Genomic DNA, 57671 nt, shown 5'->3' on the forward strand with positions numbered 1-57671 from the left:
TCCCAATAGTCCAACGGTTGCTTTGCTCATTTTTTACTTTCTCGTTAAAATATAATCGGCAAAATAGTTTTTACTGTCCAAAATTTTAGTTTCAATGCTAAAATCGGTTTTCGCAATAATTTGCGCCATCAAAACATCGTTGTACTTTCTCGAAATTTCGGTATGGATTTTTTCACCTGCTTCAAATTCAAAACTTTGTGCTAATGCTTTTATCGTCACTTTTTGTTTGATGGTGCTTACAATAGCGCTTCTTGCAATACCTTCATCTTCATCGTATTCCGGTAGATGCTGAAAATTATTTCGATTAAAATCTCCACCCAAATCATGATTGATTCGCTCCAAAAGATTGAGGTTGAAATTGGCTGTCACGCCCTTGCTATCATTATAGGCTGGCAAAACAATTTCTTTGGCTTTGATTAAATCAACACCAATCAATAATTTGTCGCCTACCTGAAGATTGGCTCCCAAATTATAGACAAATTCGGCCGCCATAGCATCACTCATATTCCCGATATTCGAACCCAAAAACAAAATAACTTTGGGTTTTCTATTCTCTTTCAAAGATGCCAATACTTCAAAATAATCGCCTTGCTGGGTTCGTACACTAACATTTGGTAATTCTAGCGCTAGATTTGCTTCTAATAAGGTGAGCGCATTCGACGAAAAATCGATTGGTACATAATCAAAATTGTATTTTTGAGCCTCCAAAACTTTCAGTAATTCTTTGGTTTTCATGCCGTCACCAGCCCCGAGTTCGATTAATTCGAAATACGAATTTGGGTCGATACCAAAACCTTCAATCAATTCCTGCGTTTTATTCTTGAAAATATCGTGTTCCGAACGTGTCAAATAATACTCCGGCAAATTCATGATTTCGACAAAGAGTGCGTCTCCTATTTTATCATAAAAATATTTTGACGACAGCGTTTTTGGACTTTCACTCAAGCCTTTTTGAACATCATTTTTGAAGGTTTCAAGGAAACTTTCTTCCGTTGACTGCTTCGTTTGTACTGTATCTGTTATCGTTTGCATGATCTTATTTAGCTAATCGGATTCCGGTGAATTGCCATCTTTCCGTTGGGTTAAAAAAATTGCGATAAGTCGGTCGGCTGTGTTCTTTTGACGTCGCCACCGATGCGCCTCGCAATACCATTTTGTTACTCATAAATTTTCCGTTGTATTCGCCAACGGCACCATTTTCTTTTTTGAAATTTGGATACGCCAAGTAAGCACTATTTGTCCATTCCCAGCGTTTGCCCCAATCTAGTTTTGCTGCGGCGATTTCCCATTCAAATTCGGTTGGCAAACGCATGCATTTCCATTCCGCAAAGGCGTTCGCTTCAAAATAATTGATATGGCTTAAAACAGCATTTACATCTACTTTTTGCAAGCCAGCAAGGGTATAATTGTACCATTCACCTTCTATTTTGTGCCAATAGAGTGGCGCAATTATTTGGTTTGAATTGACCCAAGACCAACCTTCGTCAAGCCAAAGGTTAAAATCGGTATAGCCTCCTTTTTCTATAAAATCGATATGATCACCATTCGTAACCAGAAAATTATTGATTTCGAAATCGGCTACATATACCTTATGTACACCCAACTCGTTATCATAGCAAAAATCGGTTCCTTGATATCCAATTTCGTACATTCCAGCTTCGATTTTTATCGAATTTGACTCCGAATTTGTATCGGCAACCAAATTATAATTTTCGTTAAAAACAGGAAAAATAGGATTGTGTCCCAACATGTATTTCACATCGGTAATCAATAATTCTTGGTGTTGTTGCTCGTGGTTTAGTCCCAAAACGACCAAATCAAGTATTTTTGGGTCGTTTTCCTTTTCTAATAATTCAAGCATTTTGGTATCCACATAAGTACGGTATTCCAAAATTTCGTCGGTACTCGGTCGCGACATATTACCTCTGTTGGTTTGCAAAATTCGAGTACCTACGTTGTTGTAATAACTATTGAATAGAAAATTGAAATCGGGGCTGAATTCTTTATAATTTTCGAACTGATTTTTGAGGATAAAAGTCTCAAAAAACCAAGTCGTATGTGCCAAATGCCATTTGGGCGGACTTGCAAATTGCACTACTTGAATCGAATAATCTTCTACTTGCAAATGACTACAAAAGTTGATTGTATCTTGTCGAACTTGTTTGTATTTATTGGTAATATTCATTCGATTCTAGAAGTTTAAAAGATTAATTGCCCAAGCAAGTTACAAAAACGGCCTTAAATAGAATGCCTTTTTGTGCCTTTTGCTGTTGCAACTCAAGCAAAATTATAAAATTGGAAGCTTTTAAATTACCAACATTTCGGTAATAACTTTCATAATTACACTGTAAAAGGAAGCTAGTAAAACTTCTGTTACTACTCAAAATAAACTTGCATCCCATTATATTCAAAGTTATTCTTAACCAAGAATAATTGTTTTATTTTCGAAATTCAAAAATTTTATTTTTTACGAATGGTAATCGGATGATGAAACCCAGTCCCACAATTATTCCGTAAATAAGCCAAGTTTTTTCGAGAAGTAGTACGTGTAGTAAACTCAAAATAATGGCTGCGTAAGCATAGGTTTGAATCTTTTTCCAGTTCTTTTTTAATTTCTTCATCGCTTTTCTATTCGAAGTAAAAAACAACGGAATCAAAATCAATACAGCTATGAAACCTGCTATATAATTGGCTTCGGTAAAGGTTTCTGCAAATCCTTCGGCCCAAATAAAGATAATAAAATGAATAAAACTCCAAACTGCTGCTGCGATACCCATGGCTTGGCGCACAAATAAATTGTTGACTCCAAACAGGATAAAAAAGGGCGTACAAGTAAGCACGGCGGTCATCCACCTAATGGCAAATTCTCCTGAGATATGGTACAGCATTTCTAGGGAAGACTTCCCTTCGCCAGCGGTTCCTTCTACCAAATTAATCGAAAAACCATCGGAGAAGTTTAGGGTAACCAAGTTTAAAAGCGGGATGATTGGCAAAACACCAATTAGTGCGACTATCATCCAACCATAATTTTTTTTAATAAAACTCATTTGCTGCTTCTTAGTACATTTTGTTAGCATTCAATGCCGTTTTGGGAATTTGCTGAATGCTGTCCCAGTGCTCCACTATTTTTCCATCCTCAGAAAAACGAAAGAAATCCATTGTGACATACTCGTCCTCATCTGGCCAAACTTGATGCGTGTGTAGCGCAACCAAATCACCTTCGGCAATGGTGCGAACGAATTCAATGGTTTTTACAGGGAACTCTTTTTGCATTCTCTCAAAATAAGCTATAAATGCCTGAGGCCCATCACCCACCATTGGATTGTGCTGAATATAATCTTCGCCCACATATAAGGCGACCGCCTGAACGGGGTTTCCCTCGTATGCCATTTTGTAAAAAGCAATGGCATTTTGTTTATTTTGATCTAAATTCATACTCTTATTTATTTGATTTAAAAGCTTCTAGTTCTTTTTCTAAAGCTTCGGCTTTTGACTTGAATTTTTCCATCGCATTTTTTAATTGACCTATTTTTTTGATCAATTCTTCATCTTGAATGGGTAGAAAAGTTACTTCTCCGTTAACTTCTTTAATTTTAGAATTGTTGCCACAGGTTGGGCAAACTGCTACTTGACTCATGTTTTTTAATTTATTTTATACAAAGTTCTTTTTATTTAATCATTTTATAAAGGTAAATCCTCGGTTGAAAATGGTAAATATGCGACTGAACTTATTTTATGGTAATGAGTACTATTAATCTGCAACTAAGCTCGTGCCTCTATAAATACAAGAAAATTTCACAGATGAAAATAAATGATCTGCTGAAATTAGTAAAATCTGCGTGCTAATTTTTAAGCAAATGACGCATAAAATGGTAAAATTGGGTTACTACAAAGCTTTAAACTCTTTGGGAGTGAGATTGGTATGTTTTTTAAAAAATTTGGTAAAATTGGTTACCTCGTCAAAACCAACTGCAAAGGCAATTTCTTTAAGGCTATTATTCGAACTCACCATCGCTCTTTTGGTTTCGAGAATCACAAAATCGTCTATGAAATGTTTAGCGGTGTTCAAAGTGAATTCTTTGACTACTTGGTTTAAATGTTTGGTCGAAATAAACAATTTATTGGCGTAGTCTTTTACGTTGCGAGTGCTTGTATAATGGTCTTCAACCAAGTTTTTGAACTGAATAAAAATAGCGTAATGGTTCGAATTGTTGTTTTCTAAGGTGTTATTAAACTGCCGTTCCAATCGCAATAAGTATAAGTTGAGTAAAGCAGCAACTATGTTTTCTTTGGCGTACTGGTTTTCGTTTTTTACCTCTACGATTAATTGGTCCAAAAAGATTCTATTTCCCGCTTCATTACTAAATATAGGCGACGAAATATGGTAATTGTACAAATGCGAAATCATATTTATCGAAGATTTCGAAAAGTGACTCACCACAAAATTTTCGGTAAAAATGATCAAATAGCCCTCATATTTTGCGTTTTTCTGAAAAGCATGTACTTGTCCTTTGGCAATTTTAAGCACTGTTCCTGCTTTTAAATCGTATTCTTTTAAATCTATTTGATGGGTACCCAATCCTTTGGTTACTAATAATAAAGCAAAAAAAGATATGCGATGCGGTTGCGTAGGATTGTGATCTACTATGTCTGGCATTCTGGCGAATAAGTCCGCCAAATTCAAACACTCAAAATCTTTTGATTTCTCGACACTTTGAAATGATATATTGGGAATGTTTTTCAACCGCTATTTTTTTGTGCAAATTACTAAAAATTGTGGCATTGAGGAATAGTACAAAAAGGATTAACAAAAGGTTTTGAAAGTTGCTTTTCGAAAATATAATTGACTACTTCCTATATCAACAATCGATTTTTGGACCTTTTCGATCCCATAAAATGAATTAAAAGGAGATGGTTTGATGGATTTTGCTAAATTGTGCCCAAATTGAAAAGAGAATTAACAGCATTGTTACATTCGATTGGGAGAAACATAAAAACAAGGCTTAAAATGGAAGAGTATCTACAAAAATTTAATCTATTTACCAGTCAAGAAATCACCCACTTCTTAGCTCTTTGTGAATACAAAACGATAAAAAAGAATGATTTTTTCTTGCAACAAGACGAAATTTGCGACAATCTATCTTATGTGGTTTCGGGAATTTTTCGGTCTTTTTATTATTCGAATGCTGACGACCAAATTACCTATTGCTTTACTTTTCAAAATAGTTTACTAATGGCGTACTCGTCATTTATATCTGGAAACAAATCTCAGGAAAACTTGCAAGCTATTTCCGATTCTGAGATTATTTCGATCCCAAAAAAGAAGTTGGAAGAGTTAGCCAAGTCAAATACCAAATGGTTGGAGTTTTTAAAAATCATTGCAGAAAAAGAGTATGTTGATCTTGAGAGTTGGATTTTCAACCATCAAAAAGATAAGGCACAGCAACGTTACTTAGATTTATTGAACAAGCAACCCAAACTGATACAAGAAATACCTTTGCAACACATTGCTTCCTATTTAGGAATTACCCAAAGGCATCTAAGCCGCATTAGGGCCAATATTACTTATTAGACAAATGTCCTAGTCCTACTCTTTACGTCCTTCATAAATTTGCATATAACTTTAAAACAAAAAATATATGAAAACGATAATCTTAATAGGAGCAAACGGAAAAATGGGTCAAGCAGCATTAAGCGGCTTAGGAAAACACAAAGTAATCACTGCAGGACGTTCGGCTGCTGATTACGATTTTCAAGTAGACATCACAAGTGAGGAATCTTTAAGAAAGTTATACAAAGAGGTTGGACATTTTGACGCCGTAGTAAATACTGTTGGAGTTTGTGAATATGCTAATTTCACTGAAATGACCGAAGAACAATGGATGACTACCATTATGAGTAAAATGATGGGGCAAATTAATCTTGTACGTATTGGTCAAGAATACATTGCTGATAAAGGTTCGTTCACGCTAATTACAGGGATTTTAAATACAAAACCAATTCCGTTTGCAATTGCCGATGCAACTACAAGTGGCGCAATAGATACGTTTGTTAAATGTGTAGCTTTTGAAATGCCTCGCGGTATTCGTATCAACTCTATAAATCCAACGGTTTTAGAAGAAGCTTGGGATGTTTATGGTGAAATGATGCCTGGATTTGAACCTGTTCCTGGTAGATTAGTAGGGAAAGCTTTTGAGCGTTCAGTTGATGGTTTCATCACTGGTCAAGTACTTTTTGTTGATGCTTATTAATCAATATTGAAAATAGAAAAAGGCGTTTGATATTTTAATCAAACGCCTTTTTTTTGTTTATTTTAAATTTTAGGATCAATTCAACTGCTTGCGATACGCCACAGGAGTTTGTCCTGTTTTGCTTTTGAATAATCGGCTAAAGTATTGCGGATATTCGAAACCTAAATTAAATGCTATCTCCGAAACGGAATTATTCGTATTAATCAATAAATTTTTAGCCTTTTCGATCATATAAAAATGAATATGGTCTTGCGTATTTTTACCGGTTTCCTTTTTCAATAAATCACTCAAATAACTGTCTGAAAGATGCAGTTTTTCGGCAAAATAATGCACCTTAGGCAAGCCATTCAAACGAATGTCTTCCGACTCAAAATAGCTCTTTAGTAAACCATTGAACTGACTAAGAACCGTTGTGTTTTGGGACTTTCGAGTCAAAAACTGCCTGTTGTAAAAACGTTTTATATAATTGAATAACAGTTCGATATTCGAAACCAAAACATCTTGACTAAACTCATCTAGGTTTGCGCTATACTCTTCTTGGATTTTTAGAACAATACCATTTAGCGTTTGCTTTTCTTTATCCGAAATATGAAGCGCTTCGTTGGTGTCATAGCCAAAAAAACCATAGTCTGTCAATTTTTCCATTAATCCAGAACCACGTATTATATCCGGATGAAAATAAAGTGACCAGCCTTCCATTTCGCCTTTCTCGGATATATAATCGATCTCAATTACTTGATCTGGTCCTACTCCAAATAGTGCTCCTTCGGTAAAGTCAAAATAGTCTCGACCGTACTTAAATGCGTTCGAAGTTTTTGTTTTTAAAGTAATATTATAAAAAGGGACAGTCACTTTTTTATGCACCACTTCATCAGTAAAAGCAACTTTGGACAAATCTAAAACAGTAATTAAAGGATGACATGGTTTTTCATATTCTAAAACATCATGCAATTGACTAATCGTTTTAATCTTAAAAAATGTGCTTTTACTTTCTTCCTTTTTGTTTTCCATTTTTACATTGTATAAAGTTAAAGCCTTTGGGGCTATAAGGTATTTGCGTTAACAGCAATTAATGATTCTCGGTTTATAAACAAATATAGAAGAAAAGAACAAAATTGTAAAACTTGCTCTAAACTGCTATTTTCATATGTAGTTGTAAGCTGTTATTTTCAATTATAACAGAAAAGCTTAAACTAAAATCTAGATTTATCTTTTTATTTATTTAGTGTTTTTTTATACCAATCTACAATACCTTCTCCAATTTCGTGTGGATGCGATTCTTGTAGATAATGCTTTCCTTCACCTAAATCTACTGCCGTAATATTTTTCCAAGTTGCAGCTATATGCTCACCTAATTCTCGATTAATTATGAGACCTGGTTCTGCATAGAATAACAACTTAGGAACGTCAGAATTTTTGTGGTATTCATTGTATGAATTAATAATGTCTGTAGTGAATTTTGGAACACCATCAAACGAAATTTGACTAGGCCACATAAACAGTGGTTTACGGCTCTTTTCTTCCAAATAAGGCGCTCGATAATGGTCCATTTCTTCTTGAGTTAATTCTCTGCCCGCCATCATGGGTAGCATAGCTTCAATAAAGAAGTTGTTTTTAACGATCATATCATGTCCTTCTACAGGGTCACGAAATTTTTTGAATAGTGCTTCGGTCTCTTTAGTCGTATTTTTCCAATAAGAAACTTGAACCATAGCTTCAAAAAACACAATTCCTTTTACATTTTCTCTATGCTGATTGGCATAATTGAAACCTAAACCAGAACCCCAATCTTGTATTACTAGAATGACGTTTTTTAGCCCTAACTTTTCAACAAATGCATCTAAATAAGCAATATGATCTTTTAATGTATAGTCTATATCTGGCTTGTCAGATTTACCCATTCCAATAAGATCTGGAACAACTACACGACCTAAGGCACTTACATACGGAATAATATTACGCCATAAATAACTTGATGTAGGATTACCGTGTATTAGTAAAAAAGTATGTTCTGAATTTTTATCTCCTTCATCTACATAATGCATTTTAGAATCTAATACTTCTTGAAATTTAGACTCAAAAGGAAACGCTGCTGATATCTGTTTTTTGTTTGTCATATTTTTTTACTTTTTAAATTTTTAAATTGAACTTTTGCGGTTTAAAACTCTTCCCACTTTTCTAATTTGCTTCAGTTTTTCCCGTTTTGTTTTATCCCATTTTTCTGTACCTGCACTATATCCATAAGCACAAATTTTAGTTGCATTTTCAAATAGAAATTCTTCCTGCTCTTTAGGATATATATTTCCTATTTCTCTAAGTGTCCAACCTACTCCTTTCTCTACATAATAAGCGTTGTCAGAAATTAAAGGTACTACCAAATCTATAAGTACTTGAAAAGGTAAATAGTGTTTTCTATGTGCGCTATAATAAAGTAAACCTACTATGCTTTGTCTTCTATGCCATGGGTTTCTAGAAGTATTCCATTTTTTATACGTTGGCAAAATTAGTTCTGCATCATATTCTACTAATTGCGCGTATATTTTTGAAATACTATCACTTGTTTCCCAACGATTAATTTTGTCTTGCCATACTTTAATCGTCGACCAAGAAGCAAACATTTCTTCTTTGTTTCTAATATGCTCCTCCAAGAAATACAAACAAAACATTTCTGTTCTATACACTTTTGTGTTCGTCCAGATATAATCCCATATCTCTAGTTGTTCACTAAAAGTTAAAAGGCTAAAACTAAAGCCGGCATTAAAAGCTTTCCTTTGTAAAGGAACGGTTTCACCTGCTTTAGAAGTGTTTGTTTCTATTTCTTGAAGGTAGTTTTGCATTTCTATTCTAAAAATCTTGTACTGTTGGACGAATTATTGGTTCATTAACTTAAAGATTCTTGAATAGACTCTTTTCCACTAAATAACTCAACTGTTTTGCCTTTTGTGTCGTTATTTTCTAGACAATACGCAATTACATTAGCGACATCTTCTCTAGGAATGACTAGCTCTTTAAAATTTTCAGATCTTGTAGTTCTAATTAAACCCGTTGCTTTTTCATTGATTAAACTACCAGGTTGTAAAATCGTATACGCTAAACCACTTTCTAATAAATAATAATCGGCAAAATACTTCGCTACTAAATATGGTTTTAAGTCAGATACAAACTCGTTAGGATCACCAGCACCCAGACCACTTACCATAATAAAATGCTGTATATCATTTTTTATAGCATAATCAACAGCCTTTTTGGCTGCCCATAGATCTATTAAAAGTGTTTTATCGTAACCTGTATTACCTCCAGAACCAGCACTAAATACTACTTTATCGCAATCTTTAAAAGCGTGTTCAAAATCGTTTTCAAGGTCTCCAACTACAATTTCTGCACCTAGTTTTTTAAGTTCTTGCCCTTTCTGTTCATTACGAACCAAGGCAACTACAGAATTTTCTTCTTGGAGCAATTTTTCAACAAGTATTTTTCCTATTTGCCCACTTGCTCCTATAACTAAGGTTTTTTTCATACTAGATTTTATATCATTAAAATTCCTGTACTGTAGGACGAATTACCAACTCATTAATATCTACATCATCAGGTTGCTCAATAACATAAGCGACAGCTTTAGCAATAGAAATAGCAGGAATAGCATCTTTATATACTTGTTGTACAAACTGAGAAGTAGCCTCGTCTGAGCTTCCTAGTTGCAATTCAGAATCAATTAAACCTGGTGTAAGTATGGTGGTTCTAATGTCCTTACCTACTTCTTTTCGTAAGCCTTCACTAATAGCTCTTACTGCAAATTTAGTCCCACTACTATACACAGCTCCACCTGGGCTCACATTTAATCCGGCTACGGATGCAAGATTTATAAAATGACCTGATTTTTGTTTCTGAAATTCTGGTAATGCTGCAGCAATTCCGTATAACACCCCTTTGATATTTACGTCAATCATGCTATCCCATTCGTCTACTTTAAGTGCAGCTAATGGTGCTAATGGCATAATGCCTGCATTATTTATCATTACATCTATTTTACCAAAACTGTCAATTGCCTTTTTAACTAATGCCTTTACCTCATTAGCTTTGGTAACGTCTGTTTTTAAAACTTCAATTGCTCCTCCACTTTTTCTGATATCCTTCGCTATCTTTTCTAATTTTTCAATTCTTCGAGCGCCTAAAACTATTTGGGCTCCTTTTTCAGCTAAATAACGTGCTGTAGCTTCTCCTAATCCACTACTTCCGCCTGTAATTACTACTACTTTACCTTCTATATTATTTTTCATTGTATTTGATTTTTAAAATTTTATTAATTAGTTCTTCCTACTATTAATTTTGAAAATGGTATTCCAGTAACTTTTACACTACCAACGATATAAACAATAGCTAAAACTAAGTCCATAAATGAGATAGCCACCATCTCTGTAGCGACTCCCTCAAAATTTGCGGAAGCATATTGCACCAACGAAAACCCTATAAGCCGTACTAAACCATTCCAAACAATAATAGACGCTCTATTTTGAATATCATTTGAAGCCCAAACAAGTGCTGCTCCAGCAAAAAGGATAAAAGAACCTGTTACCGCACCTGTAATAAATGTATCAGCTGTGGGATTTGACATTGCCTGATAGAACATTCCAAGACCAATTGGAAAATTAAAAATACCTGTAATAAGGACTAATTTTTTAAACATGTTGTTTGAATTTTTCATTTTATTTTATACTTTTTTGCTAATTTATTAACCTGTTCATTTTCTAAAAGTTTGTTGTCGGTTCCAAAAAGAACGCTATTAATCATAGCGAGACCAACGTTGGCACTTGTGGTGTTATTTTTCTTTTTTTCTAAAAGTCCAAAAAACGGACGAGCGATAAAATAGAATGCATTTACCCAAGATGTTTTTGATTTTATGCCTTTCAAAGGAATAATTAATTGAAGTCGAAACATATAAGCATCTTTAAAGCCCATATTCAAAATCATATTCTCGGTTTTACCTTTTACACGGGCCCACATCAATTTTCCTTTTTCGGTACTATCAGTGCCTTCACCAGATACATAGTTAAATACCATTTGTGGATTTATAGTATAAAGCGTTTTAGCCAATGCTTCCGTTATTCCGTAGGTAAAACGATGATATTCTTCCTCTTTCATTCCAATTGAGGAAACTCCCATGCAGTGAAAACAAGCATCATACCCTTGCAATAGATCCTTAATAGCTTTGAAATCGAAGAAGTTTTTATGAATAACTTCTTTCAATTTTGGATGCTGCATTTGCAAAGAGCTTCGGTTTATGACCAATACTTCTTGAACATTTGGAGATTCTAAACATTCTATTAAAACGCCTCGTCCCACCATACCCGTGGTTCCTGTTATAATTACTTTCATTTCTTATCTTTACTTTTTTGAATTTCTAAAGAGACTTTAGCCCAAGCAATAACTTGGTTAGCATCTTCCAGAATTTCGATAGGAACTTCATAAAAAGAAGCGACCACACTGTTATTTTTAAAAAGTTTTAAAGCTTCAGAACCAGCTGCTAGATAGTCCGCTTTATTGCTTTCATCTACTTTGAAATAGAGTAGTTCTTTTGAAACAATTCCGAACATCAAGTCGTCTGCATACAGACCTATACAACCGAACATTCGTTTGTAATGAATCGTTTTCCAATTGGACAATTGATCCAAAATAAAGTCTAAATAATCAGTTGAAGCAGCCATTTAATCTAGTTTATATTTTTTAGAATTCTCCTCAATGAAAAAACAAAACTCTCGGGACTGTCTTCTTGTGTAAAATGACCTGCTTCAGGTAACAATTGCACTGGTGCTTTAGGAAAAATAGCACGCCATTTATCTTGAATATCTTGTGAAGCAACTGTATCATCTTTTAATCCGAAAATAAATTCAACAGGTTTGTCTTGAAGTGTATTTAGCTTGCTTTCTAAATCTTCTAACCAATCAGCTGCCAAGGTAATTTCTGCCGGAAAAACAGCGGTTCCTTTTCTAGACTCTTTGGTTGGAAAAGCCATTGAATATGCATCTGTAATGGCTTTGTTACTGCTTGATTTGGAATTAATAGAGCCTTGCATTAATGTAGTTGCAAAAAAGTTTTCGTCTATAATTTTTGTTTGCATTTCTGGCGTTCTCATGTACATGGAGAATTCGACCATTTTACCTTCCGCTTTCCAAGCCCAAGTATTGCTTATCACAACTCCCAACACTTTATCAGGATTACTAGTAGCAACAGATAAACCTGTTGGACCTCCCCAATCTTGAACAACAATAATAAACTTATCTAGTTTTAAATGTTCAAAAAGAAGAGCACTAATCCATTGTGCATGCTCTTGTGGCGTAAAACCATAATTTGCTGGTGTGTCCGAAAAACCAAAACCAGGTAAATCATAAGCGATTACTCTAGCTTCACCAGAAAGTTCTTTAATAATATTTCGATTCAAAAAAGACCAATCTGGGTTTCCGTGCGTCAATACAATCGGAATTCCTTCGCCTTCATCAATATAATGCATAGAAACTCCGTCTCTTTCGAACCAATTACTTTGAAAAGGATATTCCGTTTTATCTACTATAAAAGGTCGCTGCTTTTTGTTGTTTCTATCTCTATTGAAAATTACCGGATCAGGTATTTGAGTGTTTATTTTGTTTTCCATGGTATTTTTATTTAATGTAAGTGGTTATTTCTTTGCTGATTTTATAATTAAAATCTATAAACAAACGCTAACAATTTGTCTAGCACAAAGATAAGCAACACTATAGACTCAAAATTTATACTAATTCTTGAATGTTGTATACTTTTTAAGGTACGCAGTTGCAACGCTGCAATCTAGATCGTATTTAATTCACTACGAGTTAGTTACTGTATAATAGTAATTCGTCATTTACCGATAATAAAAAAGCTGAGACTATTTTTGTAATAATCTAAGTGCTCACGATGTAATTGAATTTTGAAAATCGAATTCGGAATTATACTTTAGGGATTGGGCTATTAAGTTGATTATTTTTTTTGATATAACATTTTTGCACTTCCTAACAGGTAATTTCTCCATCCAAAATTAGGATAGGCTTTATCCATTTTCTGAATGAATTCTTCTTCATTCTTAGCCGCAGAAAGTTGTGTTTTCATTTCTTTAAGATAGTTGATTTTAATGGTTACGTCTCCCGAAGTTTCCGGTGCACTGTGTGAAGAGAAATAGGTGGTATATCCTTTTTCTTGAAAAGCAGCAAGCTCTTTAATTACCGTATCTATAAATTCAGTATTGAAAATCATAGTATGGTTATCGTGCCCAACCATATGTAAGTGAACCGCCTTTATTTCTGGCATTTCTACATCAAAACCAAAACCGGTAGGCGTAATAACAAATGGAATCCCTGAAATCTCTTGAGCTCCCGCCTTTAATAAATCGGTTGGTACAATTGTAGTTTCGTCAAGATCTTGTCCTGAGACTTTTTTCAAGACAGATAGCGATTCATTTCCGGAATTCTTCATATAATCCAAAGATTCTTGATTAGAATAGATATGATTGAATTTTAGCTTGTGCGTATCAAAAAAGTGCTTTCCAATTAAATGATACGAAACCATTACATCAATATCTTTATAACCCAAGCCAACAATATAATCCACTAGTTCCTTGTAATTATCTTTCATTGGAGGTGTTTCAATCAATACCCCTTTTCCCTTCTTTTCGATAAAAAAAGCGTGAGTATTAAAAAAGCCTTTCGTTTCATAAACGTGAACTTTCGTTTCTCCATAATCAAAAATTTGCATAGTACCTTTTTTCAATTGTACTGCTTTAATATTTTCATTAAAAGTTCTCATACTTGGTTCTTGAGCAGAAACATTCTGAATTCCAAATGATACTATAAATCCGTAAACTATTGCTGTAATTATATTTTTCATCTTTAACTAAATTATATTTCTGTTACAAAATTCATGTATTGTTTTAAATCTCCATCTACAGTGTCTTCCAACAATTTTCCTGTTTTCATGGCGTACGGTTGATGAAAATGAATATCCCAAACATCAGATTCTTTTCTCCAATGTTCATAAACAGCCAAGGTATCTTCTTGCCCGTCAACAGTGTATAAATCGAACAGGATGTTTCCTTCTTCCTCTTTTCGAGTGTTGGTAATATGATCTTCAAATTGGGCTAAAATTTGCTTTCTATAATTTGGATCGAACTTAAAGATGAAGAAAATGATGAACAGTTCGTCATCTGCATTTGCAGATTTAGAACGATCTGGTAACGGATTGGTATCTCCTAAAAAATAAAAATCGGGTGCCGTTGCCAAGGCTGTTTGGCCTATTTGCATTAACTTTTGCGTATGAGGCTCTTTATCGTGAGATTCGATGGCTGCTTTGTCTGCCCAACGTTCGTACACAAAAAACACATTGGAATCAGCTTTCGATACAAAAACTTTAATTTCGTGATTTCCAGCTTCTTTTTGTGTTGCCGCTTGCGCTTCTTTTAAAGTTGCTGCAAAACTAGGTGCGTGTTCTGGTTTTGCGGTGAATTTTACTATGGTGCTTTTCATGATGTTTTTTTTTTGATTTAAAAATTACTTATAAGATGGTGATTACTTCTTCTTCTGAAAATCTAGATTTTGGAAGGCTTGCATTAAAATCGGTATCTTTTCTATATCCCAAAGACACTACAGCTAAAGCAGTATATCCTTTTTCACGTAAACCAAACTCTTCGTCTAAAGCTTTTACATCTACACCTTCCATTGGGCAAGCGTCAATTCCTAATGCAGCAACTCCTAATAAAAGGGAACCCATATTTAAATAAACTTGTTTTTCCATCCAATGTGGTAAATCTTTAAGGTCGTATTTATGAATATCTGCAAACAACATACGCCCACCGTGCATTTGGTCTTTAAATTGTTGAGCCGCAAAACGACCGTCTTTATCTTCTTGCTCTAAAATGCTATTCATATAGGCATCATCGGCATTTGTTCGCGCTGCAATAACAATTACATGAGAGGCATCTAAAACCTTTGGTGTATTAAAATGAAAGAAACCTTGTGTTCCTTTTGCAATACGTTCTTTTCCTGCTGCAGTGTCTGCAATTAAAAAATGCCAAGGTTGTAAGTTTACACTTGAAGGACTCAAACGCAATACATCTTTTACTTGTTGGAAATCTGCCTCTGAGATCTTTTTAGTTGCATCAAATTCTTTTACAGAGTAACGGTTGTTTAAAATTGTAGTTAAGTTCATGTTTTTATATTTTTTTAGATTCTTATTTTAAAGTGTAACTATTACTTTTCCAACCGTTCTACCTGCTTCAACTTCTGTATGAGCAGCTCTCATTTCAGCAAAAGGGAATGTTTTATAAATGGTTGGTTTTAAAGTATTGTTTGCTAACATTTCTTTTAAGGTATTCATATCATCTCCATTAGATTGAACCAACATAGATGCTACTTTTACATTATTTTCTGCTTTATTTTGAGCTTCTTCAATAACTGGTGGCGGAGTTGGTAATGAAATTATAGAACCACCATTACGCATTACTTTTAATGAATTGAATAATACTTCTCCTCCCATTCCGTCCAAAACAAAATCGATATTTGTAGCTACTTCTTCAAAAGCTTGTTTTTTATAATCTATATGCTCATCTGCTCCTAAAGACATTACAAAATCTTTATTTTTAGCAGAACTTGTTGTAACTACATAAGCTCCTAAACTTTTAGCAATTTGAATGGCAAAATGACCAACACCACCAGAACCAGCGTGAATTAGAACTCTGTCATCTTTTTTAACAGTATGTTGAAGCACTTGCAAAGCTGTTAATGCAGCCAAAGTTGTAGCAGCAGCTTCTTCAAATGAAATAGTGCTAGGCATTTTTGCTAGATGGTCTTCTGATGAAGCCACAAATTCTGCATATGCATTTCCTGCTCCTGGGAAATTTACCATTCCAAATACATTATCACCTACTTTAAATTTTGAAACTTTATCACCAATAGAAACAACCGTTCCTGAAATATCCCAACCTAAAATAACATCCGTAGGTTTTCCATAAAACATTTTTAAAGCTTCTTCAGCCGATCTAACTTTCGCATCCGCAGGATTAATACTAATTGCTTTTACTGCAACTAAAACTTCCGTTTCGTTTATTGTAGGTTTATTAATATCCTTCATTACTAAGTTTTCAATTCCACCTGCTTTTTCTAATACTATTGCTTTCATCTTTTTAATTTTAAATTATACTATCATTTTTATAGTGGCAAAAGTATATATAGTTTATATACTGTGCAATAACGGTCAAGAAGTATAGTATGAAATAAATTTGTAACTAAATGTAAATCAATTATTTGTAAAATAAAAATAAACTATAAAAAATATAGTTGCACACTAATAAATAGCGTTATATCTTTGCACATTATAACATATATAAATAAGCAGTTATGGACAGGAAAGAACTTTTCGAAAAAAAGCCAAAAATAAAGATCAACGACAAAATATCGTGGTGTCCTACTAGTGCCGCCATGGAATTGATAGGTGGAAAATGGAAGAGTGTGATCCTGACCCACTTGATTAGTGGTACCAAGCGCTACAACGAATTACGCAAAGAAATTCCGGGAATCACGGAGCGAACCTTGAGTTTGCAACTCAAACAATTGGAAGAAGATGATATCGTGAACAGAAAAGTTTTTACCAAAAAACCACCTTTAAAAGTAGAATATACCTTAACTGAATTTGGTCAAACTCTCGTTCCTATTTTGAACCTTATTATCGAATGGGGTCTTATGGCTGCAGAAACCAAAGGGGAGTTTGTTTTTGACGAAGAGTAACTATTTGGGAAGCGTTAAATATGCTCTTGCCCAACTATTGTAAACAAAAAATAATATATTTAGGATTGCATACCATCTCATGCTTCCTAAAAAAGATTTGTTGCTGACTATGGAAAATGACATAATCTGACATCTGAGCAAATCTACCTAGTTAGTCATTCTGCAAGAATGGCACACACGCATACACAACGAGGATCTGCAATCTGGGTCATTGCGAGGAACGCGGCAATCACGTGCGGTGCGTCACTTTTTTTGAGTTGGAGATTTGATTTTAAACGATTATTATTAGTGATTTTTGTTGTCTAGTAACGGATATAGCTACGGTAATTGTCAATAGGAATGAGCGCAAAGTCGAAGACATTTACGTAGCGTTCACGATGGAATCACCGTTTAAAAATAAAATTGGGCATTATACTTTGCGGAGCGGGGGAACCAGAAGATATTGCGAAGATAGTGTTGCTTTTGTATAGCGATGAATCAAAATGAATGACCGGACAGAATATTGGTGCCAACGGCGGTACTGCATAAAGGCAATTACTTTTTTTAGTTAATAAAATAAGTCCGCTCCAAATGGAACGGACTTATATATAAACCTCTTCTATCTTTTTGAACATGAGCCAGTCCTAAACCTTTATACTCTCATTCGAAAGATTGTAAATTAGACAGGCTTACTCTTTATTTTTAAAATTTGTCATCATTTTGTACACTTTAGATAAATTATTAATCCTTTAAACATCTAAAAATGGTATTTGGTATAATAAACTAAAAAATTTAATATCAATGCTAAATTGCATTTAAATGAAGTATATTGCTCAAATACAAAATTTATAATGGAAATTACCGTTATATAATCACACACAAAATAACTACAATATTGGATTTTACAAACCCGTTAGTCTATGGAGTTCCTTGTTTTTTGGGCTTTATCGCAATAGAACTTACTTACAGCAAAACTCATGACGACAAAGAATTATACAAATGGAAAGATTTTTTTTCCAGCTTATCACTTGGAATAGGATCTGCAGTAATTGGTGCTCTGGTAAAAACAGTAGCCGTAATTTTAGTCTTTAATTTTGCTTATGAGCTATTTAATCCTCTTGTGGATGGTGTTAGAACCAATATTATGGGTTGGCAATCTTTTGGATATGCTTGGTATGTTTGGATAATCTGCATGCTATTAGACGATTATTCTTATTATTGGTTTCATAGACAAAACCATATGGTCCGTTTTTTATGGGCTGCACATATTGTACATCACTCTTCAGACAATTTTAATTTAGGAACAGCGGTACGAAATGGTTGGTTTACTATTTTTTACAAGCCTTTTTTTTATGTTTGGATTGTTATTATAGGTTTCCCGCCAGAAATGTTAGTTGTTTGTATGGGGATTGAAGCTTTATGGCAATTTCAACTTCATACGCAGTATGTAAAAAACTTAGGGTTTTTAGAAACCTTTTTAAATACACATACCATGCACCAAGTGCACCACGCTCAGAATATTGAATACATGGACAAAAATCACGGTGGAATCCTAAATGTATTTGATCGCGTTTTTGGGACTTGGAAAAAAATAGACCAATCTATTGATATAAAATATGGTGTTTCTGTCCCTCCAGAATCTTATAACTTGTTTATAATTTTAACACACGAGTATAAAAACATTTGGGATGATATGAAAAAATCAAGTAATTGGTATCACAAATTTAAATACGCCTTTGCTGCTCCTGGTTGGAGTCATGACGGAAGCACACAAACGATTAAGCAAATTAGAAAAGAAATGGCAGAAGATGCTAATAACAATTTAGAAGTATCAAATCCTAAACCTATTTAGCTAATGTGTTCGCAAAATATGATGGGGAACATAATGGAGATGAACCGGATTTGCGGTTTTTTACGCCAACCTATTTTCACAGAATAAAACTACATACTGTAACGCATAGCATAGGTGGAAGTTCACCAAGTAGCGAAGAACCATCCTGGGAGGGTGATTTACTTTGTCAACTCTCCGTTGATGCAGATACTCTAAAGTTTAAAAAAAACTTTTGGTTTGGTAATTATGGCAGCGATTCCAAATATTTCAATGCCAATGGCCGCGAAATTTCGAAATTAAAATATGAGTTGGAACACGACTATCATCCTTATTCTTATTTTACTAATAAGCAATTTAATTTTAAACTTTTCACTATGGATGAGAGACAATTGTACCTAATAACACTTGTTAATTAAAACGTAGTCTACTACTATAAATACAATCTCGTCGCGCAAAGTCAGAGACATTTACGCAGCGTTCATGATGAAATTTTCATTTGAAAACTGAATTAAGAAATATACTTCACAGCTGGTCATATACAAAATATAATAAGTATTAGCTACTATAATTATCATTGTTGATGGGCGCAAAGTCGGAGACATTTGCGCAGCATTCACGATTAGATTGCCGTTAGAAAATTGAATTAGGAATTATAGCTCGTACAGCGGGTGATAGAAAGTTGGTTGTATTGCGATGGCAAATAGCAATGGTTATGAAGAACGGAGACTTCGCACAGCTGGATTTATTTACTACCAACCATGTTTAATAATAAATTCACAAAACAACTAATTCCCAAAACGATTAAATAATAATTCACAAGGCTCATATTTGTCATTTCTTTATTTGAACGCAATGCAATTATCAAAAAAACAATAAATGAAATGGGAATCAAGCTAATGCAATAAAAAAACAAGATATATATTAGATTCATTGAATTAGAGTCTAGTATCAGGATAAGTAAACCATTTACAACTCCAATCATGATTGAAGCTAAAAGTAATTTCATAAAAAATTTGAAATCCATAATTGGTAGTGAATTTGCTTTATCATTTTCCGCAAGCGGCATTTGTTTGTTATTTAAAATCTTTATTATTGCCAAAATAGTTGATAAAGAGAAAACTATTGTTAACCAACTAAAAGCAATAGAAAGACTATATAACTGTAAAAATTCAACTATTGAAGTAACAATCATGAAGAAAATATAGTTGAATACTAAAAAGATCCAAAAGTTTTTTCTAGATAAAGGTTCCGCTATTTTAAAAATTGTTTTCCACGTATTTAAATATTCTTCTATCATCTTAAATTAAATTTACTGTTGTGCAAATCTGTGCAAAATTTATACATAATACTTTCATTGAGCAAATCTCTCTGAATTTACTTCCACAATAGTCATCCACAATCTTGATTATTGAGAGGAACGCGACAATCACGTACAGTGCATCACTTTTTATTCAGCTGATTTGATTTTATAGTATTAATTTGGTGCTTTATGTGTTCTAGTAACGGATTAGCTACGGTAATTGTCAATAGGAATGAGCGCTAAGTCGAAGACATTTGCGCAGCATTCACGATGGAATTTCCATTTGAACATTGAGTTAATAATTATACTTTGCGGAGCGGGTAACGTTTTTATTTATCTACTTCTAAATACAAATTTTCTATATCAATCAATTCTGAATTTTCTATATTCAAATACTTTTTCATTTTTTTAATTTCGTCAGACCATTCTTTTATGTTTTGAGGTGATTTTCTATTTTTAGAGATCATATCTCCAATAAAATATATATTGACTAACTTAGATTTTATTCCAGATCGTTTTAACAAATCTAGGACATAAATTCTATTCGCAAGTTGATAATATTTTTCAGTCCAAGGATTGTCCTCAATGATTGCAATCCTATTATTTTCGGCTGTTTTCAATAATGTTTTCTCAATTTTTAATAGACTATTTTCTGAAGCTCCGCTACTTTGGCTAAGTTCTCCCAAATGTGCTTTAGCTTCTATTAGAATCCAAGTTTTAATTCCATTTTGGATTGTATACCCTATTAAGTCCCAATTCATTGAATTTCCTTTTTGAGGCCATTCTTTTTTCCAATTAGACAATAATTCTTGGTAATTTGGTTCATTTTCTAAAAAAGACAAACCTACTAATTCTTTATCTGGTATATCTTTTCCTTTGTCAAAATCAAAGTCTACCCAAGAAATATTATCAATATGTAATAATTCTTTAACTCTTTTATCAAACTCATTTCTATGTCGTCCCGTCCATCTCAAAAGGTGAAATTCACTCCCGTAACCTAATGCCATTTTTCCCATATTTTAATCAGTCTAATTCGTTATTTAAGTTTAATGTTAGTTGGTTTGCATAATGTTACCCAACGTTGTTATGTATGATTAGTAATAGAAGGTTGGTTTTATTGCAATGGCAATTAGGAATGGGTGCGAAGTCGGAAGACTTCGCACAGCTGAGACATTTGCGCAGCGTTCGCGATGTCTTTGCCGTTTGAAAATAATACTTTGCGAAAAGGGTTATTAACGTTTAAATTCATCTCTTAACTCTATAAAATCAACTGGTAAAACTGGATTAGATATTACTTTCTTTTTTTCTTCCAAATTAATACCAAGCGATAAATAGATCATACTTGCTCTTATTAAAGTAATTAATTTTAAAGTTTTTTGTTCAAATTCATCCCTAGTAATTACAAATGTAAGTTCGTTGTCAAATAATCCACTTTCTACAAATTCTACAATTTTAAAAGATTTATGTTCAATAAAGTTCCTAATTTGAGCTAATTTTTTTGCTTCAGGTTCTATTGAATGTGAGAACTCTTCATTTTTCTCATATAAATCTTTACTTAACCAATATAAACCTTTGAAAGCCCAATTTTGGGTGTCAATTATTTTATTATTTATTTTAACAGTTCTCGTTGACTTATCATAAAAACTCCAAATACCTCTAAATGAAACTTTTTCGGGTTTATGCTCTAAATCTAGATAATCATTCATTAGATATCCAATTTTGTCCAAAATAGAATAACATAATCTAAATGTAGTTTTAATTTTTTCACTACTATATGAGTAAACAGCATAATCTAACGTGTCTAGCTGGATATTATCTTTGTCGGAGTAATGTGTTTGCTTTTGAGTTAAACCTTCGAACAACAGATGTCTTGCAGAGACAAACTCTTGCTTTATTTGATTAAATATTGTTTGATAAATAGGTGGTTTATCAAACTTTAGAGTAATGGTAGGAAGTAGAAGACAATCATGTCCAGCAATATTATCTGTTATAACGTCATTGAGAGGGTTTAAGAAAAGATGGTTTTTTAAACACCAAGTTCTATATTCTTGTTCTGCTTTAGAATCACCAATAGAGAAAGTTTTTAAGTTTTGAATATCACTTAATTTTTCAATGTCAATGATAGATTCTAAAATACTTATAATATTTTTAAACGCGGCATTTGCTTCTTCATAAATATCTGTATTTATTGCTTTATTTAAATATTTATAAGCCAATTTTAAAAATAAAAGTTGATGACCACTATCGTATAGTATTTTGGAATAGTGGAAAAGACTAAATCCAATATTTCCAAGTGCCATTGAAAAAGTAGAGTCAATTTTTATTGCTCTCTGCCAATATAATTGAGCTTCTGAAAATCTACCCAAATGGCTGAACAATATTCCTAAATTAGTTAAAATCTCACATTTTTGCTGATTATTTCTACTGTTTTTAGAAAATGAAAGTGCTAATCGTAAATTAATTATTTGCTGTTCAGATTCCCTTAAATCAAAACTCCAAAATTCATCCGAGTTAAAATTTTGAGTTAATTGCTGGAGATATGACCAGCCATTTGCTACATTGTAATGAAAAGTCATTTTATTTTCATCTGAAAAACCTTCTAAATTTTGCTTTTCGGAAAGGTTTAAACCAAAATTAATATCTTTTTCACTTCCTGTTTCTCTACCTGTCTCAAAAATTATTGCCAATAAATTGACGACCTCAACTGGCTCAAAATTATTGAGGTGTTCTAAATTTAATATTTCGTTATAGGTGAAATCCATGATTTTTTTTTTAGCTAGCTAGTTACGGTTACGTTATGGCAAGTACAAGCAATAAATTATATACGGCTTGGAAACAATATTTATTCTTCATCAAATTTATTTTCGGCTTCTATCAGGGGTTCGTGCCATTTCCACAATTCCTCAAGAGTTTTAAAATTATTTGGTATTTTATTTCCATCTTGAAACATTTCATTAGGTGTTAATGGTATTGCTCAATGATGATAACTTTCTACTGTTCTTCTTGGATGCAAAGCTAATGATGATTCGAAATAATCTTTGCAATAGTGGTAATGACTTGAATGAATGAATGTCTTCCAAGATTTTAATAATTTTTTCTCATCTTGGATATCTATTAATTCAAACTCTTCCATTGCTCTATCCTCTACATTTCCCCAAGCTTTTTGAAGTAGTTCGATTGCTTCTACGTCACTCACTGGTGCAGAATATCCAAAAACAGTAACTCTTTCAGCTTCTTCTAGTCTATTTCCGAGAGCTTCCCATTGTCCCTTTATAAAAGTATCACTATTATAATTTTTTTTGTCTACAGGATATAATAATTTAGTTGGTTCAAAATCTCGCATTGTTTTTTTAGAAGTCCAGCCTGCATGTCCAACTGTACCATTTGATTCGTCAAATTCAAGTGAAACACAACCGTGTAAATGCAAAATACCTGGACTTTCTACAAATTTGCTATTTCTTAAATAAGCTTTATACAGAAATGGATCCCAATTAAATGTTGCGATTATATCTTTCTTATGACGTAATGAAAGTATAAGGTGATCATATATTGTCGGTTCATCAGGCAATTCCAATTCGCTAAAATATTTATAGACTACTTTTTCTACATATTCTCTTTCGGCTTTATATTTATCATCCTTTGCCAATAAACTATATAGTTTTTCAAAATCTTCTTTTAAAAGTTGATATTCTTTTGGTAACTCATTAACTACATTAGTTAATCCTACAATGTCAATTACATTCCACATTAAAGGAAGTAGTTTTCCGTTTTTTTCAGGATTTCTTAATGTCGAAGCATAGGTAGCTCCAGCTCCAAGAATGACAACGTGCGCCCCTTTTCCGTGTACGATTTCTATTTCTTCCTCTCTGTTCATATTGTTGCCAACTCGTTTATATGTATCACAATACACCACCCAATTATGAGTGCTTATGTATCACAAATATGATACTTTATTCATTACGCTAATGTAAGATAAAACAATGAAAAATATTACATATAAAATGTGCAAAGAAAAGTTATGTAAAAAAAATATTCCTCGAATCCCCAAAATCCCTAGCCCAGATAGCAGTGGAGCTCTTTTTAAACTTGCCTTTTTTGGCAAGATTAAAAAAGCGGGAACGCCCCGAAGCGTCGGGGGCTGGAAATAGCTCCAAAAAAAATAACTACTATCATCAAATTATAACCAAAAAAAAAGGAGCTTTTGGACCATGTATTCACATTGGTCGCAAAAGCTCCATTTTCAAATTAAATGGTGTATTAGTTATGCAAGCATAGTCATTTTGTTCACTGCAAATTCGGCAATAGCATCTTTGGCCGCCGTTTGGAACGCTACATAATGAGGCGTTGCAGCGTGTAAAGTAAGTGCCTCAGCATCTTTCCAGTTCTCGTACATTGTAAATGTATTGGCGTCGTCATTGTCTTGAAGGCAGTTGTAGTTGATACAACCCGCTTCTTGAACACTACTGGCAACTAGTTTTAGTAATTCGGTTTTAACCAATTCTCTATTTTCTTCTTTGGCTACAATTTTGGCCACAACAGTTATTTTGCTCATGATTTTTCTTTTTTTATGGTAACAAAATTACAGCTTTCAGATGGCTTTACTGCCTAATTTAACGTTCTCTTCTCAGTTAATTTTGGAAAGAAAAGCCAACCAATGGGCTGCATTTTTATTGCTATTTGTTAGATTTTGCTTTGTTCAAGTAATCTGGAACTTCTTTTGAAAGCCAATCTTCGCGCACGGGTACATGCACATCTAGATCCACGGTTTGCTCCAAAGCCCAAAATTCATGCGGTACATTTTCGGGGAAAACAATTACTTCGCCTACACCAACTTCTACAAATTGTTCTTTGCCATCAATGATCGTTTTAATTTTGACCTTACCCGACATGATGTAGGTAATTTGCTCGTTTGGGTGTTTGTGCCACGCAATATGAGCACCTTTTTCGAGATTAAAAATGGTCATTTGACCTTTTTCACCATGAAACCATTTGCGTTTGATTCCTTCCCCGATAGTTTCCGATTCCATTTCATCAAAATTGAAGTGCTGCACTTTTGAAGTTGCAACAGAATCTATGGTGTTTACTTGTGCCGCTGTGTTTTGAACGCTAAATGCGCTGATCAAAACAGCAGTTGCGATCGCTATTTTTACTTTCATTATTTTGTATTAGTTGTTAAAACCTTCTAGAACAATTTTACCTTTTGCTTTTCCTGTTTCCAAGAAGGCATGCGCTTTACGTAAGTTTTCGGCGTTGATGCTTCCGAAATTCTCACCTAAGGTTGTTTTAATAGTTCCGTTGTCAATCAAAGTGGCTATTTCGTTCAAGATATTGTGTTGACTAATCATGTCTTCTGTTTGAAACATCGAACGCGTAAACATAAATTCCCAGTGCGTAGAAACCGATTTTGCTTTGAAAGGCATGATGTTGAACGATTTTGGATCATCAATAAAACCAAATTTTCCTTGTGGTTTGATCACTTTTACAATCTCTTCCGCATGTTGTTCGGTAGCATTTAAGCTTACAATATAATCTGGAGCAGCAAGCTTGTATTTTTCGAATTCTTCGCTCAATTTATTTCGGTGGTTGATTACGGTGTCTGCACCCAATTCTTTCAGCCAATCTGTTGTTTCTTCGCGTGAAGCGGTTCCGACAATTTTTAGTTTTGTCAATTTCTTAGCTAATTGAACTAAAATTGATCCCACACCACCAGCAGCACCAATAACCAAAATTGATTTGTTAGCATCATCTTTGGCTACTTCTAATCTGTCAAACAACATTTCGTAAGCGGTAAGAGAGGTCAATGGCAAAGCAGCAGCTTCGGCATACGATAAACTTGTTGGTTTTTTACCCACAATGCGCTCGTCTACCACTTGATATTCGGCATAACTTCCTTGGCGTGTGATATCACCTGCGTACATTACTTCGTCTCCAACTTGGAACAAAGTCACGTTTTCACCCACTTCTTTCACGATTCCGGTAGCATCCCAACCAATGATTTTCCAGTTGTCGCCATCAGCAGGCATATTGGCACGTACTTTATAATCAGCAGGATTTACGGAGATGGCCTTGATTTCGACAAGAATATCTCTTCCAGTTGCTTTAGGCGTTTCTACGGTTACGTCCTGTAGTGATTTTACATTTTCTACAGGTAAATTTTCTTTATATCCAATTGCTTTCATTTTCGTATTTTTTATAAATTATATTACAGTGATAATTTCACTTTGTGGTAATCTAGATTTTGGTGTTTTTTCTGTTGAATTAAAATCAGATGCGGTTCTGTAGCCAATTGAAACAGCCACTAAAGAGGTGAATCCTTTTGCTCTTAATCCGAATTCTTCATCTAAAGCTTTTATATCAATACCTTCCATTGGCGTTGCATCGATACCTAAAGTGGCAACTCCTAACAAAAAGTTACCAATGTTAAGGTATACTTGCTTCTCCATCCAATGCTGATAATCTTTTAATTCATATTTATGAATGTCAGCAAAAGCGTTCATTCCTCCTTGCATTCCTTTCTTTATGTCATCATTTGGCAATCTTCCGTCTTTATCTTGTACCTCTAAAAGGTGATTAAAATAGGCGTCATCTGCGCTTTCATTTGTTTTTGAACAAAACAATACAACTGCTGATGCATTCGTTATTTTTGGTTCATTAAAATGAAAAAAACCTTGGGTTCCTTTTGTCATACGTGCTTTTCCTTCAGTTGTTTCAGCAACTATAAAGTGCCAAGGTTGCAGGTTTACACTTGAAGGACTCATTCGTAATAAATTTTTAACCTGTGCCATATCTGTTTCAGATATTTTTTTGGTAGTATCAAATTCTTTCGTGGTGTATCTCCAGTTTAATGTTTCTTGTAAATTCATTTTATTATTATTTTTTTATACTATCATTTTTATAGTGGCAAAAGTAAGTATAGTAATTAAAACTCACAAGAACGGTCATAAAGTATAGTAATGAATTTTTTATTTAAGTAGTTGTATGTTAATTAATTAACAGTTTAATTTTTTACTATAAAAAGTATAGTGGTGTGATTATATATTGCATACAAACTTTGCGCATTGTAAAAATACTAAAATGATAATTAGTAGGCGTTTAGTTAATGTAATCAAATAGCCTCCTTATACCTAGGCTTTACAAATTTGAGCCATTTGTCTAAGGTTTCCACGAAATACGGTACTTATGACAATTCAGAATTTCAAACGAGATGATGTGCAGGTAGGCGCGGGTTACATAAGTCAACTAATACAAGATTAACTATTTGATCAATTGAAATCTACCACTATTTTTAAAATTCTGTATCAGTAGTAAATTTTGTAAATTTGTGTAAACATATACTAGTCCAGCTACCACTTCTAAAATTTTGAACTATGCAATCTATAAACTTTACTGCCTACACAGAGAATTTAGAGCAAATAGAAGCAATTAAAGCTTTTATGAAAGCCTTGAAAATTAAATTTGAAGTTTCAAAAGAACAACCATATAATCCTGATTTTGTTGAAAAAATAGAAAAAAGCAAGCAAGAGTTTATAGAAGGTAAATCTACTCGTGTCAAAAAAGAAGATTTACAAAGTTTTTTAGGCTTATAATGAGTTACCACTTAGATTTCTCGAATCAAGCTAAAAGCGATATTGAATTCCATAAAAAATCAGGAAACAAAGCGGTCTTAAAAAAACTACTTATTTTATTGAACGACCTAATAGAGCATCCTTTTGAAGGAACAGGAAAACCTGAAGCTTTGAAACACAACTTAACAGGATGCTGGTCACGTTGAAGTAACCAAGAATACAGACTTGTTTATGAAGTCCTCGAAAATAACATATTGCTGTACTCTGCCAAAGGACATTATGGTTAATTCTCAAAAAACACTTTTACTTCTAATTCTTTAAATATTTGTATCATTTTACGTCTTTTTTTATAATTCAGGTAGATACAATTGTGCCATAACAAGTACAAAAAATAGTTACTAAGATTAGGTTACATATTACATGTTCCCAAGAAATACGATACTTATGACAATTCAGAATTTCAAACGAGATGATGTGTTGGTTTGTGCAGGTTAAAAGTATATTTTTCGAAATTGTGAATATCTATTCGAATTAGATTCTAGTTATTTAACCTATAAAATCTATCTTTGTTTTCCTTAAAAAAATAGAACAAGATGAGTGCAATGTGGTTTGAATGCAAGATAAAATATAGAAAAACAGATGAAAACGGTGGTCAAAAAGTCACATCAGAACCTTATTTGGTAGATGCACTTTCATACACCGAAGCAGAAAGAAGAATCAACGAAGAGATGGCTGCTTATGTAAGTGAAGAATTTAAAATCACCAACATCAAAGTGGCTAACTATGCCGAGATTCACCCGTTTGAAAACTCTGACCGTTGGTTTAAATCGAAAATCGCTATGATTGCTTTTGACGAAGAGTCTGGAAAAGAACGCAAAACCAATATGTATTTTCTAGTGCAAGCTAATGATGTGCGTGAGGCATATGATAACACCATGCACACGATGCAAAACACAATGGGTGAATTTGCCATCACAGCTATCAATGAATCACCAATTATGGACGTTTTCCCGTATTTTAGCGGTGAAGAGGACTCATTGGAGCAACTAGAAAAATTTAACACAACCAAAGCGTCAAAACCAGCTCCTGTTGAAGAAGAAGTAATTGACAATATGGAATTTGAAACTGAGATTTCTAGTAACTAGAAAATTCCAATCTTTGTAATACAACAAAACCCGATAGCTCAATACTATCGGGTTTTTTGATTAAACGAAAACCTGCAGCAGAAATTCACCTTAAACATTATTAAAGAGCACAGGTAACTTGCCATAAAATTTAGTTTTAAATAAACAGAATAACCATACAAAATATCAAAAATGATTTGTACTATTGCATTTTAAAATCTAAATAATCTCTTATGAAAAAAATTAAATTTGTAGCAGTACTAACGATCCTATTATCCTCATTTTTAATGACCTCATGTAGTACTGACGATACACCTAGCAACGACGGAACCTCAACGGATGGTTTTTGGCCATTGGCAGTGAACAATCAGTGGAATTTTAATGACAATGGAACAAGTACATCAACCATAAAAATAACTGGTACCACAAGTTTCTCTGGAACAACTTACTACCAACTACAGGAACCAAATCCTTATAATTTAGATTTTTGGGTAGTAAAAAAAGGAGCAACATACTACCTTAAAGTTGCAAAACTAACAATTACAGAAAATGGAACTACTATTACAATACCAAGCTACGAAGCACCCGTTTTAAAAGAAGATTTGGCAGTAAACACTAGTTCCTCTGGAACTGTGAATTTAAGCGTAACAGGAACAGCAGGTGGGCAAACAATCAACTTCCCTACTACAATTAAATATACCCTTACAACTCTAGAAAAAGGAGGTACGCTTACTATAAATGGAACAACTTATACAGATGTACTAAAATCTAGCCAAAAACAAGAGGAAACCATCAACGGACAAACTACGATTGCAGAAAGTACTACTTGGTACGCAAATAATGTTGGACCAATAAAATCAATTACAAAATCGGACGGTATTACAACTGAAAGTGTCATAATAAACTACATCTTAAATAACTAAAACAAAATATTAGACATAATAAGATATACAAATAAAGCAGCTAGCGTGACGTAGATGGACTTTAAACGCATTTATTACTTACTGCACAATAACATGTTCTGTCTACAAGCACAGCAGCAGCTTTTCAATCTTGATACGTAGTATAAAGCAAAAACCCTTTCAAAGAATTTCTCTGAAAGGGTTTTTTTTTATAGAATCTACTTAACTACAAATCAAATCCAATTTTTACGCCCAATTTACTAGCGATGATATTGGTAATTCGTTGTTTCAATTCAGGTATTTTGATTCCTTCGATAACTGCATTCGAAAAAGCATACATCAACAAAGCTTTAGCTTCTTTTTGTGGAATACCACGTTGTTGCATATAAAACAAAGCGGTTTCATCCAATTGTCCAACGGTACAACCGTGAGAACATTTCACATCATCTGCAAAAATTTCCAATTGCGGTTTTGCGTTGATCGTCGCTTTTTCACTCAACAAAATGTTGTTACTTTTTTGAAAAGCATTTGTTTTCTGCGCCTCTCTCTCTACATATACTTTTCCGTTGAAAACTCCGGTAGAGCGATCAGAGAAAATACCTTTGTAGTCTTGAAAACTTTCGCAATTTGGCTGCGCATGATTCACAAGTGTATAATGATCAACATGTTGTTTGTCACCAATAATCGTGATTCCGTTTAAGGTACTTGTCAAATTTTCACCAAAGTGATAAAAATTCAAGTTGTTACGAGTAATATTTCCACCAAACGAAAAAGTATGCACATATACATGACTCTCTTTTTGTTGTGAAACATACGTACTGTCTACCAAATTAGCTTCGGCAGCGTCATTCTGAATCTTATAGTAATCAACAATAGCACGCTTCTCTGCATAAATCTCAGTAACTGAATTGGTCAGTACAGGATTTTCGCTTAAACTCTGGTGACGTTCAATAATTTGCACATGAGCGTTTTCGCCCACAATTACAAGATTACGAGGTTGCACCATCAAAGCTGCTTCACTACCCGTTGAGAAATACATGATTTCGATAGGTTTGTCTGCTACTTTATTTTTTGGGATATTGATGTAAGCACCTTCATTTGCAAACGCAGTATTCAAAGAGGCTAAACTCTCGTCTTTACTTGCTATTTGATTGAAGTAGGTGTCTATAATTGCTTTATATTTTGGTTTGTTTAACGCCGATGACATCAAACAAACATCGATTCCTTCGTGGGTTGTAGAGGACAAGTTTGAGCTAAAAACACCATCAATAAATACCAATTTATAAGTATCCATTTCGTGCAAGAAGTATTTTTTTACTTCCTTGAATTCAACTGCTACGTCACTCTTTGGAAAAACCGTAAAGTCATTTTTTAAGATGGCATTTAGTGAGGTATATTTCCAAGCTTCCTCTTTTTTGGTTGGGAATCCTTTATTTTCAAAGTTCTTCATGGCCGAAGTTCTCACGTCATGCAATTGTGAATGCACATCAACACGTTCTTCAAACGCCATAAAAGACGATACTAATTTTTCTTTTAATTCCATTTTGTTTAGTTTACAGATTACAGTTTCAGTTAACAGTCTCTAGACTTGATACTGCGACTGATTACTGATTTTCTGCTTTAATCCAATCGTATCCTCTTTCTTCTAATTCTAAAGCTAGAGATGCATCTCCAGATTTTACAATTTTTCCGTTCAATAGAACATGAACGAAATCAGGAACGATATATTCTAATAATCTTTGGTAGTGCGTAATAACTACTACAGCGTTTTTCTCGCTTTTTAGCTTGTTTACACCATTAGCAACGATACGCAATGCATCGATATCCAATCCTGAATCAGTTTCATCAAGGATAGCCAATTTTGGCTCTAACATTGCCATTTGAAAAATCTCATTACGTTTTTTCTCTCCACCAGAAAATCCTTCGTTCAAAGAACGAGAAAGGAACTTACGGTCGATCTCCAATAATTCTGATTTCTCACGAATTAATTTCAACATATCGCTAGCAGCCATTTCTTCTTCTCCTTTTGCTTTACGAGTTTCGTTTATAGCGGCTCTCATAAAGTTGGTTACAGAAACTCCTGGAATCTCTACTGGATATTGAAAAGAAAGAAACACTCCTTTGTGTGCTCTTTCTTCTGGAGCTAATTCTTCCAAATCTTCTCCATCCAAAGAAACACTTCCTTCGGTAACTTCGTAGTTTTCATTTCCTGCAATAACCGCAGACAAAGTACTTTTTCCAGCACCGTTTGGTCCCATGATTGCGTGTACTTCTCCTGCTTTTACTTCAAGATTGATTCCTTTTAATATTTCTTTATCCCCAATTGAGGCGTGTAGATTCTTGATTGATAACATGATGTTTATTTTGTTTATTCGTAATGTCCTTTTAATGAAATGATACTTAATATATCTATGATATTTTCATCTATTATTTCGTAAATTATCCTATGTTCATTATCGATTCTTCTTGACCAATAACCCGCTAATCCATACTTTAAAGCTTCTGGTTTCCCAATTCCTTCGTAAGGATTAATTTGAATTGCTTTGATCAATTCTGAAATCTTCTTTATGATTATCTTATTCCCTGATTTTGACCAAAAATCTAAATCCTTTTTGGCTTTTTTAGAAAATACTACTTCCATAAAGCATCTAATTCCTCCATAGTCATTTTTATTCCTTTGCCGTCTCTGACTTCTTTTGCTGCTTCCAAAATCTCTTTTACAAACTCAGGATTATATGGTTTATCAATCTTTTCTTCGATTTCAAAACCAAGCGATTTAGCCAACGATTTCAACACTGGATAATCTTTTTTCTTAACATTTTTTAAAATGAGTTCCATACTGATTGTAATTTAAGATGATATTCAAATTTACAAAAATTATCCCACCGAACCTTCCAAAGAAATTTCCAATAATTTTTGTGCCTCAACAGCAAATTCCATTGGTAATTTATTCAAAACTTCTTTACTAAAACCGTTTACGATTAGAGCAATTGCTTTTTCAGTCGGTATTCCACGTTGGTTACAATAGAAAACTTGGTCTTCACCAATTTTACTAGTGGTTGCCTCGTGTTCTATTTTGGCTGTTGGATTTTTACTTTCGATATAAGGAAAAGTATGTGCTCCACAATTATTACCCATCAACAGTGAGTCACATTGTGAAAAGTTACGTGCATTGTCTGCATTTGGCGATATACGTACCAAACCTCTATAACTATTTTGTGATTTTCCGGCAGAGATACCTTTCGAAATAATGGTGGACTTGGTATTTTTACCCAAGTGCATCATTTTTGTTCCTGTATCTGCTTGTTGGAAATTATTGGTTACAGCGATCGAATAAAATTCTCCAACTGAATTATCTCCTTTTAAGATAACCGATGGATATTTCCATGTTACTGCCGAACCTGTTTCTACTTGTGTCCAAGAAATTTTTGCGTTTTTCTCGCAAATTCCTCTTTTCGTTACAAAATTGTAAACCCCACCTTTACCCTCTTTGTTTCCAGGAAACCAGTTTTGAACAGTAGAATATTTAATTTCAGCATCATCAAGGGCGATCAATTCAACAACTGCTGCGTGCAATTGATTTTCGTCACGACTTGGCGCTGTACAACCTTCTAGGTAAGACACATAACTACCAGCATCTGCTACAAGTAATGTTCTTTCAAATTGACCTGTACCGGCTTGGTTAATTCTAAAGTAAGTCGAAAGTTCCATTGGACATCTCACCCCTTTTGGAATATAACAGAAAGACCCGTCTGAGAAAACAGCCGAGTTCAAGGCAGCATAAAAGTTGTCTTTTTGCGGCACTACAGTTCCCAAATATTTACGAACCAATTCTGGATGCTCTTTGATAGCCTCAGAAATACTCATAAAAATGATTCCTTTTTCTCCCAATGTTTTCTTGAATGTCGTTGCAACCGATACGGAATCGACAACGATATCCATCGCTACATTGTTCATCATTTTTTGCTCATCGACAGAGATACCCAACTTTTTGTACATTTCCAAAAGTTCTGGATCTACATCGTCAAGTGTTTTGTTAGGATCAATTGTTTTTGGTGCCGAATAATACGAGATCGCTTGAAAATCTGGTTTTGTATAATGAACATTTGCCCATTCTGGCTCCACCATTTCTTCCCACGCTCTAAATGCTTCGATTCTCCAATCGGTCATCCATTGTGGCTCTTCCTTTTTTAACGAAATAGCACGAACAATGTCTTCATTTAAACCAATAGGAAACGTTTCCGATTCCAATTCGGTATAAAATCCATACTCGTATTCTTTGTTTTCTAATTCGACTTTTAAGTCGTCTTCGGTGTATTTTGACATTTGTATTGTATAGATTTAAAGACTTTGAAAGGTGTAAATCACCACTAGTCTTAAATTATTTTTTTATTCTAAAATTAAAAACAGATTGTTCTACAAAGAAAATGACTCTCCACAACCACAAGTTCTTGTCGCATTAGGATTATTGAATACAAATCCTTTTCCGTTTAAACCTCCTGAAAACTCCAAAATCGTCCCTGCCAAATACAAGAATGATTTCTTTTCAACAGCAATCGTGATATCATTATCTACAAATATCTTATCGTCATCTCCTTTTTTGTCATCAAATTTTAAATCATATGACAAACCGGAACAGCCACCACTCTTCACGCCTACTCTTACATAGTCTTTGGCAGCATCAAAACCATCGTCTTTCATTAAGTCGACAATTTTCTTTTTGGCTTCGTCTGAAACTTTTATCATTTGCTTATTTTTTAAGAACCAACTAGCAACTTTTACACCGCTATATTGATTTTGTCTAAATTAACTGCAAAGATAGTGTTTAAAAATCTTTTTTAACAACTGATAACATTTTTATAACTAATAAGAGAATAGAAATTATTTATCGAAAGCAAAACAAACAAGCTCTTTATTTATCGAAAATTAAAAAAGTCTAGCTCTACTATCTTATTAATTAGCAAACAGACAAAAATAGCGAAATCAAAATCTAGATTTTAACAGTCTAAAAAACTAACTATCAGTTTATCAACCAAGAAGCCACTACTACTTCTCTTATAATTATTCTGAAATATTATCGCCTTTTGTTTTTATTAACAAACTAAATAGTATATTTTTATCGCCGAATATTTTTACTTTAAATTATAACAGTCATCTATGGAAAACTTTTCGTACACGAAACAAAACTACGCCTTACAATTCAATGGTAAGGGTGGCGATTTTTTTGGCATTATTATGGTCAATTGGCTTTTGACAATTATCACACTTGGTTTTTATTACCCTTGGGCAAAAGCTAAAAAACTACAGTACCTCTACAAATCAACATCTTTAAACGAAGATAGCTTTGCTTTTCATGGTACCGGAAAAGAAATGTTTAAAGGTTTTATTAAAGCAATTGGGTTTTTCGTTATAACGATTACAGTAGTATCTGTTGCATTTTACTTTGCAGACATTTTGCACTTAATCCCTTTTACACTTTACCTTATATTAATAGCAGTTTTACCAATTGCCATTCATGGTTCGTATCGCTATAGAATGTCACGCAGTTCGTGGAGAGGTATCCGATTTGGATATAGAGGTGACCGCAAAGAGTTCACACTTTTATTTTTCAAATGGATTGGCTTAACCATTATCACTTTAGGATTTTATGGTCCATGGATGGCCATGCACATGAGAAATTATCTTTTAGGAAACGTTCGTTTTGGCGATGCCGAATTTAACTATGAAGGTGATGGGGGAGATTATTTCATATTAAACCTTAAAGGGTATTTGCTAACATTAGTCACGCTAGGTATATATATGTTCTGGTGGCAAAAAGATTTGTTTGACTATTATGTAGACAATTTGAGCATTCAAAAAGGGAAAGATTCTATCCAATTCAACTCAACAGCTACTGCAGGTGGGTTTTTCAAAATTATCATTACAAACTTACTATTGGTGATTTTTACTTTGGGTCTTGGTTATGCTTGGGCAGCAACGAGAACCATGAACTTCATTTTTAATAATATTGAAGCAGAAGGTGATATTGATTTGAATACCCTAATGCAAACCGAAGAAAATTATAAAGATGCAACTGGCGAAGACGTTAGTGATTTTTTAAATTTAGATACTATTATGTAAATCATGAGCAACAAAACAACTGCTGTATTCTATGATGGCAAAACGGCTATTCCTCAACAAATAGCCGTTTTGTTGCATAAAGCACATGCCACAATCGAATTCCAGACTATAGATCTTGAAACCATCAAATGGCAAATCAGAGACATTTCTTTTGACAAACGAACTGACAGCTTGTTCTTGGAACACGGAAAAGATACTTTGCAACAACTTAAAATTGAAGATTCAGTTTTTATTAAAGAACTTCAGTCGTACCGAAAAGACAACGGCCAAATTGGTTGGTACCAAAACCTACTCGATCTAGGAACCACTTCGCATGTTGTTGTTGCACTTTCGATCCTAGCCATCATTGCCTTGTGTTATGTATATGCGATTCCGTGGGTAGGTGAAAAATCGGTAGTGTTAATTCCTGAAGAATATGATGACAAATTGGGTAGCTCCGCTTTTCTAGAAAATGAATATTTTGTCTCTGTGGATGCTGCCAAAACCAAAACCTTGAATGAATTTGCAGCACAGCTACAACTGCAAAACACCAAAAAACTTAAATTTACCGTAGTAGATTCAGATGAAGTAAACGCTTTTGCATTGCCAGACGGAAACATTGTTGTCTTTACAGGAATTCTGAAAGAAATGAAGAACTATGACGAGTTAGTGGGTTTACTAGGTCATGAAGCTTCACATGTTAACAACCGACATTCGATGAAAATGCTTTGTCGATCGCTCTCTGGCTATTTATTTGTATCTATAATTTTGGGAGATGCCAATGGTGTCATGGCGGTTATTGGTGATAACGTCAATAGTTTACAATCTCTTTCGTTCTCAAGAGAATTTGAACGTCAAGCAGATGAAGATGGTTTTAAAATTTTGGTCAAAAACAAAATCAATCCACAAGGAATGGCTAATTTGTTTCAAAGATTGAAAAAAGATACATCCATCACAATTCCAGAATTTTTGAGTTCGCACCCAGTTACAGACGATCGAATTTCGACCATTACCAAAATGATAAAAGACGACTCTTTTTCGTTTACTGAGAATCCAAACCTAAAACGATTATTTGTAGAGCTAAAGCGTTAATTGTTAAAACACGCTCAAAGTTCACCCTTACCAACGGATAATATGTTTGAATTTTCATAAATTGCAATGTCAAAACACTTATTTCTGACTGTTTAAAAAATGAATAATCAATGAAACTATATCCAATAGAAACCGGAAATTTCAAACTTGATGGTGGCGCTATGTTTGGCGTAGTACCCAAAACAATTTGGAACAAAACCAATCCCGCAGACAACAATAACCTCATCGATATAGCAGCGCGCTGTTTATTGATCGAAGATGGTAATCGCCTAATTTTGATTGATACCGGAATGGGCGACAAGCAATCCGATAAATTTTTTGGCTATTATTCCCTTTGGGGATCCCATACCATGGACAAATCTTTGGCGAAATATGGTTTTGCAAGAGAAGACATTACCGATGTGTTTTTTACGCACCTACATTTTGATCATTCTGGTGGCGCTGTACAATGGAACAAAGATAAAACGGGCTACGAACCTGCTTTTAAAAATGCAAAATTCTGGAGCAACGAAGACCATTGGAAATGGGCTACTAAACCAAATCCAAGAGAGAAAGCCTCGTTTTTGTCTGAAAATATTTTGCCAATGCAGGAAAGTGGTCAGCTTCATTTTATAAACAAAGCCGACGGAGATTATGGTTTTGCTAGTGAAATGGACTTTTCGATTTTTTATGCAGACGGTCATACCGACAAACAAATGATCCCGATTATAAGTTACAATGGCAAAACAATTTGTTTCATGGCCGACTTACTTCCTACCGCAGGACACATCCCTATCCCGTATGTGATGGGTTATGACACGCGCCCGCTATTGACGATGCCCGAAAAGACAAAATTTCTAGAAGAAGCCGCCAACAATAATTACTATTTATTTTTGGAACACGATGCGCACAACGAAATCATTAGGGTGCAGCAAACTGAAAAAGGCGTTCGACTGAAAGATGTTTTTAAGAGCGAAGATATCTTTTAAACTTTCGATAAAAAAAATTTAACCAACTGCAAAACACCATTCTGAGCCTTGATTTGATAGTACTAAAATGAAGTTTGAAAGCCCACTCCTTTCCGATTCAACAGAAAAATGTGCTTTTAGGTGGCATATTTTCAATAAAAAGTACTAACATACTGTTAAGTCTGTGTATTGTTTAAAATAAATCTGTACTTTCGAATATTATTGTAAAATCTAATTTAACATTATGAATAGTTTCAAACCATTCTATATTTCTGCCTTTGCCATATTGGTGCTTAGCAGTTGTAGTACTCAAAAATCAGCATTTAACTTCAGCAAGTTTAGTCCAATAACTGCACCTTTAAATGTAACCAAAAAAGCAGCTTTAAAAGAAGCAGATCTTAAACGTTGGAGCCATCTTGACATTCAAAAAGACACCGTTCCTGGAATGAGTGTTGACAGAGTGTATGCTGAATTGCTAAAAGGCAAAATGGGCCAAAAAGTAATTGTCGGAATTATAGATTCTGGTGGAGACATCGAACACGAAGACTTGAAAGCCGTTGTGTGGACAAATCCTAAAGAAATTCCTGGAAACGGAATTGACGATGACAAAAATGGTTATGTGGATGATATTCACGGTTGGAATTTTCTTGGCGATATTGTCAAAGAAAATTTAGAATACGAAAGAATTGTAAAGAACAAAAGCATTACAGACGAAGCAACTTACTTGGCTGCCAAAGCTGAAAATGATCAGGAAATAACTGCTGCTTCAAAGAAAAAAGGGCAGTACGAAGAAATGAGCTCTGTATTGACAGAAGCTGACGCAACTATTGCTGCTACTCTAAATAAAGCAGATTATACGGTTGAAGAAGTAAAAGCAATAAGTTCAACAGATGACAAAGTAATCAAAGCAAAAGGTTCAATCGAACGTTTTTTCTCTTTTGGTATGCCAATTAGCAAATTAAAAGAAGCCTTGAAAGGTGAACTTGACAAAGCAAATGCAACTTTGAGCGGTGACAACATGAAACAAGACTACCGTAAAGTAGTTGGTGACAACCCAAATGATATTAACGATACCAAATACGGTAACAATAATGTAATGGGACCTGATGTTAAAGAAACCCTTCACGGTACACACGTTGCCGGAATCGTTGCTCAAGTGCGTCACAATGACAAAGGTGGTGATGGTGTTGCTAACAACGTAGCAATCATGACTGTTCGCGCCGTGCCAGATGGTGATGAGTATGACAAAGATATCGCATTGGCTATTCGTTATGCTGTGGACAACGGTGCCAAAGTAATCAACGGAAGTTTTGGTAAAGCGTTTTCTCCTCAAAAACAATGGGTTTTTGATGCGATTAAATATGCTGCTAGCAAAGACGTATTGATCGTTCATGCTGCTGGTAACTCTGCAAAAGACATTGATGTTTTTGACAATTTCCCAAATGACTCTGAAGACAAGAAAACGGAAATAGCAGACAATATGATTACTATTGGTGCCTTAAACTTTGAATACGGACCAAAAGTAGTTGCTCGCTTTTCTAACTTCGGAAAATTAAACGTGGATGTATTTGCTCCTGGAGTTCAAATCTATGCTACTACTCCAGAGAATACGTACCGTTTTCTTCAAGGAACCTCAATGGCGTCTCCAAATGTTGCAGGTGTTGCAGCATTGATTCGTTCTTATTTTCCAAAATTAACGGCTTCACAAGTAAAACATATTTTGATGGATTCTGGTGTAGCAGTTACAACAGATATTATCGTAGGCGGAAAACCTAGTGATATGCGTCCTTTTGCAGATTTATCAGTTTCTGGTAAAATGGTAAATGCTTACAATGCCTTTTTGATGGCAAGCACAATGTCAAAAAAATAAAATTTGTATACTTAACCCGTACAAATTAAACCTAATACTATCTAAACCATTAAGAAACTAAAGACCATTACCTTAAAATGATTCTTAGTTTCTAAATGGTTTATTTTTTTTAAAACCAAACTGAATTTTAAACTACTCTTTTTATTTAAAGCAAAACCTATGACAAAAAAGATATTCTTACTTGCTATATCAGCATTTTCACTGGGATCGTATGCCCAAAATACTCCTTACTGGCAACAGAAAGTAGACTATAAAATGAACGTTTCTATGGATGTTGAAAAATTTCAATACAAAGGAGACCAACAATTAGTCTATACCAACAACTCGCCAGATACTTTGAAAAAAGTGTACTATCATTTGTTTAATAACGCTTTCCAGCCGGGTAGCGAAATGGACGAACGCCTGCACACGATCAAGGATCCTGACGCACGTATGACGGGTAAAGAAAAAAACGGGAAAGAAAACCGTATCAAAAATTTAAAACCGAACGAAATTGGCTTTTTGAACATCACCAACTTGAAACAAGATGGTGCAGTGGCAAAAACCAAGGTTACAGGAACAGTTCTCGAGGTGTTTTTGGCAAAACCAATTTTACCACATTCTTCTACAACTTTAACCTTAGATTTTAACGGACAAGTACCGGTACAAATTCGTCGTTCAGGTCGCAACAATTCTGAAGGAGTTGCTTTGTCTATGTCACAATGGTACCCAAAATTAGCTGAGTTTGATTTTGAAGGTTGGCATGCAGATCCTTATATCGCGAGAGAGTTTCATGGTGTTTGGGGAGATTTTGACGTAAACATTACCATTGACAAAGCCTACACTATTGGAGGATCTGGTTATTTGCAAAACCCGAACGAAATAGGTCACGGCTACCAAGACAAAGGTCTTGAAGTAACGTATCCTAAAAAAGCAAAAACGCTAACTTGGCATTTTGTTGCACCAATGGTACACGATTTTGCTTGGGCAGCAGATCCCAATTATGCACACGATATCTTGAAAGGTCCAAACAATGTTGATATTCACTTTTTATACAAAAACGAACCTGCTACGGTTGAAAAATGGAAACAAGTAGAACCAATGATGGTCAAAGTTATGGAGGGTTACAACAAAAAAGTAGGTCCGTATCCATACAAACAATACTCGTTTATTCAAGGTGGCGATGGCGGAATGGAGTATGCAATGTGTACTTTGATGCTTGGTAACGGAACTGTAGATGGTATTTACGGAACTGCAACACACGAATTGGGGCACTCTTGGTTCCAACACATTCTAGCATCCAACGAGTCCAAACATCCTTGGATGGATGAAGGTTTCACGACTTATATTCAAGATTGGGTTATCAATGATTTGGCTGCCACAAAAGAGAGTAATCCATTTGAAGGCAATTACAAAACATACTACTACCTTGTAAATTCTGGCAAAGAGCAACCACAAACTACTCATGGTGACCGATATGACGAAAACCGTTCGTACAGTATCGCATCCTATGTAAAAGGAAGTATTTATTTGTCTCAATTGGGTTACTTGATTGGACAAAACAATTTGGACAAAACCTTAAATCGCTATTTTGAAGATTTCAAATTCAAACACCCTACTCCAAATGACATCACAAGAACTGCAGAGCGCGTTTCTGGAGCCGAATTGGATTGGTATTTAACCGATTGGACACAGACCGTAAACACAATCGATTATGGTATAAAAGAAGTTACAGAAAAAGATAACAATACCGTTGTCGCTCTAGAACGTATTGGTAGAATGCCAATGCCAATGGATATTTTGGTTGAATACACAGATGGAACCAAAGAAAGTTTCTATGTTCCTTTGCGAATGATGTATTTCGAAAAAGAAAACCCGACTCCAGAAATTAAAAGAACGATATTGAAAGACTGGCCATGGGCAGCTTCTAATTATGAATTTTCAATTTCGAAAAATAAATCGAGCATCAAAAAAATCACCCTTGATCCAAGCGGATTAATGGCAGATGTGAAGCAAAGCAATAATACATACGAATCAAAATAATATTTTTATCAATGACGACAGGTTTTCCAAGTTTATTGAAAGCCTGTCTCATTGAAAAAAACCAAATCCAGAACAGTTTACCTCTTTCTATTTAATTCTGGAAATAGCATTGTCCAAAAATGTAAACAGCAATACTCTGGATAAAAAGCTACAATTACAACCATTCATTTTTATCCTTTCAAAATAGTCTTCAAAAAAAAATTTCGCTTTCATAAAAGTTGTTTCTTTATGAGATCAAAGCAAATTTTTTATGTGGCTTAGCAAAAAATGGTTCCTCTACTTCAGTAGTTTTATGACACTCTTTGTTTGTCACCATTCCTACGCTCAAACTACGGATCAAACAAGTAACTGCCCTATAAAAGCATTGCCTGAATATTTCTGCAAAAAAGATACTACTTGCATCGTAGTCCCACAAAAAAATAATTTTTTCATGGTTTTACCTGTTCTATTTGTACAACCTGCAAATGGTTTGCTTTATGGCGCAATAGCACAATACACCTTCAAAGGAAAATTACCAAGAGATAAGTATTCTTCTGCTTTTATAATGGCGACCTACACCACCAAAAAACAATTGTTGGTCGATGCCAAAAGTAATTTTTTATTAAACCACAATTCGCTATATCTATGGGGTGACTGGCGCTATTACAAATTTTCGCAATCCAATTATGGTTTAGGATCTGATAATGTTCCCTCTGGCAAAAATGACTTCACTATAGAATCTATAGCCCAACCCATGAAGTACGATTATATAAAGTTTTACCAAACTGCATCATTACTTGTAGCTCCCAATTTATTTTTGGGCGCGGGCATCCATTTTGATGGTTATTTGAATATTGCAAGCCTACCTACTGAAGGCACTACTACTCAACAAAATTACCACAACACTTATAATTCACAGTTCGGCTTTAACAATAATCACTATTTAGTAAAGAGTTTCAGCCTCAATTTAATTCATGATTCAAGAGACAATTTGGTCAATCCCAATCACGGCTGTTTCACCAATCTAAATTTAAAATCAAATTTAGAATTTGGTAAAAATGCCTTTTCGAGACTTATTCTATTTTCAGAATTCAAATATTATGTCCCCTTAAGCCACACCAACAAACAACACGTATTGGCATTTTGGAGTTACGGTCAGTTTTTGTTAAAAGGCCATCTACCCTATTTAGGTTTACCTGCAAATGGTGGCGACCAAGATAGTCGCTCAGGACGCGGTTACACCCAAGGTCTATTTCGAGGACAAAATCTATACTACTTTGAAACAGAATATCGTTTCCCGTTGAGCTGTAACCAGCTTTTGAGCGGAACTGTATTTACCAACTTTACGTCTACAAGTGACAAAGCTCGAAATATTGCTGTTTTACAATACATTCAACCAGCCTTTGGATGTGGATTAAGACTGTTAATTGATAAAACTACGCGAACCAATGTGGTAGCCTCTTATGGAGTAGGACGCCATTCTAAAAGCTTTTATGTAAACACCGGAGAAACTTTTTGATTATTAAATTTTATTCCACTAGTTTTGAAAAAAATTGAGAGAATGAAATCATTTGATGTAGCCATTATAGGCAGTGGACCTGCGGGTGCTTCGGCAGCCTTTGAATTATCAAAATCAGGAATTTCTACCGTTATTATCGAAAAAGAAATTTTACCCAGGTACAAAACCTGTGGTGGCGGATTTGTTTTTAGAGGGTTAAAAAACATGCCTTTTGATATCTCATCTGTAATCGAAAAGCAGTTTTATTCTATCGATACCTATTTTTCAAACAAACAATCCCATCTTACCACCGCACGTGACCAACCGATCATCACAATGATCATGCGCGACAGTTTTGACAACTTAATTGTAGAAAAGGCCAAAGAAAACGGTGTGACTTTGTTGCAAGATCACAAAGTAGAAAGCATCACATTTGGCGAAAACCAAATTTTACATACCAACCAAGGTCCAATTCAAGCCAAATTTATCATTGCTGCAGACGGCGCTTTGAGTCCGATTGCAAAAATGACGGGCTGGGTAGAAACGAGACTCATCATTCCGGCTCTGGAATACGAAGTAGAAGTTCCCGCCGCCGATTTTGAACGACTGTCTCAAAATGTTCGTTTCGACATTGATGCAATACCGTATGGTTATGGCTGGTGTTTCCCAAAAAAGAATCACCTCTCTATTGGGGTTGCTGTTATGATTAAAAGCAATAAAAAAATCAATTTAAAAGAATATTACGCGACCTATTTAAAAACCTTGGGAATTACCGAAATCATTAGTGAATCGGCTCATGGTTTTGTGATTCCGGTGGCACCAAGAACAGATAATTTTGTTCGAAAAAATGTATTTCTAGTCGGTGACTCAGCAGGATTGGCTGATCCTTTGGTAGCCGAAGGAATTTCGAATGCAATTTTGAGCGGTGTTCAAGCAGCACAAGCTATCGCTGAAGCAGCATTAGACCCTGAAAAAGCAGCGGCGCTTTACCATGCAAAATTGGAGGCTACCATCTTGCCCGAAATACGCACTGGAGCAAAACTATCGCATTACTTTTATAATCAAAAAACCTTTAGAGATTTGGTCTTAAAAAAATACGGTCAAAAAGTCGCTGAAGCCATGACCGATTTATTTATGGGCGAAAGAACCTATCCAAGCGATTACAAAGCAAGTATTGCAAAGAAAATTAAAGGTGCAATCTTTTAATGATTAAAGCATAAAAAGCAATTTAGTTTGTAACTTTGTACTTCTTTTTAAACCCATTATGAAAAAAATTCTCTCTTGTTTACTAGGTCTTGTTGTCTTACTTTTTTCATGTAAAGACGACAATCAACAACGACTTGCCGAAAACAAAAAAGAAGCAGCCAAGAAAGAAATTATTTTTTCACAAATAGAAAAAGGATGGATTTTCTACGACAGTCCAATCAATGAAACCGCAGAGGAATCTGAAAAAACATGGAATGAATTTCGAATGTTTTTGACTGAATTATCCAAAAAGCCAAAGAAATCTATTGAAGCCTTTCAACAAAGAGCAAGTGCCATTTCAAAGGCCGCAATGAATTTGAACAACAATATTCCGATTGCTTTTGACCAACCACAAATCAAAAGTCGTATTTCTGTGGTTATTACCAAAGTTCGAATGATGGATTTGTACATTCACTTAGACAATATTCCGGCCAAAAAAGTCGTTGTTTTAATTAGCGAAATCAACCGAGAATTGGCTACCCTTCAAAGAGAAATGGACAAAACAGTCGAAAAAAGTAAAATCCCTGTTGAAGAAGGCGAAGCCGACCTAAAACAAATGTTAGACAATACCAGAGCCATCCCGACTACTGGCCCAACTAATGTAATCACCATTGAGTAAAGCAGCACTATATAAAACATACGATAATTTGCCCAAAACGGTGCAAATTGCCAAACTATTGCAAGATAAAAAAGAACTAAAAATGCATCTCAAGGGATTGCTAGGTTCTTCTATTTCATTCACAATTCAGTCAATTTTCAAAAAAACAGCCCTCCCCTTTTTACTTGTTTTAGAGAACAAAGAGGAAGCTGCTTATTTCTTGAATGACTTAGAGCAAATGGTCGGTGAACCCGATGTATTGTTTTACCCAGCATCTTATCGCCGTCCGTACCAAGTAGACGAGACTGACAACGCCAATGTTTTGTTACGTGCAGAGGTGCTTAACCGCATTAATTCGCGCAAAAAACCCGCAATTGTAGTCACCTACCCCGAGGCATTGTTCGAAAAAGTGGTCACTCGTAAAGATTTAGACAAAAACACATTAAAAGTTAGCGTAGGCGATAAAATTTCGATCGATTTTATCAACGAAGTCTTATTCGAATATGAATTTAAAAGAGTGGATTTTATTACCGAACCCGGAGAATTTTCGGTTCGTGGTGGTATTGTCGATGTTTTTTCATTTTCGAATGATAATCCGTATCGAATCGAATTTTTTGGAAACGAAGTGGATAGCATGCGTACCTTCGATGTAGCCACACAACTTTCGATAGAAAAACAAACTAAAATCACGATCATTCCTAATGTTGAAAATAAGGTTTTTCAAGAAAACAGAGAATCATTTTTAGATTATATTTCAGAGAAAACCGTTTTAATTCTTCAAAACACAGAAGGATTTTTATCACAACTTGACAAGCAGTTTGCCAAAGCCGAAGAAGCTTTCGCAAAATTAAATACCGAAATCAAGCGCGCTGCACCCGAGCAATTGTTCTTGAACCAACCCGAATTTATTAAACGTGCTTTGGATTTTTCGATTGTAGAATTAGCTTCGAAACCTGTTTTTAAGGCCACCGAAAAATTCGAATTTCATATTCAGCCGCAACCGTCTTTCAATAAGCAATTTGATTTGTTGCTGAATAATTTGAGTGAAAATCATTTTAATGGTTTGACTAATTATTTATTTTGTTCGAATGACAATCAGGCAAAACGATTCCACGACATCTTCGAGACTTTGGATGAAAGCAATTCTGAGAACATTCGAAAACAATACAATACAGTGGTTTTACCATTGTACCAAGGTTTTATTGATACCGAAAACCAAATTGCTTGCTATACTGACCACCAGATTTTTGAGCGTTACCATAAATTCAACCTCAAAAGTGGCTATTCGAAAAAGCAAAACATTACTTTAAAAGAGCTTACCGCCTTAACCGTTGGGGATTATGTAACACACATTGACCACGGAATTGGAAGGTTTGGTGGTTTGCAAAAAATACAAGTAGAGGGGAAAACCCAAGAAACTATCAAACTTGTCTATGCTGATAATGACATTGTGTATGTGAGCATTCACTCGCTACACAAAGTGTCAAAATATACTGGAAAAGACGGAACGCCACCAAAAATTTATAAGTTAGGCTCGAATGCCTGGAAAGTTTTAAAACAAAAAACCAAAGCCAGAGTCAAGCATGTAGCCTTCAATTTGATTCAGCTATACGCCAAAAGACGTTTGGACAAAGGCTTTGCTTTTGCTCCAGACAGCTATTTGCAAAACGAATTGGAAAGTTCGTTTATCTACGAAGATACACCCGACCAATACAAATCGACTCAAGAAGTCAAAGCCGACATGGAAAGCGATCGCCCGATGGACCGATTGGTTTGTGGTGATGTAGGTTTTGGAAAAACGGAGGTAGCGATTCGCGCCGCTTTCAAAGCGGTGGACAATAGCAAACAAGTCGCTATATTGGTGCCGACCACTATTTTGGCCTACCAACATTACCGAACATTCACCGAGCGATTGAAAGATATGCCCGTGAGTGTGGGTTATTTAAACCGTTTTAGAACTGCCAAACAAAAAGCAGAAACCCTGAAGCAATTGGCCGAAGGCAAACTAGATATCGTTATTGGAACCCACCAATTGGTGAACAAAAATGTCGTTTTCAAAGATTTAGGTTTATTGATTGTGGATGAGGAGCAAAAATTTGGTGTGAATGTCAAAGACAAACTCAAAACCATTGCCGCTAATATCGATACTTTGACCTTGACGGCAACGCCGATCCCGAGAACCTTACAATTCTCTTTGATGGCAGCCCGAGATTTATCGGTTATTACGACACCTCCACCCAATCGTTATCCTATTGAAACTAATGTTGTCGGTTTTAGCGAAGAAACAATTCGAGACGCGATTTCGTATGAGATTCAGCGCAACGGACAGGTATTTTTCATTAACAATAGAATCGAAAATATTAAAGAAATAGCTGGTATGATTCAGCGACTCGTTCCTAATGCCCGCGTGGGTATTGGTCACGGTCAAATGGATGGTAAAAAATTAGAAGAATTAATGTTGGCCTTCATGAACGGGGAATTCGACGTTTTGGTAGCAACAACAATTATTGAAAGTGGTTTGGATGTACCCAATGCCAATACCATTTTCATCAACAACGCTAACAATTTCGGACTCTCAGACTTGCACCAAATGCGTGGTCGTGTGGGACGTAGCAACAAAAAAGCCTTTTGTTATTTCATCTGTCCTCCTTACTCCGCCATGACCGACGATGCCAGAAAACGTATTCAAGCATTAGAGCAGTTCAATGAACTTGGAAGCGGGTTTAATATTGCCATGAAGGATTTGGAGATTCGTGGTGCTGGAGATTTATTGGGTGGTGAACAAAGCGGATTTATCAACGAAATTGGATTCGACACCTATCAAAAAATCTTGAACGAAGCCATTGATGAGTTAAAGGAAAATGAATTCAAAGATTTGTATCCAGAAGACAACGATATTGAGACGAAAGAATATGTCAAAGACATTCAAATAGACACCGATTTTGAGCTTTTATTCTCAGATGAATACATCAACAACGTTTCGGAGCGATATAGCTTGTACAACGAGCTAGGCGCAGTTAAAAACGAAGAAGAACTAATGGTCTTCCAAAACAAACTGACGGATCGTTTTGGTCCAATGCCACCACGTGCAAAAGCATTGATGAACAGCATCCGTATTAAATGGATTGCTAGCGGTATTGGTATCGAAAAACTGGTAATGAAAAAAGGTAAAATGATTTGCTATTTTGTTTCTGATCAACAATCTGACTTTTACCAAACCAATCGTTTTAGAGATATTTTACAGTTTGTACAAAAAAATACCGGTATTTGTAAAATGAAAGAGAAACAAACTCCTGCCGGTTTGCGCTTGCTCTTGACTTTCGACAATGCCAAAACTACTCGAAACGCATTGGAGTTAATGGAAAAATTGGGTGGAAAATAAGGTTGAAAATAAGGTTGAAAAAAATCAAAGTTCAAAAATCAATTGCAAAAGTCAATTTTAAAAAATTAAAATCTTGCTTCTTTGAGTATGCTATGTTGAATTCATTTTGAGAGCTATAGAAACTTCTTTTCTATATTCCCCCGAGATTTGTTGATTATTTAATGAAATTCAAAAATCAGGTTGAAAAATCAAATTTGGGTAAGGAAACTTTATGAATTCCAGATTTTGCGTTAGGGATGGTCCCAAAACCTCCAAACAGCATCGCTTTGCTATTTTTTAAAGCAAAACATACAGCGCATACCCAATTAGAGTACCGAAATCATTAATTTAGCGAAACAAAAAAGCTTCCGCGACAAAATTGTTACGGAAGCTTTTTTTATACTTAAAACAATGTTTTTACATGTTTGACAACCATCCTTGAGGATTGGTATAGGTTGTATTTTGCAATAATAAGAACTTTATCACGGTTTTACCCGTTTCTCCACTTGTTCTCACACGACCCAAACTTTGTTTGATATTTACTTTGTCTCCTTTACTAACCGAAACTGAACTCAAGTTTTGGTAGACTGTGAAGTAATCTCCATGCTGAATCATTACGGCTTTGTTCACCGGTGACAAGATCATTACACTAGCAACTTCTCCACCAAATACGGCTCTTGCATTAGCGCCTTCTTCGGTTGTGATTTCGACACCACTGTTATGAATCACCAAAGTATTGTAAATTGGGTGTGCTTGATCTCCGTAGCCTAAAGAGACAAATCCTTTTTCTACTGGCCAAGGCAACTTTCCTCTATTGGCTCTAAAGTTATCTGCAATCAGTTTAGATTCTGGTGTAAGTTCAATTCTAGAAGACGAAACTTCTGCACGAGGTGGTGCTGGTTCTTTTTTGACTTCTTCTTCAGCTGCAGCAACAGCTTTTTTGATTCCTCTATTTGATTTTCCAGCAGCAGCAGCGGCGGCAGCAGCTTTTTCGGCAGCAGCGGCAGCACGTGCAGCAGCAGCGGCTCTTGCTTTTTCGGCAGCGGCTTTTCTATTGGCTTCGGCAATTGCCTCACGAATCAATCGATCGATTTGACGGTCAATGTTTTTGGACTCACTTTGTTTTTTTCGAATATCAGAAACGATGCGGTTTTTATCTTTTTTGATTTCGTTTACCAATTTTTCTTGCTCTACTCGTTCTTTTTCAAGTGATATACGCTCTTTTTTGTTTTCTTCTAATAAACGTATTTTTGCTGCTTTTTGCTCTTGCAACTTTTTGTTAATAGATACTAACTCGAGTGATTTCCCCTTAATTTCTTCACCTTGCTCTTTTCTAAAGTTGGTATATTGTTTTAAATATTGCACTCTTTTGAAAGCTTGTAAAAAGTTCTCAGACGAAAGGATAAACATCGCGCGACTTTGCTCGGAACGACTCTTATAAGATTGCACAATTTTCTTGGCGTAATCTTCTTTTAAAACGTTTAACTCTCTATTTAACTCGTTTATTTTTAATTGATTGCGATACATATCATCACCCAACAATTTGGTTTGTTTGGTTGTAGTATTGATCAAAGTCTCCTTTAGCTTGATTTTGTTTTTTTGAATCAAGTACACGGTCATTGCTGACTTTTCTTTGGATTTGATTCCTTTCAACATGTTCTCATTGTCCCTAATTTCTCGTTGAATTTGGGCTTTGCGTTGCTCTAACTTTTCTTGTTGAGTAGATTGACTCCAGAGAACAGAAGTCATGCAAATAAAAACTAGGCTTAGAATAAACTTTGGCATGTTGACAATATATTTTTGTGCAAATTTAATTAATTAAAATTCTTTTGTACCCATTTGGCACACTATATGGAAAAGAAAGTTCATCGCTGAAGTTTACATCGGTGTATTCTAGGTTAATTTCTGTTTTTCCTTTCTCCTGACTTGCATTAATATACAGTTGCAACGGCATTATTTTAGTATCAAAATTTTTATAATTGCCGTAATTCATTTCGATTTTTCGCCCTTTGTCAGATTGGACAACTTCTTGCTTTCTAACTTTGAAATTTTCTGCGTCAATGTAAAACGTTTTTTGAGTAGTATTATTGGCTTTATCTTCCAATTTATACGATTGCTCTTCTTGTGTTTGGGTGTATTTACCTTTTCTTAAATCGTCTAAAGCTTCACCCATCAACATGTTCTGTACTTTGTCATAATCTAAGTCGGTTCCTAGCCATTGGCTTAACCCACTAAAATCACCTTCAAAATAGGTTCCTTTTATTTTTTCGTAATAACTAACTTTTTCAGGCGTAATCAAGGCTTTGGCCATGGTAATTCCTAGAAAACGAACACTAACCAAAATTTGCTTGTCTTTTTGAATTCGGATCTCGGCAGTTACATTTTGCGTTTGTTTTCCGTTGTCAAAACGAACATTAGATTTGATGTACACGGCCGAAAAATCGGTTTTGTTGTCGTAATGTTTGCTAATTATAGAACTAGACTTCATTTCTTTAACCGCCTCTGTCGAGGTGTTTTGAATCAATGACTTCTTTGATTTACAAGAAACTACTAGCAAACTAGTAGCCAGCACGCCAATCATGAAACTTCTATTTACTATGGATTTAATCTTCATTTTTGTTTTTTATTTTTTTAATAACTGATTTGCTTTCGAAAAATACAATTCCTTCTTAGCCATATCTCCAAGCCCATTGTAGGCTTCTCCAAGCTGGATATTGAAATTGATTTCTAAAGCTTTGTCCTCAACTACAAAATCCATACCCATTTCAAGGAACTCTTTTGCTTTTTTAAATTGCCCCAACTGATTATTTCCTAATCCCGAAAAATAATAGAATTGTGGTTGGTTGGGAAATAAATCAATCAAATCAGTGGCTTTTTTTGCTACTTTGTCAAACTGCTTCGTGTCTGTGTAGGCTTGCAGTAGCAGTAAATTGGTTTCTACGCCAACGCTTTCGCTCTTTTGATTGGCAATTTCATAAAATTGTATGGCTTTGTCGTATTGTTGTTTGCTATGGTAAAATTTACCCAACTCTTGCGCTACGTTTATGTCGGAATCGTTATCAAAATACCCAACGGCTTTTTCTAAATCTGCTGCATATTGTGGATTTATATTCACAAAAAGCAGAAATTCATTAAGAATACGATGTTTTATTTTCGAATCAATTTTACTGCTTTCCAGCACAAGATTCATTGCTTTGACCGCCTTATCACCATCTTTATTTTCTAAATGGTATTTGAACAGACTTACCTGCGCCCATACAGAACTTGGTATTTCTTTCTCCAACTCTTTTGCTGTTTGAAGCACTTTTTCTATATCATTATTTTTCGAATACAAATAAATCAATGATACATAGTTAGATTCCTCTTTTGGCGCTTTTTTAATTTGTTGTAGCAAGTTTTCAATCTCAGAACTTTGGTATTTACCTTGAGAAAGAATCTGAATTTTGTAGGCTTCACGTCGATCCGATTTCCCTACCGTTTCATTTAACTCATTGATTAAAGCCAACGCTTTATCAAACTGCGATGTATTCATGTACAATGAGGTCAAATCTTCTTTGAACTTGGCATCAAATGGGATTAATTTGTTGATGGTCATAATGCCGCCAACAAAATCTTTGGTAGCGTAATTGACATCATAAATACCTACGAGAAACCATTTGTTAGTAGGGTCAATCTCATTTGCTTTTTCGAAAGAAGTAATGGCGTTATTATAGTTTTTTTGAGCTAAATAATTTTTACCTAATTCGAAATGGACTGTAGCATTTTGTGGCTCTAACTTTAAGCACTTTTCTAGCGAAACAATTGCTTTGTCATAATTCTCAATTCCTTTTTGTTTTAAGGCTTCAAAAAAATAGTCTTGAAATTTATCTTTATCAGTGGGTTTGTACTCGCCCGTATCTTGCGCATACACGAGTGTTGCGTTGCATAGCAACACAGCAAACCAACATACCAAAATAGATTTATACCTCATTTAAAACTACCTTTTATCGTTAAAAAACAAAATTCAGAAAGAAAAACCATAAAACAACTAACTGATTATATTTTTCTTCCTGAACTGTAGTACTATTTTTTTTTTCGAAAATTATTCTAAAACTGAATAATCACCGATGCTCACACTTGTGAATTTACCATCAAAATTTACATGGTTTCCGATCATAGCATTATCTAAATCGGCATTTTTTATATGTGCATGCGTTTGAATCAAACTATTTTTGATCGTGCTATCAGTTACATGACAACCTTTTCCTAATGAAACATTTGGTCCAACGGTAGCGTTAATCAACACTACATCATCAGCAATATTACAAGGCGGAATGATCGTACTGTTTTCCAACTTCACGTTTGAAGCTACTAATTCCACACCATCAGATTGAAGAAAACCAAGCATTCTAGTATTGGTCTCTACCGTTACATTTTTGTTTCCGCAGTCCATCCATTCGTCAACACTACCGGTTTTAAAAACTTTTCCGTTAGCCATCATGCCTTTGATACCGTCATTGATTTGGTATTCTCCACCATTTTGGATGTTGTTGTCCAAAACATTTTGTAACTCCTTTTTCAAATCGGCAACCTCTTTGAAATAATATATTCCGATTACGGCTAAGTCGCTCACAAATGTCTCTGGTTTTTCAACCAACTCTACAATTTCAGACTTATCGTTTAATTTTACAACTCCGTATGCTTCAGGTTCGTCTACTTGTTTTACCCAAATTACAGCATCGGCAGTTGGATCCAATTCAAAATCGGCTCTAATCAACGTATCTGCATAAGCAATAACTGCAGGTCCAGACAACGATTCTTTGGCACACATAATGGCGTGACCCGTTCCTAGCGGTAAATCTTGGCGGTAAATTGAAGCTTTTGCTCCCAAATCTGTTGCCAATTTCTCCAAACTTTTGACTACATCGTCACCAAAAAAAGCAGGATCACCCAATACGAAAGCTATTTCGTCAATAGGTTCTTTCAATATTTTGGCAATATCCTCTACCAAACGGTGAACGATTGGTTTACCTGCAACAGGAATTAATGGTTTTGGTACGGTCAAAGAATGTGGGCGAAGACGAGAACCACGTCCAGCCATTGGAACTATTATTTTCATTTTTTTTTATTTAAATTCTTAGGCAACAGCCTTTGAATGTCTATTTTTAATTTTAAAATCTAAAGACTGCGTAGCAATAACATTTACTCCAAACTGATTACTGCAACTGAATACTGAGACTGAATACTGCGACTGAGCACTACTTCACCCCTGTACTACCAAACCCACCTTCACCTCTTTCGGTTTCAGATAGTATTTCGACCTCAGACCAATCGGCACGTTCGTGTTTGGCAATAATAAGCTGTGCAATTCGCTCTCCGTTGTTAATCACAAAAGGCTCATTGGATAAATTTACTAAAATCACTCCAATTTCACCACGGTAATCGGCGTCAATTGTACCAGGACTGTTAAGTACTGTTATTCCGTTTTTAAAGGCTAGTCCGCTTCTTGGTCGTACTTGTGCTTCGATACCTATTGGTAATTCGATAAAAAGACCTGTTTTAACGATTGTTCTAGCCAGTGGCTGTAATGTTACCGCTTCAACCAAATTGGCCCTTAAATCCATGCCTGCAGAAGCTATCGTTTCATAACTCGGCAAAGCATGTTGTGATTTGTTTATAATGTTTATTTTCATTTTATATTTTTTTCGAATAAAAAGCAGTCGAAGATAGCCTTCTACGCTTTTTTTCTATTGGCAATACTCATTAATGTTTCTTTTTCATTGTGGTAAATAAAATATACAAATACCAGCAATAACGCAATACCTACAAAATAATTTTCTCTAAATTTATAAAAAGAAATACAAGAAAACAGAATCGATAATCCCATGTAGCTACCGATTTTTTTGAAATCATACGGAATTGGATAGTATTTATTTCCTAGAAAATAAGAAATCCCCATCATACTTCCGTACGCAGCGAGCGTAGCAATCGCAGAACCCATATAACTCATGGACGGAATTAACAGGTAATTTAAAACCAAGGTGATCACGGCTCCAACAATCGATATATAGGCTCCGATATAGGTTTTATCAATTAATTTATACCAAACCGATAGATTAGTATAGATTCCTAAACAAAAATTAGCCAAAATAATCAAAGGCACTACCTTCATCGCTACCCAGTAAGAAGAGTCAAGAATCATATAAGATTTAAATAAATCGGCAAATACAATCACACTCAGCATGATAAGCGAACCAAAGATGACAAAATATTTGGTTACTGTTGCATAGGTATTTGGTGCGTTTTTGTCTGAAGCATGGCTAAAGAAAAAAGGTTCAATCCCTAGCGTGTATGCGGTGCGGTACAAAACCATAAACAAACCGAGCTTGTAGCAAGCAGAATACACCCCAACCTCTGAATCTGCGATTTGCGCCGGAAGTAATTTGCCCAATAGTATTTTGTCAAATTGCTCATTGATTGCAAAGGCAATTCCGGCTACCATAATCGGTAAACCGTATCGCATCATTTTCTTCCATAACCCAAAATCAAATTTCCATTTTAAGAAAATGTAATCCGGTGAAAGGACGATAAACGTAAGCAAACTTGAAATAATATTGGCTAAGAAAATATAACCAATCTCGAAATTCTCGATATATACCGAACTTACAAATCCTTGTGGATTCTCTTTGGCTACAACTGGAAAATAAAGCAAGAATAAAACGCTCAAAATCAAATTGACCAATACGTTTCCTATTTTGATTAAGGCATACACCATAGGTTTTTGCACTGCACGCAGCTTCGAAAATGGAATGATCACAAAAGCATCCAAAGCCAAAATCCAAATCGTATAGGTAATGTATTGCGAATCAATCCCAGACCATTCTGCCAGCGATGTTCTAAACAACAAAGCAGCAAAAAGGAAACAGATGGTAGTCCAGAAGATCGAAATCATAGACGTTTCAATCACCGATTTCTTATTGTCTTCATTGCTATAGAATCTAAAGAAAGCCGTTTCCATACCATAAGCTAATATGACATTGAAAAAGATCATATAGGCAAAGATGATGGATACTTTTCCATATTCCGCCTTGGGTAATAAATTGGTATAAAGTGGCACCAACAAAAAACTAAACATTCTTGGCAATACTGTGGCCAGTCCGTAAATAGCAGTTTGTTTAAAAAGTTTTTTATATAATCCCAAAATGACTTATCTATTAATTCGAAAGCAAAAATAACAATTCTTTTGTTTAATCACGGAAAGTTAGGCAAACATTAGGTTTTGACCCACTAAGTATACAACTTCAACGTTCCTAAAATCACATTGCTATGAGACACCATTTTCATCTAATATTTTTATAAAATGGAAACCCTTAGGCTCAAAACCTTGGTTGTAATAAAAACGATGTGCTGTAAAATTGTTTGAATAAGCGTCTAGCGTGATCATCGTGCAACCTGCAGCTACCGCCAAATCATGGATATAGTCGGTCATCATTTTACCAATACCCTTAGCACGATGACTAGGGTCTACTACAAAATTGTCAATCTCAATATATTTTCCAGCCCACAATTTATAACCTGTCCAAAAACCGGTAAGACCAATGCAGACATCATTTTCGTACACACCCAATTGCTTGTAGTTATGCGGCACCATCTCTTGCAGAAAGGATTTATATTTTTCGAAAGTGAAAGCGGGATACAAATGACGGATCATTTCCAATTCGGAAACCATCTCAGTAAGGGTTGAAAGTTCTCTTATAACTAGCACAATATAAAATTTTAAAATAAAAAATAAAACTAACAAAAAAAAGAGTCCCGCATTGCGAGACTCTTTATATATTCTTAAAAAAAAATTTTTTTTAACCATTCAAAGCCTCTGCTCCACCTACGATCTCTAAGATTTCGTTTGTAATAGCAGCTTGACGTGCTTTGTTATATGTTAATTTTAATTGATTTCTTAAATCTGTTGCATTATCTGTTGCCTTGTGCATTGCAGTCATACGCGCACCATGCTCTGAAGCGAAAGAATCACGTATTCCTTTGTACAATTGTGTTTTTAACGACTTTGGTATCAAAGTCAACACAATCTCCTCTTTAGAAGGCTCAAAAATATAATCAGAAGGAGTTACATTCAAATCAGATTTGATTGGAGCTAATGGTAAAAACTGTTCAATTTGAACGATTTGAGTTGCTGCATTTTTAAATTGATTATAAATCAATTCAATTTTATCATACTCACCATCAACAAACTTTTCAGTTAATACATCTGCAATGGCAGCCACGTTATCAAAAGTTAGCGCATCATAAACACTACTATGATTTTCGACAACCGAAACTGTTTTACTCAAAACATCATTTCCTTTTTTACCAATAGCGAAAAAATCTACCTGTTTACCAGCGTAAAAATCAACTCTACTTTTTGACGCTTTGATTACGTTAGTATTAAAAGCACCACATAAACCTCTATTTGAAGATATCGCTACAACTAATACTTTTTTAATCTCGCGTTGCGTAGTAAATTCTCCACCTGCATCACCTTCAAGTGTAGCAGAAAGATTTTGTAACAACTCCGTTAATTTTTCGGCATAAGGGCGCATAGCCGTGATTGCATCTTGTGCTTTCTTTAGTTTTGCTGCAGAAACCATTTTCATAGCCGATGTAATTTGCATCGTTGATGAAATGGAAGTAATTCTATTACGGATTTCCTTTAAATTTGCCATTTTTTCCCCTCCCCAACCCTCCCCGAAGGGGAGGGAGACTAATTGAGGGCATCTGTCTTATATTAATATTACTTTCGTTCTCCAATTACCCCTCCCTTTTGGGGAGGATGGGTGGGGATTAATTATATTTTGCTGAAACTTCTTTAGCTACTGCTTCAATTACATCTGTAATTTCGTCTGTTAATTTCCCTGCTTTCAAAGCATCCAAAGTTGCTCTGTGTTTAGCATTCAAGAAAGACAAAAAGTCTTTTTCAAATTCTCTAACTTTATTTACAGGAACATTTCTCAATAAGTTTTTAGAACCAGCGTAGATAATTGCTACTTGGTCTTCAACAGTATAAGGATCATTCAAACCTTGTTTCAAGATCTCAACGTTTCTTCTACCTTTTTCAATTACGTTCAATGTAACTGCATCAAGATCAGAACCAAATTTAGCAAAAGCTTCCAATTCACGGAACTGTGCTTGATCTAGTTTTAAAGTACCTGATACTTTTTTCATTGATTTAATTTGTGCATTTCCTCCAACAC

General features: G+C 34.8%; 62 protein-coding genes (2 of these 62 running past the window's edge). 19 read left to right on the forward strand and 43 right to left on the reverse strand.

Annotated features, from left to right (window positions below):
- The 7 genes from FFWV33_RS03975 to FFWV33_RS04005 form a co-directional block, all read right to left on the reverse strand.
- On the reverse strand, nt 1–30 hold the start of the coding sequence (locus FFWV33_RS03975) for an aspartate/glutamate racemase family protein (protein ID WP_108739713.1). It extends 636 nt beyond the left edge of the window; the window shows 30 of its 666 coding nt (coding positions 1–30); it begins with the start codon at nt 28–30; its stop codon lies off the left edge, out of view.
- Between the two features lie 3 nt (nt 31–33).
- Nucleotides 34–1032 carry an L-histidine N(alpha)-methyltransferase gene (locus FFWV33_RS03980; RefSeq protein WP_108739714.1) on the reverse strand — a complete coding sequence of 333 codons (999 nt, stop codon included), beginning with the start codon at nt 1030–1032 and terminating at the stop codon, nt 34–36.
- A 4-nt stretch (nt 1033–1036) separates the two neighbouring features.
- Nucleotides 1037–2185, reverse strand: a complete 1149-nt coding sequence (gene egtB, locus FFWV33_RS03985) for an ergothioneine biosynthesis protein EgtB (protein ID WP_108739715.1) — start codon at nt 2183–2185, stop codon at nt 1037–1039.
- Between the two features lie 253 nt (nt 2186–2438).
- Nucleotides 2439–3047 carry a ferric reductase-like transmembrane domain-containing protein gene (locus tag FFWV33_RS03990; RefSeq protein WP_108739716.1) on the reverse strand — a complete coding sequence of 203 codons (609 nt, stop codon included), beginning with the start codon at nt 3045–3047 and terminating at the stop codon, nt 2439–2441.
- Nucleotides 3048–3057: 10 nt separating this feature from the next.
- The gene (locus FFWV33_RS03995; RefSeq protein WP_108739717.1) at nt 3058–3435 is read right to left on the reverse strand and encodes a nuclear transport factor 2 family protein; all 378 of its coding nucleotides are present in this window, start codon (nt 3433–3435) and stop codon (nt 3058–3060) included.
- Nucleotides 3436–3439: 4 nt separating this feature from the next.
- Nucleotides 3440–3637: a hypothetical protein gene (locus FFWV33_RS04000; protein WP_108739718.1), complete on the reverse strand. Its 198-nt coding sequence runs from the start codon at nt 3635–3637 to the stop codon at nt 3440–3442.
- A gap of 249 nt (nt 3638–3886) precedes the next feature.
- Nucleotides 3887–4744, reverse strand: a complete 858-nt coding sequence (locus tag FFWV33_RS04005) for an AraC family transcriptional regulator (RefSeq protein ID WP_108739719.1) — start codon at nt 4742–4744, stop codon at nt 3887–3889.
- 264 nt (nt 4745–5008) lie between these two features.
- Between FFWV33_RS04005 and FFWV33_RS04010 the strand changes: the two genes are divergently transcribed.
- Nucleotides 5009–5572 (forward strand): Crp/Fnr family transcriptional regulator, encoded by a 564-nt coding sequence (locus tag FFWV33_RS04010; protein WP_108742445.1) that lies wholly within the window; start codon nt 5009–5011, stop codon nt 5570–5572.
- A gap of 67 nt (nt 5573–5639) precedes the next feature.
- Entirely contained in the window at nt 5640–6251 is a 612-nt protein-coding gene (locus FFWV33_RS04015) for a short chain dehydrogenase (RefSeq protein WP_108739720.1), read from the forward strand.
- Nucleotides 6252–6326: 75 nt separating this feature from the next.
- Here FFWV33_RS04015 and FFWV33_RS04020 read toward each other — a convergent pair whose 3' ends face one another.
- The 13 genes from FFWV33_RS04020 to FFWV33_RS04080 form a co-directional block, all read right to left on the reverse strand.
- Nucleotides 6327–7262: a helix-turn-helix domain-containing protein gene (locus FFWV33_RS04020; protein ID WP_108739721.1), complete on the reverse strand. Its 936-nt coding sequence runs from the start codon at nt 7260–7262 to the stop codon at nt 6327–6329.
- Between the two features lie 203 nt (nt 7263–7465).
- On the reverse strand, nt 7466–8368 hold the full coding sequence (locus tag FFWV33_RS04025) for a haloalkane dehalogenase (protein ID WP_108739722.1): 903 nt from the start codon (nt 8366–8368) through the stop codon (nt 7466–7468).
- 21 nt (nt 8369–8389) lie between these two features.
- Nucleotides 8390–9088 carry a DNA alkylation repair protein gene (locus FFWV33_RS04030; protein WP_108739723.1) on the reverse strand — a complete coding sequence of 233 codons (699 nt, stop codon included), beginning with the start codon at nt 9086–9088 and terminating at the stop codon, nt 8390–8392.
- A 44-nt stretch (nt 9089–9132) separates the two neighbouring features.
- The gene (locus FFWV33_RS04035) at nt 9133–9768 is read right to left on the reverse strand and encodes an SDR family oxidoreductase (RefSeq protein ID WP_108739724.1); all 636 of its coding nucleotides are present in this window, start codon (nt 9766–9768) and stop codon (nt 9133–9135) included.
- Nucleotides 9769–9784: 16 nt separating this feature from the next.
- Nucleotides 9785–10528: an SDR family oxidoreductase gene (locus tag FFWV33_RS04040; protein ID WP_108739725.1), complete on the reverse strand. Its 744-nt coding sequence runs from the start codon at nt 10526–10528 to the stop codon at nt 9785–9787.
- Between the two features lie 23 nt (nt 10529–10551).
- Nucleotides 10552–10953 carry a hypothetical protein gene (locus FFWV33_RS04045; RefSeq protein ID WP_108739726.1) on the reverse strand — a complete coding sequence of 134 codons (402 nt, stop codon included), beginning with the start codon at nt 10951–10953 and terminating at the stop codon, nt 10552–10554.
- Entirely contained in the window at nt 10950–11624 is a 675-nt protein-coding gene (locus FFWV33_RS04050) for an NAD-dependent epimerase/dehydratase family protein (RefSeq protein ID WP_108739727.1), read from the reverse strand. Before FFWV33_RS04050 ends, FFWV33_RS04045 begins: the two co-directional genes overlap by 4 nt.
- Complete coding sequence (locus FFWV33_RS04055) at nt 11621–11953, reverse strand: TfoX/Sxy family protein (RefSeq protein WP_108739728.1); 333 nt, start codon at nt 11951–11953, stop codon at nt 11621–11623. The genes FFWV33_RS04050 and FFWV33_RS04055 overlap by 4 nt, the downstream gene beginning before the upstream one ends.
- A gap of 5 nt (nt 11954–11958) precedes the next feature.
- On the reverse strand, nt 11959–12897 hold the full coding sequence (locus FFWV33_RS04060) for an alpha/beta fold hydrolase (protein ID WP_108739729.1): 939 nt from the start codon (nt 12895–12897) through the stop codon (nt 11959–11961).
- A gap of 344 nt (nt 12898–13241) precedes the next feature.
- The gene (locus FFWV33_RS04065; RefSeq protein ID WP_108739730.1) at nt 13242–14144 is read right to left on the reverse strand and encodes a hypothetical protein; all 903 of its coding nucleotides are present in this window, start codon (nt 14142–14144) and stop codon (nt 13242–13244) included.
- An 11-nt stretch (nt 14145–14155) separates the two neighbouring features.
- Nucleotides 14156–14779, reverse strand: coding sequence for a putative quinol monooxygenase (locus FFWV33_RS04070; RefSeq protein ID WP_108739731.1), 624 nt, complete (start codon nt 14777–14779; stop codon nt 14156–14158).
- A 28-nt stretch (nt 14780–14807) separates the two neighbouring features.
- A complete protein-coding gene (gene nfsB, locus FFWV33_RS04075) occupies nt 14808–15461 on the reverse strand; it encodes an oxygen-insensitive NAD(P)H nitroreductase (protein ID WP_108739732.1) in 654 nt (217 codons plus the stop codon).
- 27 nt (nt 15462–15488) lie between these two features.
- A complete protein-coding gene (locus tag FFWV33_RS04080; RefSeq protein WP_108739733.1) occupies nt 15489–16430 on the reverse strand; it encodes an NADP-dependent oxidoreductase in 942 nt (313 codons plus the stop codon).
- A gap of 218 nt (nt 16431–16648) precedes the next feature.
- On the opposite strand from FFWV33_RS04080, the gene FFWV33_RS04085 reads away from it, so the two are divergent.
- The 3 genes from FFWV33_RS04085 to FFWV33_RS04095 all read left to right on the forward strand — a co-directional run bounded on the left by FFWV33_RS04085 (nt 16649) and on the right by FFWV33_RS04095 (nt 19261).
- On the forward strand, nt 16649–17035 hold the full coding sequence (locus FFWV33_RS04085) for a winged helix-turn-helix transcriptional regulator (RefSeq protein ID WP_108739734.1): 387 nt from the start codon (nt 16649–16651) through the stop codon (nt 17033–17035).
- Nucleotides 17036–17909: 874 nt separating this feature from the next.
- Nucleotides 17910–18866: a sterol desaturase family protein gene (locus FFWV33_RS04090; protein WP_108742446.1), complete on the forward strand. Its 957-nt coding sequence runs from the start codon at nt 17910–17912 to the stop codon at nt 18864–18866.
- A gap of 5 nt (nt 18867–18871) precedes the next feature.
- A complete protein-coding gene (locus tag FFWV33_RS04095; protein WP_108739735.1) occupies nt 18872–19261 on the forward strand; it encodes a hypothetical protein in 390 nt (129 codons plus the stop codon).
- A gap of 326 nt (nt 19262–19587) precedes the next feature.
- Here the strand turns inward: FFWV33_RS04095 and FFWV33_RS04100 are convergent, their stop codons facing one another.
- From FFWV33_RS04100 to FFWV33_RS04115, 4 genes are all read right to left on the reverse strand, one after another.
- The gene (locus tag FFWV33_RS04100) at nt 19588–20142 is read right to left on the reverse strand and encodes a hypothetical protein (protein WP_108739736.1); all 555 of its coding nucleotides are present in this window, start codon (nt 20140–20142) and stop codon (nt 19588–19590) included.
- Between the two features lie 332 nt (nt 20143–20474).
- Nucleotides 20475–21152 (reverse strand): hypothetical protein, encoded by a 678-nt coding sequence (locus FFWV33_RS04105; RefSeq protein ID WP_159085973.1) that lies wholly within the window; start codon nt 21150–21152, stop codon nt 20475–20477.
- 225 nt (nt 21153–21377) lie between these two features.
- Complete coding sequence (locus FFWV33_RS04110) at nt 21378–22907, reverse strand: LA2681 family HEPN domain-containing protein (protein ID WP_108739738.1); 1530 nt, start codon at nt 22905–22907, stop codon at nt 21378–21380.
- 212 nt (nt 22908–23119) lie between these two features.
- Entirely contained in the window at nt 23120–24019 is a 900-nt protein-coding gene (locus FFWV33_RS04115) for an SIR2 family protein (RefSeq protein ID WP_108739739.1), read from the reverse strand.
- 106 nt (nt 24020–24125) lie between these two features.
- Between FFWV33_RS04115 and FFWV33_RS19290 the strand changes: the two genes are divergently transcribed.
- Entirely contained in the window at nt 24126–24293 is a 168-nt protein-coding gene (locus tag FFWV33_RS19290; RefSeq protein ID WP_159085974.1) for a hypothetical protein, read from the forward strand.
- A 113-nt stretch (nt 24294–24406) separates the two neighbouring features.
- Here FFWV33_RS19290 and FFWV33_RS04125 read toward each other — a convergent pair whose 3' ends face one another.
- The 4 genes from FFWV33_RS04125 to nfsB (FFWV33_RS04140) form a co-directional block, all read right to left on the reverse strand.
- Nucleotides 24407–24697, reverse strand: a complete 291-nt coding sequence (locus FFWV33_RS04125) for a putative quinol monooxygenase (protein ID WP_108739741.1) — start codon at nt 24695–24697, stop codon at nt 24407–24409.
- Between the two features lie 121 nt (nt 24698–24818).
- On the reverse strand, nt 24819–25301 hold the full coding sequence (locus tag FFWV33_RS04130; RefSeq protein ID WP_108739742.1) for a cupin domain-containing protein: 483 nt from the start codon (nt 25299–25301) through the stop codon (nt 24819–24821).
- A gap of 9 nt (nt 25302–25310) precedes the next feature.
- Nucleotides 25311–26324 carry a zinc-binding alcohol dehydrogenase family protein gene (locus FFWV33_RS04135; RefSeq protein WP_108739743.1) on the reverse strand — a complete coding sequence of 338 codons (1014 nt, stop codon included), beginning with the start codon at nt 26322–26324 and terminating at the stop codon, nt 25311–25313.
- An 18-nt stretch (nt 26325–26342) separates the two neighbouring features.
- Nucleotides 26343–27008: an oxygen-insensitive NAD(P)H nitroreductase gene (nfsB, locus tag FFWV33_RS04140; RefSeq protein ID WP_108739744.1), complete on the reverse strand. Its 666-nt coding sequence runs from the start codon at nt 27006–27008 to the stop codon at nt 26343–26345.
- 504 nt (nt 27009–27512) lie between these two features.
- Here nfsB (FFWV33_RS04140) and FFWV33_RS04145 point away from each other — a divergent pair.
- The 4 genes from FFWV33_RS04145 to FFWV33_RS04160 all read left to right on the forward strand — a co-directional run bounded on the left by FFWV33_RS04145 (nt 27513) and on the right by FFWV33_RS04160 (nt 29757).
- The gene (locus tag FFWV33_RS04145) at nt 27513–27731 is read left to right on the forward strand and encodes a DUF2683 family protein (protein ID WP_108739745.1); all 219 of its coding nucleotides are present in this window, start codon (nt 27513–27515) and stop codon (nt 27729–27731) included.
- The gene (locus FFWV33_RS04150; protein ID WP_108739746.1) at nt 27731–27916 is read left to right on the forward strand and encodes a type II toxin-antitoxin system YoeB family toxin; all 186 of its coding nucleotides are present in this window, start codon (nt 27731–27733) and stop codon (nt 27914–27916) included. Before FFWV33_RS04145 ends, FFWV33_RS04150 begins: the two co-directional genes overlap by 1 nt.
- Before the next feature lie 387 nt (nt 27917–28303).
- A complete protein-coding gene (locus tag FFWV33_RS04155; RefSeq protein WP_108739747.1) occupies nt 28304–28855 on the forward strand; it encodes a DUF4494 domain-containing protein in 552 nt (183 codons plus the stop codon).
- A 212-nt stretch (nt 28856–29067) separates the two neighbouring features.
- Nucleotides 29068–29757 carry a hypothetical protein gene (locus FFWV33_RS04160; RefSeq protein ID WP_108739748.1) on the forward strand — a complete coding sequence of 230 codons (690 nt, stop codon included), beginning with the start codon at nt 29068–29070 and terminating at the stop codon, nt 29755–29757.
- A gap of 205 nt (nt 29758–29962) precedes the next feature.
- On the opposite strand, the gene sufD is transcribed toward FFWV33_RS04160, so the two are convergent.
- From sufD to FFWV33_RS04190, 6 genes are all read right to left on the reverse strand, one after another.
- Complete coding sequence (gene sufD / locus FFWV33_RS04165) at nt 29963–31279, reverse strand: Fe-S cluster assembly protein SufD (protein WP_108739749.1); 1317 nt, start codon at nt 31277–31279, stop codon at nt 29963–29965.
- A 61-nt stretch (nt 31280–31340) separates the two neighbouring features.
- Nucleotides 31341–32090 (reverse strand): Fe-S cluster assembly ATPase SufC, encoded by a 750-nt coding sequence (gene sufC / locus FFWV33_RS04170; protein ID WP_108739750.1) that lies wholly within the window; start codon nt 32088–32090, stop codon nt 31341–31343.
- Nucleotides 32091–32104: 14 nt separating this feature from the next.
- Nucleotides 32105–32377, reverse strand: a complete 273-nt coding sequence (locus FFWV33_RS04175) for a Txe/YoeB family addiction module toxin (protein WP_108739751.1) — start codon at nt 32375–32377, stop codon at nt 32105–32107.
- Complete coding sequence (locus tag FFWV33_RS04180) at nt 32368–32574, reverse strand: DUF2683 family protein (protein WP_108739752.1); 207 nt, start codon at nt 32572–32574, stop codon at nt 32368–32370. Before FFWV33_RS04180 ends, FFWV33_RS04175 begins: the two co-directional genes overlap by 10 nt.
- 39 nt (nt 32575–32613) lie before the next feature.
- Complete coding sequence (sufB, locus tag FFWV33_RS04185) at nt 32614–34062, reverse strand: Fe-S cluster assembly protein SufB (protein ID WP_108739753.1); 1449 nt, start codon at nt 34060–34062, stop codon at nt 32614–32616.
- A 90-nt stretch (nt 34063–34152) separates the two neighbouring features.
- Entirely contained in the window at nt 34153–34482 is a 330-nt protein-coding gene (locus tag FFWV33_RS04190; protein WP_108739754.1) for a HesB/IscA family protein, read from the reverse strand.
- A 411-nt stretch (nt 34483–34893) separates the two neighbouring features.
- Between FFWV33_RS04190 and FFWV33_RS04195 the strand changes: the two genes are divergently transcribed.
- From FFWV33_RS04195 to mfd, 9 genes are all read left to right on the forward strand, one after another.
- A complete protein-coding gene (locus tag FFWV33_RS04195) occupies nt 34894–35856 on the forward strand; it encodes a YjgN family protein (protein ID WP_108739755.1) in 963 nt (320 codons plus the stop codon).
- A gap of 3 nt (nt 35857–35859) precedes the next feature.
- Nucleotides 35860–36927: a M48 family metallopeptidase gene (locus tag FFWV33_RS04200; RefSeq protein ID WP_108739756.1), complete on the forward strand. Its 1068-nt coding sequence runs from the start codon at nt 35860–35862 to the stop codon at nt 36925–36927.
- Between the two features lie 110 nt (nt 36928–37037).
- Nucleotides 37038–37895, forward strand: coding sequence for an MBL fold metallo-hydrolase (locus tag FFWV33_RS04205; RefSeq protein ID WP_108739757.1), 858 nt, complete (start codon nt 37038–37040; stop codon nt 37893–37895).
- Nucleotides 37896–38118: 223 nt separating this feature from the next.
- A complete protein-coding gene (locus tag FFWV33_RS04210; RefSeq protein WP_108739758.1) occupies nt 38119–39744 on the forward strand; it encodes a S8 family peptidase in 1626 nt (541 codons plus the stop codon).
- A 159-nt stretch (nt 39745–39903) separates the two neighbouring features.
- A complete protein-coding gene (locus FFWV33_RS04215; protein ID WP_108739759.1) occupies nt 39904–41766 on the forward strand; it encodes a M1 family metallopeptidase in 1863 nt (620 codons plus the stop codon).
- Nucleotides 41767–42196: 430 nt separating this feature from the next.
- Nucleotides 42197–43264, forward strand: a complete 1068-nt coding sequence (locus tag FFWV33_RS04220; RefSeq protein WP_211316284.1) for a BamA/TamA family outer membrane protein — start codon at nt 42197–42199, stop codon at nt 43262–43264.
- A gap of 42 nt (nt 43265–43306) precedes the next feature.
- Complete coding sequence (locus FFWV33_RS04225) at nt 43307–44449, forward strand: geranylgeranyl reductase family protein (RefSeq protein WP_108739761.1); 1143 nt, start codon at nt 43307–43309, stop codon at nt 44447–44449.
- Between the two features lie 58 nt (nt 44450–44507).
- The gene (locus tag FFWV33_RS04230; RefSeq protein ID WP_108739762.1) at nt 44508–45107 is read left to right on the forward strand and encodes a hypothetical protein; all 600 of its coding nucleotides are present in this window, start codon (nt 44508–44510) and stop codon (nt 45105–45107) included.
- Nucleotides 45100–48468, forward strand: a complete 3369-nt coding sequence (mfd, locus tag FFWV33_RS04235; RefSeq protein ID WP_170111536.1) for a transcription-repair coupling factor — start codon at nt 45100–45102, stop codon at nt 48466–48468. The genes FFWV33_RS04230 and mfd overlap by 8 nt, the downstream gene beginning before the upstream one ends.
- A gap of 396 nt (nt 48469–48864) precedes the next feature.
- Here the strand turns inward: mfd and FFWV33_RS04240 are convergent, their stop codons facing one another.
- The 9 genes from FFWV33_RS04240 to atpA all read right to left on the reverse strand — a co-directional run.
- On the reverse strand, nt 48865–50232 hold the full coding sequence (locus FFWV33_RS04240) for a murein hydrolase activator EnvC family protein (protein ID WP_108739763.1): 1368 nt from the start codon (nt 50230–50232) through the stop codon (nt 48865–48867).
- A gap of 25 nt (nt 50233–50257) precedes the next feature.
- Complete coding sequence (gene lolB1, locus FFWV33_RS04245) at nt 50258–51061, reverse strand: lipoprotein insertase outer membrane protein LolB1 (RefSeq protein ID WP_245891652.1); 804 nt, start codon at nt 51059–51061, stop codon at nt 50258–50260.
- Nucleotides 51062–51070: 9 nt separating this feature from the next.
- Nucleotides 51071–52417: a tetratricopeptide repeat protein gene (locus tag FFWV33_RS04250; RefSeq protein WP_108739765.1), complete on the reverse strand. Its 1347-nt coding sequence runs from the start codon at nt 52415–52417 to the stop codon at nt 51071–51073.
- Nucleotides 52418–52528: 111 nt separating this feature from the next.
- Nucleotides 52529–53545, reverse strand: a complete 1017-nt coding sequence (locus FFWV33_RS04255) for a sugar phosphate nucleotidyltransferase (protein WP_108739766.1) — start codon at nt 53543–53545, stop codon at nt 52529–52531.
- A 139-nt stretch (nt 53546–53684) separates the two neighbouring features.
- Entirely contained in the window at nt 53685–54119 is a 435-nt protein-coding gene (dut, locus tag FFWV33_RS04260) for a dUTP diphosphatase (protein WP_108739767.1), read from the reverse strand.
- A 41-nt stretch (nt 54120–54160) separates the two neighbouring features.
- The gene (locus FFWV33_RS04265) at nt 54161–55627 is read right to left on the reverse strand and encodes a lipopolysaccharide biosynthesis protein (RefSeq protein ID WP_108739768.1); all 1467 of its coding nucleotides are present in this window, start codon (nt 55625–55627) and stop codon (nt 54161–54163) included.
- A gap of 123 nt (nt 55628–55750) precedes the next feature.
- The gene (locus tag FFWV33_RS04270; RefSeq protein WP_342748669.1) at nt 55751–56191 is read right to left on the reverse strand and encodes a GNAT family N-acetyltransferase; all 441 of its coding nucleotides are present in this window, start codon (nt 56189–56191) and stop codon (nt 55751–55753) included.
- 91 nt (nt 56192–56282) lie between these two features.
- Nucleotides 56283–57143 (reverse strand): ATP synthase F1 subunit gamma, encoded by an 861-nt coding sequence (gene atpG / locus FFWV33_RS04275; RefSeq protein ID WP_108739769.1) that lies wholly within the window; start codon nt 57141–57143, stop codon nt 56283–56285.
- 118 nt (nt 57144–57261) lie between these two features.
- Nucleotides 57262–57671, reverse strand: partial view of a F0F1 ATP synthase subunit alpha gene (atpA, locus tag FFWV33_RS04280; RefSeq protein WP_108739770.1) — the end only. It continues 1168 nt past the right edge of the window; 410 of the gene's 1578 nt are visible here — the last part of the coding sequence; its start codon lies beyond the right edge, outside the window; its stop codon occupies nt 57262–57264.

The sequence above is a fragment of the Flavobacterium faecale genome (genome assembly GCF_003076455.1).
Classification (GTDB): domain Bacteria; phylum Bacteroidota; class Bacteroidia; order Flavobacteriales; family Flavobacteriaceae; genus Flavobacterium; species Flavobacterium faecale.

Bases quoted from the DNA above. Each gene is read 5' to 3' on its own strand.
- FFWV33_RS04180 (WP_108739752.1), bottom strand. From the start codon at position 32,574: ATGGAACTCATTTTAAAAAATGTTAAGAAAAAAGATTATCCAGTGTTG.
- FFWV33_RS04155 (WP_108739747.1), top strand. From the start codon at position 28,304: ATGAGTGCAATGTGGTTTGAATGCAAGATAAAATATAGAAAAACAGAT.
- lolB1 (WP_245891652.1), bottom strand. From the start codon at position 51,061: ATGAAGATTAAATCCATAGTAAATAGAAGTTTCATGATTGGCGTGCTG.
- FFWV33_RS04110 (WP_108739738.1), bottom strand. From the start codon at position 22,907: ATGGATTTCACCTATAACGAAATATTAAATTTAGAACACCTCAATAAT.
- FFWV33_RS04255 (WP_108739766.1), bottom strand. From the start codon at position 53,545: ATGAAAATAATAGTTCCAATGGCTGGACGTGGTTCTCGTCTTCGCCCA.
- FFWV33_RS04215 (WP_108739759.1), top strand. From the start codon at position 39,904: ATGACAAAAAAGATATTCTTACTTGCTATATCAGCATTTTCACTGGGA.
- atpG (WP_108739769.1), bottom strand. From the start codon at position 57,143: ATGGCAAATTTAAAGGAAATCCGTAATAGAATTACTTCCATTTCATCA.
- FFWV33_RS04000 (WP_108739718.1), bottom strand. From the start codon at position 3,637: ATGAGTCAAGTAGCAGTTTGCCCAACCTGTGGCAACAATTCTAAAATT.
- FFWV33_RS04230 (WP_108739762.1), top strand. From the start codon at position 44,508: ATGAAAAAAATTCTCTCTTGTTTACTAGGTCTTGTTGTCTTACTTTTT.
- FFWV33_RS03995 (WP_108739717.1), bottom strand. From the start codon at position 3,435: ATGAATTTAGATCAAAATAAACAAAATGCCATTGCTTTTTACAAAATG.
- sufB (WP_108739753.1), bottom strand. From the start codon at position 34,062: ATGTCAAAATACACCGAAGACGACTTAAAAGTCGAATTAGAAAACAAA.
- FFWV33_RS04060 (WP_108739729.1), bottom strand. From the start codon at position 12,897: ATGGAAAACAAAATAAACACTCAAATACCTGATCCGGTAATTTTCAAT.
- FFWV33_RS04135 (WP_108739743.1), bottom strand. From the start codon at position 26,324: ATGAAAGCAATTGGATATAAAGAAAATTTACCTGTAGAAAATGTAAAA.
- FFWV33_RS04050 (WP_108739727.1), bottom strand. From the start codon at position 11,624: ATGAAAGTAATTATAACAGGAACCACGGGTATGGTGGGACGAGGCGTT.
- FFWV33_RS04010 (WP_108742445.1), top strand. From the start codon at position 5,009: ATGGAAGAGTATCTACAAAAATTTAATCTATTTACCAGTCAAGAAATC.
- FFWV33_RS04020 (WP_108739721.1), bottom strand. From the start codon at position 7,262: ATGGAAAACAAAAAGGAAGAAAGTAAAAGCACATTTTTTAAGATTAAA.
- FFWV33_RS04065 (WP_108739730.1), bottom strand. From the start codon at position 14,144: ATGAAAAATATAATTACAGCAATAGTTTACGGATTTATAGTATCATTT.
- FFWV33_RS04025 (WP_108739722.1), bottom strand. From the start codon at position 8,368: ATGACAAACAAAAAACAGATATCAGCAGCGTTTCCTTTTGAGTCTAAA.
- FFWV33_RS04035 (WP_108739724.1), bottom strand. From the start codon at position 9,768: ATGAAAAAAACCTTAGTTATAGGAGCAAGTGGGCAAATAGGAAAAATA.
- FFWV33_RS04070 (WP_108739731.1), bottom strand. From the start codon at position 14,779: ATGAAAAGCACCATAGTAAAATTCACCGCAAAACCAGAACACGCACCT.
- FFWV33_RS04015 (WP_108739720.1), top strand. From the start codon at position 5,640: ATGAAAACGATAATCTTAATAGGAGCAAACGGAAAAATGGGTCAAGCA.
- FFWV33_RS04105 (WP_159085973.1), bottom strand. From the start codon at position 21,152: ATGGCATTAGGTTACGGGAGTGAATTTCACCTTTTGAGATGGACGGGA.
- FFWV33_RS04195 (WP_108739755.1), top strand. From the start codon at position 34,894: ATGGAAAACTTTTCGTACACGAAACAAAACTACGCCTTACAATTCAAT.
- FFWV33_RS04220 (WP_211316284.1), top strand. From the start codon at position 42,197: ATGGTTTTACCTGTTCTATTTGTACAACCTGCAAATGGTTTGCTTTAT.
- FFWV33_RS04115 (WP_108739739.1), bottom strand. From the start codon at position 24,019: ATGAACAGAGAGGAAGAAATAGAAATCGTACACGGAAAAGGGGCGCAC.
- FFWV33_RS04225 (WP_108739761.1), top strand. From the start codon at position 43,307: ATGAAATCATTTGATGTAGCCATTATAGGCAGTGGACCTGCGGGTGCT.
- FFWV33_RS04240 (WP_108739763.1), bottom strand. From the start codon at position 50,232: ATGCCAAAGTTTATTCTAAGCCTAGTTTTTATTTGCATGACTTCTGTT.
- FFWV33_RS04200 (WP_108739756.1), top strand. From the start codon at position 35,860: ATGAGCAACAAAACAACTGCTGTATTCTATGATGGCAAAACGGCTATT.
- FFWV33_RS04085 (WP_108739734.1), top strand. From the start codon at position 16,649: ATGGACAGGAAAGAACTTTTCGAAAAAAAGCCAAAAATAAAGATCAAC.
- nfsB (WP_108739744.1), bottom strand. From the start codon at position 27,008: ATGAATTTACAAGAAACATTAAACTGGAGATACACCACGAAAGAATTT.
- FFWV33_RS04210 (WP_108739758.1), top strand. From the start codon at position 38,119: ATGAATAGTTTCAAACCATTCTATATTTCTGCCTTTGCCATATTGGTG.
- nfsB (WP_108739732.1), bottom strand. From the start codon at position 15,461: ATGAACTTAACTACAATTTTAAACAACCGTTACTCTGTAAAAGAATTT.
- FFWV33_RS04175 (WP_108739751.1), bottom strand. From the start codon at position 32,377: ATGGAAGTAGTATTTTCTAAAAAAGCCAAAAAGGATTTAGATTTTTGG.
- FFWV33_RS04030 (WP_108739723.1), bottom strand. From the start codon at position 9,088: ATGCAAAACTACCTTCAAGAAATAGAAACAAACACTTCTAAAGCAGGT.
- FFWV33_RS04150 (WP_108739746.1), top strand. From the start codon at position 27,731: ATGAGTTACCACTTAGATTTCTCGAATCAAGCTAAAAGCGATATTGAA.
- FFWV33_RS04190 (WP_108739754.1), bottom strand. From the start codon at position 34,482: ATGATAAAAGTTTCAGACGAAGCCAAAAAGAAAATTGTCGACTTAATG.
- FFWV33_RS04100 (WP_108739736.1), bottom strand. From the start codon at position 20,142: ATGATAGAAGAATATTTAAATACGTGGAAAACAATTTTTAAAATAGCG.
- FFWV33_RS19290 (WP_159085974.1), top strand. From the start codon at position 24,126: ATGAAAAATATTACATATAAAATGTGCAAAGAAAAGTTATGTAAAAAA.
- FFWV33_RS04130 (WP_108739742.1), bottom strand. From the start codon at position 25,301: ATGAAAGTAAAAATAGCGATCGCAACTGCTGTTTTGATCAGCGCATTT.
- FFWV33_RS03980 (WP_108739714.1), bottom strand. From the start codon at position 1,032: ATGCAAACGATAACAGATACAGTACAAACGAAGCAGTCAACGGAAGAA.
- FFWV33_RS04145 (WP_108739745.1), top strand. From the start codon at position 27,513: ATGCAATCTATAAACTTTACTGCCTACACAGAGAATTTAGAGCAAATA.
- FFWV33_RS04055 (WP_108739728.1), bottom strand. From the start codon at position 11,953: ATGGCTGCTTCAACTGATTATTTAGACTTTATTTTGGATCAATTGTCC.
- sufC (WP_108739750.1), bottom strand. From the start codon at position 32,090: ATGTTATCAATCAAGAATCTACACGCCTCAATTGGGGATAAAGAAATA.
- FFWV33_RS04160 (WP_108739748.1), top strand. From the start codon at position 29,068: ATGAAAAAAATTAAATTTGTAGCAGTACTAACGATCCTATTATCCTCA.
- FFWV33_RS04045 (WP_108739726.1), bottom strand. From the start codon at position 10,953: ATGAAAAATTCAAACAACATGTTTAAAAAATTAGTCCTTATTACAGGT.
- FFWV33_RS04080 (WP_108739733.1), bottom strand. From the start codon at position 16,430: ATGAAAGCAATAGTATTAGAAAAAGCAGGTGGAATTGAAAACTTAGTA.
- FFWV33_RS04250 (WP_108739765.1), bottom strand. From the start codon at position 52,417: ATGAGGTATAAATCTATTTTGGTATGTTGGTTTGCTGTGTTGCTATGC.
- FFWV33_RS04205 (WP_108739757.1), top strand. From the start codon at position 37,038: ATGAAACTATATCCAATAGAAACCGGAAATTTCAAACTTGATGGTGGC.
- dut (WP_108739767.1), bottom strand. From the start codon at position 54,119: ATGAAAATAAACATTATAAACAAATCACAACATGCTTTGCCGAGTTAT.
- egtB (WP_108739715.1), bottom strand. From the start codon at position 2,185: ATGAATATTACCAATAAATACAAACAAGTTCGACAAGATACAATCAAC.
- FFWV33_RS04125 (WP_108739741.1), bottom strand. From the start codon at position 24,697: ATGAGCAAAATAACTGTTGTGGCCAAAATTGTAGCCAAAGAAGAAAAT.
- FFWV33_RS03990 (WP_108739716.1), bottom strand. From the start codon at position 3,047: ATGAGTTTTATTAAAAAAAATTATGGTTGGATGATAGTCGCACTAATT.
- FFWV33_RS04040 (WP_108739725.1), bottom strand. From the start codon at position 10,528: ATGAAAAATAATATAGAAGGTAAAGTAGTAGTAATTACAGGCGGAAGT.
- sufD (WP_108739749.1), bottom strand. From the start codon at position 31,279: ATGGAATTAAAAGAAAAATTAGTATCGTCTTTTATGGCGTTTGAAGAA.